Source organism: Simplicispira piscis, from assembly GCF_054783455.1.
In genome coordinates, this window is record NZ_BAAGQN010000033.1 from 1 (window position 1) to 57,671 (window position 57,671).

44 protein-coding genes, 1 pseudogene and 1 riboswitch (1 of these 46 running past the window's edge) are annotated in these 57,671 nt (G+C 65.0%); of the genes and pseudogenes, 27 read left to right on the forward strand and 18 right to left on the reverse strand.

The window, feature by feature from the left end:
* Positions 1 to 111 precede the first annotated feature (111 nt).
* Positions 112 to 1,227, reverse strand: a complete 1,116-nt coding sequence (gene queA / locus ACYVOC_RS18255) for a tRNA preQ1(34) S-adenosylmethionine ribosyltransferase-isomerase QueA (protein WP_116004984.1) — start codon at positions 1,225 to 1,227, stop codon at positions 112 to 114.
* A gap of 147 nt (positions 1,228 to 1,374) precedes the next feature.
* A complete protein-coding gene (locus tag ACYVOC_RS18260; protein ID WP_116004983.1) occupies positions 1,375 to 2,262 on the reverse strand; it encodes a LysR family transcriptional regulator in 888 nt (295 codons plus the stop codon).
* A 128-nt stretch (positions 2,263 to 2,390) separates the two neighbouring features.
* On the opposite strand from ACYVOC_RS18260, the gene ACYVOC_RS18265 reads away from it, so the two are divergent.
* The 7 genes and pseudogenes from ACYVOC_RS18265 (at position 2,391) to ACYVOC_RS18295 (ending at position 7,439) form a co-directional block, all read left to right on the forward strand.
* Positions 2,391 to 2,741 carry an HPF/RaiA family ribosome-associated protein gene (locus tag ACYVOC_RS18265; protein WP_461162704.1) on the forward strand — a complete coding sequence of 117 codons (351 nt, stop codon included), beginning with the start codon at positions 2,391 to 2,393 and terminating at the stop codon, positions 2,739 to 2,741.
* A 29-nt stretch (positions 2,742 to 2,770) separates the two neighbouring features.
* A complete protein-coding gene (locus ACYVOC_RS18270; protein ID WP_461162705.1) occupies positions 2,771 to 3,496 on the forward strand; it encodes a Bax inhibitor-1/YccA family protein in 726 nt (241 codons plus the stop codon).
* An 18-nt stretch (positions 3,497 to 3,514) separates the two neighbouring features.
* Complete coding sequence (locus ACYVOC_RS18275) at positions 3,515 to 3,787, forward strand: TFIIB-type zinc ribbon-containing protein (protein WP_116004980.1); 273 nt, start codon at positions 3,515 to 3,517, stop codon at positions 3,785 to 3,787.
* A 9-nt stretch (positions 3,788 to 3,796) separates the two neighbouring features.
* Positions 3,797 to 4,762, forward strand: a pseudogene (locus tag ACYVOC_RS18280) (TerC family protein); the annotation flags it as partial.
* Between the two features lie 6 nt (positions 4,763 to 4,768).
* Positions 4,769 to 5,335 (forward strand): universal stress protein, encoded by a 567-nt coding sequence (locus ACYVOC_RS18285; RefSeq protein WP_461162781.1) that lies wholly within the window; start codon positions 4,769 to 4,771, stop codon positions 5,333 to 5,335.
* A 67-nt stretch (positions 5,336 to 5,402) separates the two neighbouring features.
* Complete coding sequence (locus ACYVOC_RS18290; RefSeq protein WP_461162706.1) at positions 5,403 to 5,921, forward strand: DUF2062 domain-containing protein; 519 nt, start codon at positions 5,403 to 5,405, stop codon at positions 5,919 to 5,921.
* 372 nt (positions 5,922 to 6,293) lie between these two features.
* Positions 6,294 to 7,439, forward strand: coding sequence for a GGDEF domain-containing protein (locus tag ACYVOC_RS18295; protein WP_116004977.1), 1,146 nt, complete (start codon positions 6,294 to 6,296; stop codon positions 7,437 to 7,439).
* Positions 7,440 to 7,455: 16 nt separating this feature from the next.
* On the opposite strand, the gene ACYVOC_RS18300 is transcribed toward ACYVOC_RS18295, so the two are convergent.
* A complete protein-coding gene (locus ACYVOC_RS18300) occupies positions 7,456 to 8,403 on the reverse strand; it encodes a 1-phosphofructokinase family hexose kinase (RefSeq protein ID WP_461162707.1) in 948 nt (315 codons plus the stop codon).
* Between the two features lie 61 nt (positions 8,404 to 8,464).
* Here ACYVOC_RS18300 and recC point away from each other — a divergent pair, with 61 nt between their 5' ends.
* From recC to ACYVOC_RS18335, 7 genes are all read left to right on the forward strand, one after another.
* Entirely contained in the window at positions 8,465 to 12,028 is a 3,564-nt protein-coding gene (recC, locus tag ACYVOC_RS18305; RefSeq protein ID WP_461162708.1) for an exodeoxyribonuclease V subunit gamma, read from the forward strand.
* Complete coding sequence (recB, locus tag ACYVOC_RS18310) at positions 12,025 to 15,786, forward strand: exodeoxyribonuclease V subunit beta (protein WP_461162709.1); 3,762 nt, start codon at positions 12,025 to 12,027, stop codon at positions 15,784 to 15,786. Before recC ends, recB begins: the two co-directional genes overlap by 4 nt.
* Positions 15,783 to 17,786 carry an exodeoxyribonuclease V subunit alpha gene (recD, locus tag ACYVOC_RS18315; protein WP_461162710.1) on the forward strand — a complete coding sequence of 668 codons (2,004 nt, stop codon included), beginning with the start codon at positions 15,783 to 15,785 and terminating at the stop codon, positions 17,784 to 17,786. Before recB ends, recD begins: the two co-directional genes overlap by 4 nt.
* A 53-nt stretch (positions 17,787 to 17,839) precedes the next feature.
* The gene (locus ACYVOC_RS18320; protein WP_461162711.1) at positions 17,840 to 18,193 is read left to right on the forward strand and encodes a DUF2946 family protein; all 354 of its coding nucleotides are present in this window, start codon (positions 17,840 to 17,842) and stop codon (positions 18,191 to 18,193) included.
* Positions 18,194 to 18,315: 122 nt separating this feature from the next.
* Positions 18,316 to 18,804, forward strand: coding sequence for a copper chaperone PCu(A)C (locus tag ACYVOC_RS18325; protein WP_116004971.1), 489 nt, complete (start codon positions 18,316 to 18,318; stop codon positions 18,802 to 18,804).
* 121 nt (positions 18,805 to 18,925) lie between these two features.
* Entirely contained in the window at positions 18,926 to 19,744 is an 819-nt protein-coding gene (locus tag ACYVOC_RS18330; RefSeq protein ID WP_461162712.1) for a PhaM family polyhydroxyalkanoate granule multifunctional regulatory protein, read from the forward strand.
* Positions 19,745 to 19,796: 52 nt separating this feature from the next.
* Positions 19,797 to 21,104 carry an FIST signal transduction protein gene (locus ACYVOC_RS18335; RefSeq protein WP_461162713.1) on the forward strand — a complete coding sequence of 436 codons (1,308 nt, stop codon included), beginning with the start codon at positions 19,797 to 19,799 and terminating at the stop codon, positions 21,102 to 21,104.
* Between the two features lie 112 nt (positions 21,105 to 21,216).
* On the opposite strand, the gene ACYVOC_RS18340 is transcribed toward ACYVOC_RS18335, so the two are convergent.
* Entirely contained in the window at positions 21,217 to 22,380 is a 1,164-nt protein-coding gene (locus tag ACYVOC_RS18340) for a rhodanese-like domain-containing protein (protein WP_116004968.1), read from the reverse strand.
* 248 nt (positions 22,381 to 22,628) lie between these two features.
* Between ACYVOC_RS18340 and sorT the strand changes: the two genes are divergently transcribed.
* The 4 genes from sorT to ACYVOC_RS18360 all read left to right on the forward strand — a co-directional run bounded on the left by sorT (position 22,629) and on the right by ACYVOC_RS18360 (position 31,079).
* A complete protein-coding gene (sorT, locus tag ACYVOC_RS18345; protein ID WP_116004967.1) occupies positions 22,629 to 23,834 on the forward strand; it encodes a SorT family sulfite dehydrogenase catalytic subunit in 1,206 nt (401 codons plus the stop codon).
* 67 nt (positions 23,835 to 23,901) lie between these two features.
* Positions 23,902 to 24,201, forward strand: coding sequence for a SorU family sulfite dehydrogenase c-type cytochrome subunit (gene sorU / locus ACYVOC_RS18350; RefSeq protein ID WP_233521253.1), 300 nt, complete (start codon positions 23,902 to 23,904; stop codon positions 24,199 to 24,201).
* A gap of 397 nt (positions 24,202 to 24,598) precedes the next feature.
* Positions 24,599 to 26,611, forward strand: coding sequence for a methyl-accepting chemotaxis protein (locus ACYVOC_RS18355; RefSeq protein WP_461162714.1), 2,013 nt, complete (start codon positions 24,599 to 24,601; stop codon positions 26,609 to 26,611).
* 73 nt (positions 26,612 to 26,684) lie between these two features.
* The gene (locus ACYVOC_RS18360) at positions 26,685 to 31,079 is read left to right on the forward strand and encodes an EAL domain-containing protein (protein WP_461162715.1); all 4,395 of its coding nucleotides are present in this window, start codon (positions 26,685 to 26,687) and stop codon (positions 31,077 to 31,079) included.
* Between the two features lie 212 nt (positions 31,080 to 31,291).
* Here the strand turns inward: ACYVOC_RS18360 and ACYVOC_RS18365 are convergent, their stop codons facing one another.
* From ACYVOC_RS18365 to ACYVOC_RS18375, 3 genes are all read right to left on the reverse strand, one after another.
* Positions 31,292 to 32,596: a D-amino acid dehydrogenase gene (locus ACYVOC_RS18365; RefSeq protein WP_116004963.1), complete on the reverse strand. Its 1,305-nt coding sequence runs from the start codon at positions 32,594 to 32,596 to the stop codon at positions 31,292 to 31,294.
* An 89-nt stretch (positions 32,597 to 32,685) separates the two neighbouring features.
* Positions 32,686 to 32,793: riboswitch (glycine riboswitch) on the reverse strand.
* A gap of 188 nt (positions 32,794 to 32,981) precedes the next feature.
* A complete protein-coding gene (locus ACYVOC_RS18370) occupies positions 32,982 to 33,470 on the reverse strand; it encodes a YXWGXW repeat-containing protein (RefSeq protein WP_461162716.1) in 489 nt (162 codons plus the stop codon).
* 296 nt (positions 33,471 to 33,766) lie between these two features.
* Positions 33,767 to 34,498, reverse strand: coding sequence for a helix-turn-helix domain-containing protein (locus ACYVOC_RS18375; protein WP_461162717.1), 732 nt, complete (start codon positions 34,496 to 34,498; stop codon positions 33,767 to 33,769).
* 419 nt (positions 34,499 to 34,917) lie between these two features.
* On the opposite strand from ACYVOC_RS18375, the gene ACYVOC_RS18380 reads away from it, so the two are divergent.
* Positions 34,918 to 36,852: an MFS transporter gene (locus ACYVOC_RS18380; RefSeq protein WP_461162718.1), complete on the forward strand. Its 1,935-nt coding sequence runs from the start codon at positions 34,918 to 34,920 to the stop codon at positions 36,850 to 36,852.
* Between the two features lie 12 nt (positions 36,853 to 36,864).
* Here the strand turns inward: ACYVOC_RS18380 and ACYVOC_RS18385 are convergent, their stop codons facing one another.
* Positions 36,865 to 37,329: an Lrp/AsnC family transcriptional regulator gene (locus ACYVOC_RS18385; protein ID WP_461162719.1), complete on the reverse strand. Its 465-nt coding sequence runs from the start codon at positions 37,327 to 37,329 to the stop codon at positions 36,865 to 36,867.
* A 92-nt stretch (positions 37,330 to 37,421) separates the two neighbouring features.
* Between ACYVOC_RS18385 and ACYVOC_RS18390 the strand changes: the two genes are divergently transcribed.
* The gene (locus ACYVOC_RS18390) at positions 37,422 to 38,045 is read left to right on the forward strand and encodes a LysE family translocator (protein ID WP_116006152.1); all 624 of its coding nucleotides are present in this window, start codon (positions 37,422 to 37,424) and stop codon (positions 38,043 to 38,045) included.
* 3 nt (positions 38,046 to 38,048) lie between these two features.
* Here the strand turns inward: ACYVOC_RS18390 and ACYVOC_RS18395 are convergent, their stop codons facing one another.
* Positions 38,049 to 39,227, reverse strand: a complete 1,179-nt coding sequence (locus ACYVOC_RS18395) for a saccharopine dehydrogenase family protein (protein ID WP_461162720.1) — start codon at positions 39,225 to 39,227, stop codon at positions 38,049 to 38,051.
* Between the two features lie 265 nt (positions 39,228 to 39,492).
* Between ACYVOC_RS18395 and ACYVOC_RS18400 the strand changes: the two genes are divergently transcribed.
* The 5 genes from ACYVOC_RS18400 (at position 39,493) to ACYVOC_RS18420 (ending at position 43,832) form a co-directional block, all read left to right on the forward strand.
* Positions 39,493 to 39,966 (forward strand): YiaA/YiaB family inner membrane protein, encoded by a 474-nt coding sequence (locus ACYVOC_RS18400; protein ID WP_116006151.1) that lies wholly within the window; start codon positions 39,493 to 39,495, stop codon positions 39,964 to 39,966.
* 31 nt (positions 39,967 to 39,997) lie between these two features.
* Positions 39,998 to 40,444, forward strand: a complete 447-nt coding sequence (locus ACYVOC_RS18405) for a hypothetical protein (RefSeq protein WP_461162721.1) — start codon at positions 39,998 to 40,000, stop codon at positions 40,442 to 40,444.
* Between the two features lie 11 nt (positions 40,445 to 40,455).
* The gene (locus ACYVOC_RS18410; protein WP_461162722.1) at positions 40,456 to 41,289 is read left to right on the forward strand and encodes a DUF2145 domain-containing protein; all 834 of its coding nucleotides are present in this window, start codon (positions 40,456 to 40,458) and stop codon (positions 41,287 to 41,289) included.
* A 74-nt stretch (positions 41,290 to 41,363) separates the two neighbouring features.
* Entirely contained in the window at positions 41,364 to 42,425 is a 1,062-nt protein-coding gene (locus ACYVOC_RS18415; protein WP_461162723.1) for a serine endopeptidase, read from the forward strand.
* A 309-nt stretch (positions 42,426 to 42,734) separates the two neighbouring features.
* Positions 42,735 to 43,832: an ABC transporter substrate-binding protein gene (locus ACYVOC_RS18420; RefSeq protein WP_461162782.1), complete on the forward strand. Its 1,098-nt coding sequence runs from the start codon at positions 42,735 to 42,737 to the stop codon at positions 43,830 to 43,832.
* A 25-nt stretch (positions 43,833 to 43,857) separates the two neighbouring features.
* Here ACYVOC_RS18420 and ACYVOC_RS18425 read toward each other — a convergent pair whose 3' ends face one another.
* From ACYVOC_RS18425 to tgt, 3 genes are read right to left on the reverse strand one after another with little or no spacing between them, the layout of a single operon-like run.
* Entirely contained in the window at positions 43,858 to 44,424 is a 567-nt protein-coding gene (locus ACYVOC_RS18425; protein WP_116004954.1) for a PAS and helix-turn-helix domain-containing protein, read from the reverse strand.
* Positions 44,425 to 44,460: 36 nt separating this feature from the next.
* Positions 44,461 to 45,657, reverse strand: a complete 1,197-nt coding sequence (locus ACYVOC_RS18430) for an MFS transporter (protein WP_461162724.1) — start codon at positions 45,655 to 45,657, stop codon at positions 44,461 to 44,463.
* Between the two features lie 14 nt (positions 45,658 to 45,671).
* The gene (tgt, locus tag ACYVOC_RS18435) at positions 45,672 to 46,844 is read right to left on the reverse strand and encodes a tRNA guanosine(34) transglycosylase Tgt (protein ID WP_461162725.1); all 1,173 of its coding nucleotides are present in this window, start codon (positions 46,842 to 46,844) and stop codon (positions 45,672 to 45,674) included.
* Positions 46,845 to 46,947: 103 nt separating this feature from the next.
* Here tgt and ACYVOC_RS18440 point away from each other — a divergent pair, with 103 nt between their 5' ends.
* Positions 46,948 to 47,424, forward strand: coding sequence for a universal stress protein (locus ACYVOC_RS18440; protein WP_116006149.1), 477 nt, complete (start codon positions 46,948 to 46,950; stop codon positions 47,422 to 47,424).
* Positions 47,425 to 47,647: 223 nt separating this feature from the next.
* Here the strand turns inward: ACYVOC_RS18440 and ACYVOC_RS18445 are convergent, their stop codons facing one another.
* The 3 genes from ACYVOC_RS18445 to ACYVOC_RS18455 form a co-directional block, all read right to left on the reverse strand.
* Positions 47,648 to 48,034: a hypothetical protein gene (locus ACYVOC_RS18445; RefSeq protein ID WP_116006148.1), complete on the reverse strand. Its 387-nt coding sequence runs from the start codon at positions 48,032 to 48,034 to the stop codon at positions 47,648 to 47,650.
* Between the two features lie 203 nt (positions 48,035 to 48,237).
* The gene (locus ACYVOC_RS18450) at positions 48,238 to 49,386 is read right to left on the reverse strand and encodes a phospholipase A (protein ID WP_116004949.1); all 1,149 of its coding nucleotides are present in this window, start codon (positions 49,384 to 49,386) and stop codon (positions 48,238 to 48,240) included.
* 130 nt (positions 49,387 to 49,516) lie between these two features.
* Positions 49,517 to 51,577 carry an ATP-dependent helicase gene (locus tag ACYVOC_RS18455; protein ID WP_461162726.1) on the reverse strand — a complete coding sequence of 687 codons (2,061 nt, stop codon included), beginning with the start codon at positions 51,575 to 51,577 and terminating at the stop codon, positions 49,517 to 49,519.
* A 162-nt stretch (positions 51,578 to 51,739) separates the two neighbouring features.
* On the opposite strand from ACYVOC_RS18455, the gene ACYVOC_RS18460 reads away from it, so the two are divergent.
* Complete coding sequence (locus ACYVOC_RS18460) at positions 51,740 to 52,693, forward strand: AEC family transporter (RefSeq protein WP_116006147.1); 954 nt, start codon at positions 51,740 to 51,742, stop codon at positions 52,691 to 52,693.
* Between the two features lie 92 nt (positions 52,694 to 52,785).
* On the opposite strand, the gene ACYVOC_RS18465 is transcribed toward ACYVOC_RS18460, so the two are convergent.
* The 3 genes from ACYVOC_RS18465 to hemE form a co-directional block, all read right to left on the reverse strand.
* Positions 52,786 to 54,651: an ATP-binding protein gene (locus tag ACYVOC_RS18465; protein ID WP_461162727.1), complete on the reverse strand. Its 1,866-nt coding sequence runs from the start codon at positions 54,649 to 54,651 to the stop codon at positions 52,786 to 52,788.
* 122 nt (positions 54,652 to 54,773) lie between these two features.
* Positions 54,774 to 56,918: a replication restart helicase PriA gene (gene priA, locus ACYVOC_RS18470; RefSeq protein WP_461162728.1), complete on the reverse strand. Its 2,145-nt coding sequence runs from the start codon at positions 56,916 to 56,918 to the stop codon at positions 54,774 to 54,776.
* 582 nt (positions 56,919 to 57,500) lie between these two features.
* A protein-coding gene (gene hemE, locus ACYVOC_RS18475; RefSeq protein WP_461162729.1) for a uroporphyrinogen decarboxylase crosses the window boundary here: on the reverse strand, positions 57,501 to 57,671 show its 3' portion. 942 nt of this gene lie beyond the right edge of the window; only the last 171 of its 1,113 coding nucleotides appear in the window; the start codon falls outside the window, past its right edge; its stop codon occupies positions 57,501 to 57,503.

The window sequence follows — 57,671 nt, forward strand, 5'->3', positions numbered from 1 at the left end:
ATGAAAAACCAGTATTGCTCGCCTGCCCAGCATCGTCAAGACCCTGCCTGAGACTCATTGCTAATCAAGTTTTTTTGATAGTAGCAATGCAGCCCTGAGCGCGCAATGCCGCTACAGGCGGGCCGTGGGCGCTCCGCGCTCCAGCAGCATCGCATCCCCGTAGCTGAAGAACCGGTACTCCTGCGCAATCGCATGGCGGTACAGCTCCATCACCTGGTCATAGCCCGCAAAGGCGCTCACCAGCATCATCAGCGTGCTTTTGGGTAGATGGAAGTTGGTGACCAGCAGGTCCACCACCTGGAACGCAAACCCCGGCGTGATGAAGATATTGGTGTCACCCGTCGCCAACCCCGAGCGCGCCCACGATTCGAGTGTGCGCACCGTCGTTGTCCCCACGGCCACCACGCGGCCGCCACGCTGGCGGCAGCGCTCCAGCGCGGCCAGTGTGGGCAACGGGATCTCGTACCACTCGCTGTGCATCTGGTGCTCGGCCAGGTTCTCGGTCTTCACCGGCTGGAAGGTGCCGGCGCCCACATGCAGCGTCACGCTGGCGCGCTCGATGCCCTGCGCAGCCAGGTCGGCCAGCACGGCGTCATCAAAGTGCAGCGCCGCTGTGGGCGCTGCCACGGCGCCCGGTGCGCGGGCAAAAATGGTTTGGTAGCGCTGGCTGTCCTCGGCGGCGTCGGGGTCGTTACCGGTGTTTTGCTGGCGCTCGATATACGGGGGCAGGGGCAGGTGGCCGTGGCGCTCCATCAGGTCCCAGGGGCTTTCTTGTGCGGGGCCATGCAGGGCGAAGCGAAACAGGGGCCCCTGCGCGTCGGGCCAGCGGCTCAGCAGCGTGGCATCAAAACCACCGGCGCTGCGGCCGCCGGCCATGTGCACCGTGCTGCCGGGCAGGGGTTTTTTGCTGACCTTCATGTGGGCCACCACCTCGTTGCCGGTGAGCACGCGCTCGATCAGCAGTTCGAGCTTGCCGCCGCTGGCTTTCTCGCCAAAGAGGCGCGCCTTGACGACGCGGGTGTCGTTGAACACCAGCAGGTCGCCTGCGCGCAGCAGGCCGGGCAGTGTGTGGAAGATGCGGTCCACCGGAGGCCGGTTGCGGCCATCGAGCAGGCGCGAGGCGCTGCGTTCGGGGGCAGGGTGCTGGGCGATGCGTTCTGGGGGCAGAACGAAGTCGAAGTCGCTGAGGGTGAAAGTGCGGGGTGCGCTGGCGGGTAGATCGGTCATGGGGTTTGAGGGCGTATTTGCGATTTTTTCATGGTGCTCGCAAGACAACAGAACGGCCGTTTTCAGAAGACGACGGTACGTAAATTCAGAAGGGGTTGCACTTACAGGCTGCTGAAATGCTGGTCCCGTGCGGGAAATTCGATTGAATCAAGAGTATCCACTCGGCAGGATGCGCGATAAAAGCGGGTGCAGCACCTTGCGCGCTGTGTAGATCAGATGAAACTCCTCCTGCACTTCGTTGCAGCTACCGATCAGCTCCAATTTGTGGGTCTTCAGCAGGTCTTCGTGGATGGACACCGGCGCCGGAAAGACGCCCATTCCGGCTGCTCCAAAGGTCATCAGCAGCGCACTGTCCTCAAACTCCCCTGTGATCAGTGGCCTGATGCGCTCACGCTCCAACCAATGGTCGATGCGCAGGCGCACGGCAGAGTGCGGTGTCGGTAACAAAAGGGGAACGGTAGCAAAGCTGTGCGGAAAATCGCTACGCGCCGCCTCCAGCCATTTCTGGGGTGCGTACCAAGCGACCGGGCTGCTGGTGAGCAATTGGCTAGTAAAGCGCAGCTCCGATTTGGTGGGTGCCGCGCGGTCGGACAATACGGCATCAAGCTTGTGCAAAGCCAGCTCCGCCAGCAGTTGCCCAAACTCCCCATCGTGGCACAACAGACGCAGCTTGGGCTCAGCTAAAACCGGTGCCAGCATGCGGTGCACGGCCAGCTTGGCAATGCCGTCCGAGATGCCAACGTTAAAGCGCACGTTGCTTCCACTCACGGCCTCTCGCACACGATGCGGCAGGCCCTCACCCAAAGAAAATATCTGATCGGCCTCGCGCATGGCGGCTACACCGGCCTCGGTCAGCACCAGGTTGCGGCCCTGGGCTTTGAGCAAGCTCACACCCAGTGACTTCTCCAACTCGCGCACCTGGGTGCTAATGGTGGGCAGTGACATGTCCAGCCGCTCTGCAGCGCGGGCCATGCCGCCCTCTTTGGCGACGATCCAAAAATAATAGAGATGGCGGTAGTTGAAGGTTTGGCTCATGGGCTGGCGCTGCAAATAGTAAGGTATTTGTTTTCCAATAGAAAGATATTACATGCTTTTTTCTTTCTATTATGGGATCTACATTCGACATCTGCAGACATTGAACACCCTCACCTTTGGAGCCAACCATGCAAATTGTTTTTGACGCCAAGCCCACCGAGGCCAAGCCCCTGAAAGGCATTGCCACGGAACGTTTGCGCTTTGCCCTGCGCCGCATGGCGCAGCAGGTGAGTACGGCCAGGGTGAGCTTTACCGATGTGAATGGCCCGCGCGGCGGGGTAGACAAGCACGCCCAGATTCAATTGCACTTGGAATCCCACGGTACCGTGATCGTTGGTGCAACCGCCAGCAACTGGCGCACAGCCTTGGAAGACGTTCTGCGCCGCATTGTCTCCAAGATGGTCAAAACACTGACCAAAACCAAGCGGCCCAAACGCCAGTCCATGAAAAAACTGGTGCAGCCCCAGAGCGACGGGTGAACCCAACCTAAACCTTCGGAGAAAACACCATGAATGACTTAACCCGACACAACCAGGACCGCGCCATCGCGTGGCCCGGATCCGATGTGCAGCAGTCCGAACACAGCCATGGCGAAGGCCAGACTTCCCCTGCGCTGCAAAACCGTGTGGTGCGCAACACCTATGCGCTGCTGGCCATGACGCTCTTGTTCAGCGCTGGTGTGGCCACAGCCGCTATGGCGCTGCAGGCGCCAAGCCCCGGCATCATCATTACGCTGGTGGGTTACTTTGGCCTGTTGTATGCGGTGCACAAACTACAAAACAGCGCCTGGGCCTTGGCGGCCGTATTCGGGCTCACCGGATTCATGGGCTACACCCTGGGGCCGCTATTGACCCGCTATAGCGGATTGCCCAATGGCGGAGAGGTGATTGGCATGGCGCTGGTCGCCACAGGTGTGACGTTCTTGGCACTCTCGGCCTATGTGCTGACCACCCGCAAGGACTTCAGCTTCATGGGCGGCTTTCTGTTCGCTGGCATGGTCATCGCCTTGCTGGCGGGTGTGGGTGCCATGGTGTTTGAGGTGCCCGCACTGGGCTTGGCGGTGTCGGCCATGGTGGCTTTGCTGTCGGCAGGATTGATCCTGTTCGAGACCAGCCGCATTGTGAACGGCGGCGAAACGAACTATGTGCTAGCCACCGTCGGCCTGTTCGTATCCCTTTTCAATCTATTCACCAGTTTGCTGAGCTTGTTTGGCTTTGGCAGCAGCGACGACTAATTTTACAAAGGAAAAAATATGAAATGCCCCACCTGTACTGATGTGGCTCTTGTGATGGCCGACCGCCAGGGTGTCGAAATTGACTACTGCCCGCAATGCCGCGGCGTGTGGCTGGACCGTGGCGAACTCGATAAGCTGATCGATCGTGCAGCCACAACCACGGCACCAACCGCTGCTGCTGCCGCGCCCACACACCGCGGACGCCCTGACTTTTCGGACTCCGACTATGGCCGTTCGCAGGGATACCCCCATAAGCGCAAGAAGTCCTGGCTCAGCGAGATCTTTGACTAAAGGATGATGATGGAAACGATAGGAACGTGGTGGATGTGGGTGGGCTTTGCCGTCTTTGTGGTGGTGGCCATTGCCGTTGACCTTCTGGTCATGGAGAAGCAAGGATCCCACAAAGTCACCATGAAGGAAGCCGCTCTGTGGAGCGTCCTGTGGTTTTCGTTATCGTTTGTGTTTGTGGGCTTGCTGTGGTGGTACCTCAATGGCTCGCAGGGGCGCGAAGTCGCCAATACGGTGTCCATGCAATTCATCACCGGCTACCTGGTGGAGAAGAGTCTGTCGATCGACAACATCTTTGTCTTCCTGATGATCTTCAGCTACTTTGCCGTGCCTGAGCAGTACCAAAAGCGTGCGCTCATCATCGGCATCATCGGTGCCATCGTGTTGCGCGCAATCCTGATTCTGGCAGGCGCCTGGCTGCTGGCGACCTTCCATTGGCTGCTGTATGTGTTCGGTGCTTTCCTGGTGATCACCGGCGTGAAGATGTGGATTGCAGCGGGCCAAGAGCCAGACATTGCCGATAACCCCGTGCTGAAATTTTTGAAGAAGCACATCAAAATCAGCGACCGCTTTGACGGCGAAAAACTAACAACGGTGGTCAACGGAGTCAAGCTCTATACCCCCTTGTTTGTGGTGCTCGTGATGCTTGGTGCCACTGATGTCATTTTTGCAGTAGACAGCATCCCTGCCATCTTTGCCATCACCAGCGATCCGTTCATCGTGCTCACGGCCAACATCTTTGCCATCCTGGGCCTGCGCGCGCTGTACTTTTTGTTGGCCGACATGGCCAGCCGCTTCCATTTGCTGGCCTATGGCTTGGCGCTGGTTCTGGTGTTCATCGGCGGCAAGATGCTTCTGGTTGATTTTTACAAAATCCCGATTGGTGTCGCGCTGATGGTGACTGCGGGCTTGATCATCGCGTCTGTGGTCGCCTCGGTGGTGAGCAGTCGATCGGGACACAGTACGCCCTCTAGGCCTCAGACAATGGGCGGGGTACGCGCAATTCCACCGTCACGCAATGAACAGCGCGATAGCGACGGTCGGTTGATCGCTGTGACATTGGAGTCTGAGCGATTCCCTGCCTCCTTGCCTGCGGGTTCCTGTTGGCTTGTCGCACTCGACGGCTCAGGGCACGCACTGCATGCGCTGACCCAGGCCATGCGCCTCGCCAAAGAGTCCGGTGTGCCTGTGCTGGACCTTGTCAATGCGCAACCTTGGCTGAGCAAGGAGGCCTCCGAATCCCATTTGGCCCAGTACGGCTGGGCTGTGGCGACTGATGCGTGCGCCATCCTTGATGCCAACGGAGTAGGGTGGCGACTCCATGTGCGTATGGGAGAAGCGGTCGATAGCATCGTCCAACAAGCCGCTTCTTTGAGTAGCCGAGGTATCGTCATCGGTGCGCGTGGTCTGAGCACCACTGAAAACCTGCTGCTGGGCTCTGTAGCGCAGCAGGTGATTCATGCCGCACAAGGGGTAGTGCTGGTTGTGCGCGCCCCTTCTGGCCTACGCCCTTGCACCGCAGAGGGTTCATTGGTCAATGCAAATTTTTGACGGCATGAGCCAGGCGCGTCGATTCAGGTCATGGCTGAGGCATCTGGAGCCCCGCGTTCTGGATAGTTTGAATAATCGCTGGCTGGGCAGGCTACGCCCTTGGCTAGACCAGCACGATGTCTTCAGCTTCACCCGCGAGCCACTGGCCCGGGGCGTGGCCATTGGAATGCTTTGCGGTCTCATCCCGGGGCCTTTGCAGATTCTGGGCTCTTTGGGAATCTGTGCCTGGCTGCGGGGTAACGTCATCGCCGCTGTCATCGCGACGGCTTACACCAACCCGTTGACCATCGTCCCCTTGTATTGGCTCGCCTTTCAGATCGGGGCATTCCTCTTGCCGGGGCAGCAGATCATGCCGCCGTTTGTTGCACCAGAGGGGGGCATGGGCGACTGGGCTGTGGGGCTGGGTGCGTGGATGAGCGCGTTGGGTTGGCCATTGCTGGTGGGGCTACCGGTTTTGGCCTGTTTGCTGGCAGCCAATGCCTATGCGCTGGTGCAAATCTTCTTCTTGACGCCCGTGATTCGGCGGGCACGGCGCATGGGCTCCAACATAAAGCGCTGCAGCCCCGATGTTCTACCGCCGCATTGAGCACGATGGATTTTCCCTCGGTCATGTGCGCGTCGGACTCGGCTATTTTTATGCAAAGCGGCAGCAGTTGCTTGCGCAGTGCTGGCGACTGTAAGTAGCCCATGAGTTGCGCCAGCGTTGCATTGTCCACTGGGCATGCTTCCGCAGCGTTGCAAATCCTCGCCGGGCCGCCAGCCCGGCTGTAACTTTCGCCTTGCATTCACCACCTTTGCGGGGCAATGATCGCCAAGAGAAATCGTAGACACGTTCTGATGGCCGAACAGGCACGTTCCCAGGAGGTATGAAAGGCGGCATTGTGGCATTGCCACCCCCCGCACGCGCGGATGCGCGTAAGCTAAAGCCTGTTCACACCGACTTGCGAGGACAGCAGCAATGGATGCTTTTGTATGGGATCAGCATTTCATCACCGGCGTGGAGGACATGGATGACCAGCACCATGCGCTGGTCGATCTGTTCAATGAGCTGAGCAAAACCTTCTATAGCACCGAGCGCAACCGCGACGAAGTCCTGGCGGCCACGTTTGTGCGGCTGGTGACATACACCGAATACCACTTCCATGATGAAGAGGCCCTGATGCGGGGCGTGGGTATCGACCCGCGCCACATCGCCTTGCACAAGGCGCAGCACGACCAGTTTGTCGAGCAGATCAAGGCCATCTGGACGGTGCGCGAGACGCTGCCCAACGCGGCCGAATCTATCGTGGGATTTTTGACCTCATGGCTGGGTCTGCACATCCTGGGAACCGACCAGTCGCTGGCGCGCCAGATCGTGGCTATCACCGCCGGGGCCACGCCCGAGCAGGCCTGGGACAGCGAGGCCAGCGCCGGGGCCAGCAACAGCACCCAGGCGCTGCTCAAGGTGATTGCGCGGCTCTACCACGCGCTGGCCAAGCAGAACGCCGTGCTGATCGCTGCGAACCAGGATCTGGAAAAACGGGTGACGGATCGCACAAACGCCCTCGCGCGCACCAACGCTGAGCTGCGCATCGCCAACCAGCAGCTCGAAGCCTTTTCGCGCACCGACGGCCTGCTAGGGATTGCCAACCGTGCCTACTTTGACGAACGCCTGGCGCAGGCTTGCGCAGCAGCCTTCCGGCGCGAGCAGCCGGTGGGCGTGCTGATGATCGATGTGGACCACTTCAAGCAGTTCAATGACCGCCATGGTCACCCGCAGGGCGACGCCTGCCTGCAGGCCGTGGCCCGGGCCGTGGAGCAAAGCATGGTGCGCAGCACCGATATCGTTGCGCGCTATGGCGGCGAGGAACTGGTCGTCATCCTGCCCGACACCGATGCTGCGGGGGCCGCAGTCGCTGCGGCGCGGGTGGTCGAAAAGGTGGCTGCCCTGGAGCTGCCGCATGGCGACTCGCCCACGGCGCCGCAGGTGACCGTGAGTGTGGGCGTGGCGGCGCAGGTACCCATGTCGCGTGATGGTGGCGCCGCACTGGTGCAAGAGGCCGACGCCGCTTTGTACGAAGCCAAGGCCGCAGGACGCAACCGCTGGGTGATGGCGCAGCATTGAGGGCGCCCGCGCCGGTTTATCCCGGCTGCGGCAGGTCTGTGGCCCGGTCAAACTGGCGCCGCACCTCGGCGGCATCGGCCAGTGCCGTGCCCGGTGCCAGCAGGGCCGCCGCGCCACCTGCCAAGCCCCAGCGCAGTGCGGTGGGCGCGGGTTCGTTGCGGTCCAGCGCCGACACCAGCACGGCCAGAAAACAGTCCCCTGCACCCGTTGTGCCCTTGGTGGCCTGCACGGGCAGGGCGGGGGCTTGCCACACACCGTCGGGCGTTGCCAGTACAGCGCCTTGCGCACCCACCGACAGTGCCACGACCTGCGCCTTGTGTTGATGCACCAGGGCTTGCGCTGCGGCGTTCCAGTGCGCGGCATCGGCCAGGGGCTGGCCGGTGAGTTCGCGCATTTCACGCAGGCTGGGCTTGACCAGGTACACGCCTTCCTCCAGCGCGGCGGCCAGGGCCGGGCCGGAGCTGTCGAGCGCCATGCGGCTGCCCTGCAGGCGGGCGATGCGCGCCAGCCGCGCATAAAAATCATCGGGCACGCCGGGCGGCAGGCTGCCACTGGCCACGATCCAGCGCGCTGGTGTGGCCTGCTGCGCCACCGCGTCCAGGCAGGCCTGCCATTCGGTGGTGGCCAGGTGGGGGCCGGGCATCACGAAGCGGTACTCTTCCCCGGTGCCTTGCTCCACCACCGAGAGGTTTTCCCGCGTTTCGCCCGCAACCGGCAGGCAGCGCTCGGGAAGGGCTTCGGCTGCCAGTAGCTGGGCCAGTTGTGCGCCTGCCAGACCACCCGACAGATGCCAGGCCTGCACCGCATGGCCCAGGCGGTGCAGTACCCGCGCTACGTTGATCCCGCCACCGCCCGGGTAGCGCTGCAGGGTGGCGCAGCGCAGCTTGTGCGTGGGCTCCACCCGGGCGGTGGTGGTGGCCAGATCGAGCGCGGGATTGGGGGTGATGGTGAGGAAGTCGGGCATGACCGCACTGTAATGCCGCGCAGATGAACTACAGTTCCCCGCAGAGTTTTCGCCACATGCCATGCCCCCTCCATCGTTTGACCGTTCCCCCCTGCAAACCGGCCTGATTGCGCTGCACAGCAACCGCACCGAACAGCTGGCCGAGGCCACTCTGGCGTGGCTGCGCCAGAACCCGCTGGCGCCGCTGGAGGACGAGGTGGTGCTGGTGCAAAGCAACGGCATGGCCGAGTGGTTCAAGATGGAAGCGGCAGCCCGCAGCGGCGTGTGCGCCGCCATGCGGGTAGAGCTGCCGTCGCGGTTTTTGTGGCGCACCTACCGCCAGGTATTGGGCCGCGCCCAGGTGCCTACACGCTCGCCGGTCGACAAGGATGCCCTGGCCTGGCGGCTGGTGCGCTTGCTGCCGGGCTTGCTGCACGAGCCCGGCTACGAGCCCATCGCCGGGTTTTTGGCGGCGGGCGATGACCCCGACCGGCTGTTCCAGCTGGCCACGCGCCTGGCCGATCTGTTCGACCAGTACCAGGTCTACCGGCCTGATTGGCTGGGCGATTGGGCCGCAGGGCAAGACCGCCTGGCTGCGCCCGATCGCCCCCCGCTGGAGCTGCCCTCTGACCAGCGCTGGCAGCCCCTGCTGTGGCGTGCCGTGCTGGCCACGCTGGACGAACGTGAGCGCCAATGCACCCGCCCGCACATCCACCAGCGTGTGTTGGACGCGCTGCATGGTGGCACGCCGCTGGCCAGCCCCGTGGCCCGCCGTATCGTGCTGTTCGGCATGGCGCATGTCCCTCTGCCGGTGCTGCAATTGCTGGCGGCGCTCGCCCGGCACAGCCAGGTGCTGCTGGCCATACCCAACCCTTGCCGCTTTCATTGGGCCGACACCATCGACGGCCGCGAGCTGCTGCGCATGGCGCAGCGCCGCCAGCCGCTGCGGGCCGGGCGCGACTTGGCCGCACTGCCGCTGGAGGAAATGCATGCCCATGCGCATCCGCTGCTGGCCGCCTGGGGCCGCCAGTCGCGCGATTTTGTGCGCCAGCTCGATGCTTTCGACGATGCCCAGCAGGCCCAGGCCCGCTTCGGCCTGCCGCGGGTTGATCTGTTCGACGAGCATGAGCGCGCCGACGCACCGCTGCTGCTGCAAGTGCAAAACCGCATCCGCGACCTGGTGCCGCTGGCCGAGCACGACCAGCGAGCAGCCCTGGCGTCCGACCGCTCCATTGTTTTTCATGTGGCGCACAGCGCGCTGCGCGAGGTCGAGGTGCTGCACGACCAGTTGTTGCACCTGCTGGCCCAGCCCCCCGGCGGTGCGCCGCTGCAACCGCGCGACATCGTGGTCATGGTGCCCAGCATTGACACCATGGCACCTGCCATCCGGGCCGTGTTTGGCCAGTACCCGCGCAGCGATGCGCGCTATATCCCGTTTGACATTGCCGACCTGAGTGCGCGCGCCAGCCACCCGCTGGTGGGCGCGCTGGAATGGTTGCTGCGCCTGCCGCAGCAGCGCTGCACCTTGAGCGAGCTGCGCGATCTGCTCGATGTCCCCGCCATCGCGGCGCGTTTTGGCGTGGACCCGGGCTCCATGGCGCGCCTGGCACAGTGGATGGCTGGCGCGGGGATCCGCTGGGGGCTGAATGCGGCGCAGCGCGACCACCTGGGCCTGGGGGCCTGCGGTGACCAGAACACCGGCGCCTTCGGCCTGCGCCGCATGCTGCTGGGTTATGCCGGGGGCGATGCGGCGTTTGCCGGCATCGAGCCCTACACCGAAGTGGGCGGGCTCGACGCTGAACTGGCGGGCGCGCTCGCCGGTCTGTTCGAACAGCTCGAGCACTGGTGGCGCATGTCGCTCACCCCGGCCACGCCCGAGGACTGGGCCGTGCGTTGCCGCGCGCTGCTGGCGGGCATTGCCCAGGCCACCAGTGAGGACGATCGCCAGGTGCTGCAGGCCCTCGACGCCGCGCTCACCACCTGGCAGGAGACCTGTGCGCAGGCCGGTTTTTCGGAGGAGCTGTCCCTGGTCGTTGCACGCCAGGCCTGGCTCGATGCCTTGCAGCAGCCTTCGCTGAACCAGCGTTTCCGGGCGGGTGGTGTCACCTTCTGCACGCTCATGCCGCTGCGCGCCATTCCGTTCGAGGTGGTCTGCCTGCTGGGCATGAACGACGGCGACTACCCGCGCCGCGCGCCGCGCAGCGACTTCGACCTGATGGCCCTGGGCGGCCAGGCGCGCCCTGGCGACCGCTCGCGCCAGAGCGACGACCGCCAGCTCATGCTCGAAGCCTTGCTGTCGGCGCGGCGCGTGCTCTACGTGGGCTGGACCGGGCGCAGCGTGCGCGACAACAGCCTGCAGCCCCCTTCGGTGCTGGTGTCGCAGTTGCGCGACTACCTGGCCGCAGGCTGGAGCGGCGAGGTGCTGGCCCAGCGCACCACCGAGCACCCGCTGCAGCCCTTCAGCCGCCGTTATTTCGAGGGCGATGCCGCGCTGTTCACCTATGCGCGCGAATGGCGCGCAGCGCACAGCGCCGAGCCGTCTGCACAGCCCCCCGCGCCACCGTTGCCCGCGTTTGTGCCCGATCCACACGTACCGCTGGGCGTGGCCTCGCTGGCCGCGTTTTTGCGCAACCCGGTGCGGGCTTTTATGCGCGAGCGGCTGGGCGTGGTGTTTGACCCGGCGCAGGACGAGGGCGACGACGATGAGTCTTTTGGCCTGGCCGGTCTGGAGGAGTACAGCACCGTGCGCGATCTGCTGGACGGTGTGCTGGCCGATCTGCAGAGCACGCCGGGCGATGCGCCGGTGGATGCTTTGCTGGAGCGCCGCCTGCAGCGCCTGCGCCGTGCCGGCAGCCTGCCCCTGGGCGGCCTGGGGGATCGCGCCCAGGCCCGGCTGGCAGAGAGTCTCTTGCCTTTGTTGCATGCCTGGCAGCAAGCGCAGGCCGACCATCCCCATGCCACCGACCGATTGCCTCTGCACTGCACGACACAAGAACAGAGTGCTATTGAAGTAGTAGCTGTTAGCGCTTTACCAGTAAGCGCTAGCGGTGCTTTTTATTCAAATTCTGAACAAATACCTGTTGTGCTGGAAGACTGGCTGGAGCACCTGCGCCATGGCCAGGATGGCTTGCCCGTGTGGCTGGACCTGACACCCTCGCGCCTGCTGCAGGACGCCAGCAAGGGCACGGTGCGCGCCGATGCGCTGCTGGTGTCCTGGGTGCGCAGCCTGGCGGCTGCCGCCAGTGGTGCCCGCGTGCACGGCCTGCTGGTGGGGCGCGATGCCGCGCTGCACTGCACGCCCCTCGCGCCCGACAGCGCCCGCGCCACCCTGGTGCACCTGCTGCAGGTGTGGCGTGAGGGCATGCAGGTGCCGCTGCCTTTTGCATTGCGCAGTGCACTGGCCTGGGTGAGCGGGGGCGACGCAGCCAGCACCTACGAAGGCGGATTCAACCGGGAGGGCGAAGGCACCGAGCCCTGCCTGGCGCGGCTCTACCCCGACTACGAGGCGCTGACCGACGACGGTCGTTTCGAGGCCCTGGCCGCGTCCGTGTGCGGGCCGCTGGACGAATGGGCCCGAGAGCAGGTGCAGGTCCGCATCCACCCCGAGGCGGGCAACCCCGCTCACGCCACCGGAGACGCCGCATGAGCCCGCCCCTGGACAATGGTGCCGACAGCACGGCGCTGCACGCCATCGATTTCCCGCTGTGGGGCAGCCGCCTCATCGAGGCCAGCGCGGGCACGGGCAAAACCTGGACCATTGCTGCGCTCTACCTGCGCCTGGTGCTCGGCCACGGGGGCGGGCAGGCCTTTGCCCGCCCGCTGCGCCCGGCCGACATTCTGGTGATGACCTTCACCCGCGCCGCCACGCGCGAACTGTCGGACCGCATCCGCGCCCGCCTGATCGAAGCGGCGCAGTGCTTTCGCGGCGAGGCGGTGGTGCCCGCGCACGATAGCTTTTTGGCCGATCTGCTGGCCGCCTACCCCGACGGCGCGGCGCGCACCCAGGCCGCCTGGCGCTTGGCCCTGGCCGCCCAAGGCATGGACGATGCGGCCGTGCACACCATCGACGCCTGGTGCCAGCGCATGCTGCGCGAACATGCGTTTGACAGCGGCAGCCTGTTTGACGAAGAACTGTGCGCCGATGAAACCGCCGTACAAACCGAAGCCGCGCAAGACTACTGGCGCCAGCAGTGCTACCCCTTGGACGGCCCCACGCTCGACGCCGTGCTGGCCGTGTGGGGCGGCGTGCAGGCACTGGTGGACGACATGCGCGGCCTGGCCGCGCAAGACCTGCCGCCCGGTGCCGGCGCGGGCACGCTGGCCGAATGCGTGCAGCAAGCCCAGCAGGCGCGCTGCGACGCCGTAGCCGCGCTGAAACACGGCTGGGCCGGGCGCGCGCAGGAAATGCGCCAGTGGCTGGACGACCAGACCGCGCCCAAGGACTGCGACTGGAACCGCACCCGGCTCAAACCGGCAAGCTACGGCAAATGGCTGGACCAGATCGTGGCGTGGGCCGACAGCCCCGAGCCGCAGTTGCTGGAGCTGACCGCCGCTGCATGGAGCCGTCTCACTCCCGAGGGCCTGCTGGATGCGCGCAAGGACGGCGCGCCGCCCATGGCGTTGCCCGAACACTTCCAGGCCCTGGCCGATCTGCAGGCGGCCCAGCAGGCGCTGCCCGACCCCACCGTGGCGCTGCGCCTGCATGCCGCCGCCTGCGTGCAGCAGCGCGTGGCGCAGCTCAAGCGCCAGACGGGCAGTTTTGGCTTTGCCGACATGCTGCAGCGGCTCGACCAGGCCCTGGCCGGGCCGAATGGCGAACGCCTGCGCGCGCGCGTCACGGCGCAGTACCCGGTGGCGTTGATCGACGAATTCCAGGACACATCGCCGCTGCAGTACCGGTTGTTCGACCAGCTCTACCGCACGCAGGAGCACTGCCCGGAGACGGCGCTGCTGCTCATCGGCGACCCGAAACAGTCCATTTATGGCTTTCGCGGCGCCGACATTCACAGCTATCTGGCGGCGCGGCGCGCGACCGCTGGGCGGCACTACGTGCTGGGCACCAACCACCGCTCCACGGCCGCGCTGGTGGCGGCCGTCAACCACGCCTTTGTGCGCGCCGAAGAGCGCCTGGGCGAGGGCGCTTTCCGTTTCCGCACGCCCGGCGCGGCGCACAACCCGCTGCCCTTTGTCGCGGTGCAGGCGCGCGGCCGTGCAGAGCAGTTCCAGACCGCAGGCGGCCTGGTGCCGGCCCTCGCCATCCACCACGACCTGGAGCTGCTCAGCGCGGGCGAGCACCAAAAGCGCGCTGCCGCACGCTGCGCCGAGCACATCGTTGGTTGGCTGGGTGATGCGCAGGCGGGTTTCGTGCAGCCGGGCCAGCCCTTGCAGCGCCTGCGCCCGGCAGACATCGCCGTGCTGGTGCGCACTGGACGCGAGGCCGAGGCCATTCGGCGCGAACTGCACCGGCGCGGCGTGGCTTCGGTGTATCTGTCCGACAAGGATTCGGTGTTCGGCAGCGACGAGGCGCACGACCTGTGGTACTGGCTGCAGGCCGTGGCTGAGCCGCTCGATGCCCGCAAGGCCCGCGCCGGCCTGGCCACGCGCACCATGGGCTTGGCGCTCGAAGAGCTGGCCTGGCTGGCGGCCAATGACGAGGCTTTTGATGCCCGTAGCCTGCAGCTGCGCGCGCTGCACAGCGTGTGGCAAAGCCAGGGCGTGCTGACCATGCTGCGCCAGACCCTGCACCAGTTCGGGCTGCCCGCACGCTGGCTGCAAGAGAGCGGGGGCGAGCGCCGCCTGACCAACTATTTACACCTGGCCGAACTGCTGCAGGACGCCAGCGCCTTGCTCGATGGCGAGCACGCACTCATCCGCTGGTTGCACGATCAAATGCAGGAAGGGCGGCCCACGGGCGACGAGCAGATCGTGCGCCTGGAAAGCGATGCCGATCTGGTGAAAGTGGTCACCGTGCACAAAAGCAAGGGCCTGGAATACCCCGTGGTGTGCCTGCCGTTTGCCTGCAGCTTTCGCGCCATGGCGCGCCGCTCCAATAGCTTTGTCCGCCTGGTGGATGCGGACGGCCAGCGCAGCCTGCACCTGCAACTGGACGCCGCCGCACTCGCCCAGGCCGACCACGAACGCCAGCGTGAAGACCTGCGCCTGCTCTATGTGGCGTTGACCCGCGCACGCCATGCGCTGTGGCTGGGTTTTGCGGCGCTGAAGGTGGGCAATGGTGCCCAGTGCCGCACCCACCAGAGCGCGCTGGGCTATCTGCTCAGTGGTGGCGCGGCCCTGGAGGCGGGCGATTGGCTCGCCCCCCTGCAGCAGTTGGCACAGGGGCAGAGCGGCATCGTGCTGCACGCAGCCCCTGCCGAGGTGCCCCGCACACGGCTGGCCGCGCGCGCGGCGCCTGCGCCGCTGCACGTGCAGGCCGCCTATGCCGCCGTGTTCGAGCGCCGCTGGGGCATTGGCAGTTTCTCGCAACTGGTGCGACCGAGTTCCGCCGCGGCCCCTGCGCTGGCGCCCACACAGGCCTTGCGCCCAGCCGACGACGAGCCAGGCCTGGCGGCACAGGCGACGGGGCCGCTCAGCGCTCCCGCATGGGCCGCCACGCCGCCGCCCGAGCATCCCCGGGGCTGGACGGAGGACCTGTTCGCTTCGCCCGTACCTGCGCCCGATGCCGCCTGGCACCGCTTTCCGAGGGGGCCGCTGGCGGGCAATTTTCTGCACGACCAGCTCGAATGGCTGGCGGACGAAGGCTTTGACCTCCAAGGCACGCCCGCACTGGCCGAACGCCTGCGCCGCCGCTGCGAGCGCGCGGGCCATGGCGAGCGTGCCGACGATGTGCTGCAGTGGCTGGGCGCCGTGGTGGGTACACCGCTGCCGGGTGTGGGCGCGCCCCTGCAGGCGCTCGGAGCCTTGCTGCCCGAGATGGAATTCTGGCTGCCCGCCCACGCCTTGCGCGCCGCCGACGTCGATGCGCTGTGCTGCAAACACCTTTTGCCCGGCCTGGAGCGGCCTGCGCTGCCCGAGCGGGAGCTGCGCGGCATGCTCATGGGATTTGCCGATCTGGTGTTCGAGCACAACGGCCGTTACTGGGTGCTGGACTACAAGTCCAACCACCTGGGCGTCAACGGCAGCGCCTACACCGCGCAAGCGCTGGACGCGGCCATGGCCGCGCACCGCTACGACGTGCAGGCCGCGCTCTACCTGCTGGCACTGCACCGCCTGCTGCGCGCGCGTTTGGGCGCGGCCTATGTGCCCGCACAGCACCTGGGCGGTGCCCTGTATTTCTTTTTGCGTGGCATCGACGGCCCCGTGCAGGGCGTGCACCCTGTGCCGCCGCCGCTGGAGTTGCTCATCGCGCTTGACGACTTGCTCGCCCTCGCGGAGGACCGCGCATGAAGACCACCCTGACAATCCTGCGCCAGTGGAGCGACGCAGGCTGGCTGCGCCGGCTCGACAGCGCACTGGCCGCCCTGGTGGCCGAACTGGACCCGCAGGCCGCGCCCGAGGTACTGGTCGCCACGGCCCTGCTGGCCCACATGGAAGGGCGCGGCCACACCTGCCTTGCACTGGCGCCCCAGCTGCGCGACCCCGGCGCGCTGCTGGGCTGGCCGCCCGATGCGCAAGCCGCCTTGCAAGACTTCTGGCACACCCTGCCCGATGGGCTGCAAACCTGGGTCGCTGCACTGCAGGCCAGCCCTGCTGTGCGCCAGGCCGGGCTGCAGGCCGATGCAGGCCAGCCCCTGGTGCTGGGCGGCAGCCCTGATGCACCGCTGCTTTACCTGCGCCGCTACTGGGTCGACGAAACCCGGGTGGCCCAGGCCCTGCGGGCGCGCACCGCCGCACCCTTGCCGGTGGACGAAGCGCTGGCGCGCCAGTGGCTCGATCGTCTCTTTGCCTCTGATGCACTGGTACCCGATCGCGGTGTGGACTGGCAGAAAATCGCCTGTGCGATAGCGCTGCGTTCGCGCTTGTCCGTCATCACCGGGGGGCCGGGTACGGGCAAGACCTATACCGCCGCACGCCTGCTGGCGCTGCTGGCGGCGGTCGACGCACAACCCGAACGCTTGCGCGTGGCCCTGGCTGCGCCCACGGGCAAGGCAGCGGCGCGCCTCAAACAGTCCATTGATGCAGCCCTGGAGGAATTGCAGCAGCGCCTGGGCGATACCCTGGACCTGCATGCTTTTGCCCGGCGCATGGGCGCGGCGCGCACCCTGCATGGCCTGCTGGGTGCGCGGCCGGATACGCGGCGCTTTCGCCACCACGCGGCCCATCCGCTCGATGTGGATGTGCTCATCGTGGATGAGGCCTCCATGGTGCACCTGGAAATGATGGCTGCGCTGCTCGACGCACTGCCCGCCCGTGCGCGTGTGGTGTTTCTGGGCGACAAGGACCAACTGGCCTCGGTGGAGGCCGGTGCGGTGCTGGGCGACCTGTGCCGTGATGCGCAGGCCGGACGCTACAGCCCGGAGACCGCGCGCTATGTGCTGCAGGCCGCAGGTGAGCGCATTCCGGCGCCGTGCCTGCAAGCTCAGGGCACGCCGCCCGCGCTGGCCCAGCACACCGTGATGCTGCGCGAGAGCCGCCGCTTTGGCGGTCCCATCGGCCAACTGGCACTGGCGGTGAACCGGGGCGATGGCGCTGCGGCCCGCCAACTGCTGGCGGGCGACGCCACCCTCGCCGTGCAGGCGCTGGAGGGGGTGGATGCCGTGGCGGTGGTGCGGCTGGCGCTGCAGGGGCGTCCCGGCGCACCCGCCTGTTACCGTGACTACCTGGCCTGCATGGCGCAGCCGCCCACGGATGCCTCAGCAGGCCTTGCGCACGAGGACTGGGTGCGCAGCGTGCTCACTGCGTTTGAGCGCTTTCGCCTGCTGTGCGCCGTGCGCGAGGGCGAGTGGGGCGCCGCTGGACTCAACCGCGCTGTCGAGGCTGCGCTGCGCGCTGCAGGCCTGCTGGGTGGGCGTGGCGAGTGGTATGCCGGGCGGCCCGTCATGGTCACGCGCAATGATGCGGCGCTGGGGGTCTTCAACGGCGACATTGGCATTGTGCTGCCTGGCGCCAGCACGCAGTCGGGTCTGCGCGTGTACTTTGCCGACGGTGCGCAACTGCGCTCGGTCGGGGTGGCGCGCCTGGCGCATGTGGAAACGGCCTTCGCCATGACGGTGCACAAAAGCCAGGGCTCGGAGTTTGAACACACCGTGCTGGTGCTGCCGCCGCGCGCGGGTGCGGTGCTGGGGCGCGAACTGGTCTACACCGGCATTACCCGCGCACGCCAGGCCTTCACCCTGGTGGCCGCGCAACCAGGCCTGCTGGCCCAGGCTGTGCAGGCGCGCACCTATCGTGCCAGCGGGCTGCGCGAGCGGCTGGAGCGACCGCTGGAGCCAGACGGCGGATGCTGACCGCGCAGCGGTGCCGTTGCGGTGGGTGCACAACGGCCTTCTACAATGGATCTATGCAATCCCTGCGCCGCTCCCGTTGGCTGGCCTGTCTTGTGCTGGCATGGTTCGTCCTGTCTGCCGGGGTGGCCACGGCGTCGCCTTGGCTGGCGATGGCGTCACTGGAACGCATCTGCTCGGGCACGGGCGAGGCCCGGTTCGTGCTATCTGGGCCCCCTGCGCTGCCGGCCCTGGGCCATGCGCTCGATTGCCCGCTGTGCAGCCCCGCTGTTGCGCCCCCGCCGTCCGCAGTGGCCGCCTTGCCCCGGCTGGCGCCCCCTGCGTACGCCAATCCGCCCCGGGTGCTTGCGCATGTGGCCGCTCCCACGGCGGTACCCCAGCCTGCGCGCGGCCCGCCCGTCCGCGCATAAGCTCCTGAAACAATAGCTGCTGGCGCTTGATGGTAAAGCGCTGCAGCCTGTTTTATCTCTATTTTTGCCTGCGCCGCGTCTGCGGTGCCCTTCGTTGCTCGTTTGTTTATTGGGAGAAATCCATGTCACTGTCACGTATCACCACCCCCTTGTTCCTCGCTGCGGCCTTGCTGAGCGGCGCTTCCCATGCCCAGACTGCGGCTCCTGTCGCCGTGGATGGCGCCTGGGCCCGTGCCAGCGTGCCGGGCCAAAAAGCCACGGGCGCCTTCATGCGCTTGACCGCTGCCCAGGCCACCAGCCTGGTGCGCGCTGAATCGCCCGCCGCTGGTGTGACCGAGGTGCACGAGATGAAGATGGAAGGCGATGTCATGAAGATGCGTGCTGTTCCTTCCCTGGAACTGCCCGCAGGCAAAGCTGTGGAGCTCAAGCCCGGCGGCTACCACGTCATGCTGATGGATTTGAAGGCCCCGCTGGCCAAGGGCGCGACAGTGCCCCTGACCCTGGTGTTCAAGGATGCCCAGGGCGCTGAGAGTCAAATGCAGCTGCAGCTGCCCGTGGCGGCACAGGCCCCTGGGGCCGCCGCCGGCCATGGCATGGGCATGAAGCACTGAGCCTGGATACCGGTCGCTGCGCGCGCAAGGGCATGGTGTTTGCAACATGCCCTTTCGCACCGGGTCGCCGTTGGAGTAAGCTGCGGGCATCCTTGTTCACATCCAACCCAGCGGAGCGGCCATGAGCGACACATCAACCACCGGTTTCGGTAAATTCGTGCCAGGTTTTGACTTTCTGCAGAACCTTGCCAAGGGCGCATCCAGCAATATTCCGCAGATGCCCAATCTGTCCAGCTGGGTCGCGCCGACCATCAACGTTGAAGAGCTGGAAAAGCGGGTCGATGAACTCAAGGCCGTGCAGTTTTGGCTGGAGCAAAATTCGCGCGCGCTGGCGGCCACTATCCAGGCCCTGGAGGTGCAGAAGATGACCCTGGCCACGCTCAAGGGCATGAACTTCAGCATGGGCGACGTGGCCAACGCTTTTAAACTCAAAACGGCCGATACCGTGATGGATGGCGTGCACAAAGCCAGTGAAACCCTGGCCAGCGCGGCCCAGGCTGTCTCGGGCGTGGCGCATCGTGTGTCCGATATGGCGGCGCCCGAACCGGCTGCCCATGCCGCACCCGCCAAGAAATCCAAAGCTGCCGCAGCACAGGCGGCGAGCATGGTCGACCCCATGCAGTGGTGGGGGGCACTCACACAGCAGTTCCAGCAAATTGCCACCGACGCCATGAAGGACGCCGCGAAGCAGACCGCCCTTGATACCACCCGCAACCTGGCGACAGGCCTGGCCAAGGAGGCTTTCCGTACAGCCACCGGCATGGCCGGTCAGATGGCGGCCAAGGGGGTGCAAAGCGCATCCCGCCGCGTGATGCCCGCCAAGGCGCAGAGCGCCGCACCGGCGCCTGCGCGCAAGGCAGCGCCTCGCAAGGCCGCTGCCAAAAAGACGACGGCGGCGAAGACCACCGCACGCCGACCCGCAGCCAAGAAGGCACGCTGACAGTGCTTGGCCTGCACACCATGCAGGCAGGCCCTGTGCAGTCCGCAACCCCATGAAGCTCTGTCCAACAGGTCACGCCACGCACCCGCAGTGGCGCATGGCAGCTGCATTGGCGCTGGCGCAGGTGCGCGCGCAGATGGCGCTGCCCGCCTACGCCAAGGCGCCTGCCTTGGGGCTGCTTTACATCACCGACCACTTCGCCGCACAGGCGCAGGAGTTGCTGAACTACCTGTCCGCCGAACTGCCGGAAATTACCGACTGGAGCGGCACCGTGGGCGTGGGTGTGTGCGCCAGCAATGCCGAATATTTTGACGAACCCGCCCTGGCGCTGATGCTGCTGGAATTGCCTTGCAACGAGTACCGGGTTTTCTCGGGCGTGGCCCCTTTGCCGCGCGCAGGCACCAGTGACTTCGTGGCGCACACGGCGCTGGTGCATGCCGATGGCCGCACGCCCGACGTGGCTGGCCTGATCGCCGAAATGGCGGAGCGCACCACCAGTGGCTATGTGTTCGGCGGTCTTTCGGCCAGCCGGGGCGCCAGCGTGCAGTTCGCCGTCGGCGGCAGTGGCAACCTGGCAGGGCACGGTGCTGTCGGCGGGGTGTTTGCCGGTGGGCTGTCGGGGGTCGCCTTCAGTGCTGATGTGCCCCTGCTCTCCCGTGTCACCCAGGGCTGCCAGCCCGTGGGGGCCACGCACCGTATCACGGCGGCCCAGGACAACGTGGTGCTGCGGCTCGATGGACAGCCTGCACTGGATGTGTTGCTGGACACATTGGAAGTGTCGCTCGATGGCGACCCGCAGCATGCGGTAGAGCGCGTGCGCCACACGCTGGCCGGGCTCATGGATGCCGATGGTGCGTCCCAGGCGGGGCGCACGGGCCACTTCGGCACCGACACCCGGGTACGGCACATCATTGGCCTGGATGGTGCGCGCCATGGCGTGGCACTGGCCGACCAGGTTGAGACGGGGATGCGCCTGGCCTTCTGCCAGCGCAATGTGGCGGCCGCCCGTGCCGACCTCATGCGCATTTGCGCCGAAATTCGCGAAGAACTGGCACCGCAGGAGTTAGAGCCCGTGTCCCTGAACGCCCCTGCGGATGCAGGCCTGGCACCGCTGCATGGGGCCTTGGGTGCCACTTCGCTGCCCCAGCCGGGCCGCCATATCACAGGGGCCATTTACGTGAGTTGTTCAGGGCGGGGCGGAGCGCATTTTGGGGCCCCGGGGGCTGAATTGCAGATTGTGCGCCACGCCCTGGGCGACGTGCCGCTGGTGGGTTTCTTTGCCGGGGGTGAGATTGCGCACCAGCATCTGTATGGCTACACCGGGGTGCTGACGGTGTTCTGCACGGGCTCCTCACCTTGAGAGCGACTCACAAAACTCCTCTGGCGTCGTTGTCGCGTCTTGTCGTACGACTCGTACTGCCTGCGACACAGTGCCTGGCCAGAACCGCTTCGCTGCGTTTTGTGATCCGCTCTTAGCTCCCCTCGGTGGGCAAGCCGTCTGCAGCCCATTCAGGCACGCCGCCGCGCAGCCAATACACCTTCTTGAAGCCCTTGCTGGCGGCGACCTTGGCGGCCTTGTACGACTTCCAGCATTCGGCTCCATTGCAGGCAAAAACCACGGGCTTGTCCTGGCTGCCCGCGGGCAGCTTGTCGAGCGCGCTGAAGTCGTCCTGCGCGGCATTGAAGGCAACGTCCTTCAGGCTTTTCTCGATATAGGCCGCCCACAGGGCGCCCTTGATACGGCGGGCCTTGAATTCCTTTTCCGTCCGGGTATCCACGAAGAGCGCGCCCTGCAGTTGCTGCGCCTCTTTGGCAGTGATCCGCTGCACCCCGGGCAGGCTGGAAGGCGTGAACAGACCCAGCTCGGCCACGCGCTGGTATTCGGCTGCGTCGGGTCGCAAGATCACCGGCGCCAGTCCCGCCTGGGTGCTGGCGCTGCCAAACCATTGGGCGAGCTTGGCGCGCACATCGGCTGGCAGGTCTTTTTTGACCACCACCGTAAAGCCGCCGGGCACAGGTTGGCTGGTGGCCAGCACTTTCGCGCTGCCGGGGTGGGCGGTGTTCCACTCAGCCCATTCATCGGCGCGCACCACGGTGGCATCGGTGGCGCCCAGCGTGATGGAGCTCAGTCCCGCCTGTGGGTGCTTCTCATGCTGCACGGTTTTGAGATCTTTGAAAGACAGCCCGGCTTCGTTGAGCATGCCCCGTGCCATGTAGGTGTAAATCGAATCCTGCTGCGGCAGGTACAACCTGCGTCCCTTCATGGCGCCAGTGTTGTCCACCTGTGGTGTGCTGACCAGCAGATATTGTTCAGACTTGTGCGTGGCGCCGATCAGCTCATACCCGCGCGGCAGTGTGGAGGCCGCCACCTGCGCAGGTCCGATGAACACGTCGTAACCCGCGCTGCGGGTGGCGCGCATCACATCGGCAAGATCTTCGCTGGTGGAAACGGTCGCCGTCAGCGAGGTGGCCTTGGACAGGCCTGACTCCATGGCGCTGCGAAGAATGGTGTGCGCCGCCTTGCGGGCCGTGGGTTCCACGGCCACGATGACCGTCAGTTGCGCGTGCACAAGCTGCGCGGCCAGCAGCAAGGCCAGGCTCGACAGAGAGTTGCGAGCAATGGATCGGAGGTTCATGGCTTTTCTCTAGCAGGGTAAAAAAACAGGCGTTACCGTGGCCGAAGCCGACAACTCTAAATGTGCTCCAGCCTAGCTTGCGAATAACGGATGTTTCCATTTTTCATTTAATTATTACAATTATTGACATTTGTCAATGTTTTGTTTTTTGCTTGAACAGTCCAGAATGGGCGCCAGCGCGCGGGCAGAAAAGCATTGCGCGTCTCTTTTTGTATTTCTCATATTCACCTCTTGCGAAGGAGCGCGCCATGAAATCCCCCCAGTCAATGCCTCGCCGCCACATGTTGGCCGGCAGTGCCGCCGCCCTTGGAACTTTGGGCCTGGCCAGCTGGACAACTGGCGCGCATGCTCAGGCCGCTGCGCCCAAACCTTTGCCCGCCTATGTCAGCTGGAAAGACCCCAAGGCGCTGATCGTGCACAGCAACAACACCATGGAAACGCGGCGTTCTTCGTTTGGCACCAGCGTGTTGACCCCGACAGACCAGTTGTATGTGCGTAATAACCTGCCGCCGCCGGATGCGTCCATTCTGGACAACCGGGATGCCTGGACCATCAGCATCGAAGGGGTGAAAACTCCACGCGAATTTACGCTGGCAGAACTCAAGACAATGGGTCTGGAAACGGTGGCTACGGTGCTGCAGTGCTCGGGCAACGGACGGGGGTTCTTCCCCAGCAAGCCCAGCGGTACGCAATGGACTGTGGGTGCTGCCGGCTGTGTGTTCTGGAGCGGCGTGCCCGTGCGTGCGGTAGTGGCCGCGCTGGGCGGGGTGGTGGATGGCGCGGTGTATCTCACCGGCACGGGCGGTGAAAAACTGCCTGAAGGCGTGGATCCGCTGACGGTACTCGTGGAGCGATCAGTGCCCGTCGCCGCTTTGGGCGACGCCATTTTGGCTTGGGAGCTCAATGGCGAGCCCATCCCTCTCGCCCATGGTGGTCCGCTGCGTCTGATCGTGCCGGGCTACCAGGGGGTGAACAACATCAAGTACATCAAGCGGCTGGCGCTGACCCCGCAGCAATCCCCGGCGCGCATCATGGCCAGCAGCTACCGGCTCTCGCCCCCCGGCACCAAGTCCAGTCCTGACCAGCGTTCGGTCTGGGAAATTGTGGTCAAGTCCTGGATCAATGGCCCCCTTTCCGAGCAAGGGCCTCTGAAGGCCGGTATGACCCAGATCCACGGTGTGGCGTTTGCCGGTACCCAGCCGCTACAAGGCGTGGAAGTCTCCGTCGACGGGGGCGCCACCTGGAGCCGGGCGCAGCTGATCGGCCCCGACCTGGGGCGTTTTGCCTGGCGCCAGTTCGTGCTGCCCGTGCGGTTGGCAGCAGGAACCCATGTGCTGGCCAGCCGGGCCACCGATGCGGCGGGCCACGCGCAGCCTGCCGAGCGCGAGGAAAACATCCGTGGCTACAACAACAACAGCTGGCGTGACCACGCTGTCACTGTGACGGTGGCCTGAAGTCATGCTGAACAAGTTTCCCTCGCGCCATGCAGGCCCTGCAGCCTGGCTGTTGTGTTCGTTTGCCATGGCTTTGCCGGTACCTGCCCTGGCGGATGACGCCGAGCTTGTGGCACGGGGGAAAGCCCTGTTCACCACCGTGAAACCCGCCTGCGCGGTCTGCCACACACTGGCTGCCGCAGGCTCTGAGGGGCAGGTGGGCCCCGTACTGGATGAGCTCAAACCAGATGCGGCCCGTGTGCTGCAGGCTTTGCAGTCTGGCCTGGGTGTCATGCCGTCTTATGCGGAGCAGCTCAGTGAAACGGACATGCGGGCCCTTGCCGCCTTTGTCTCCCACTCCACGGGTGGGGCCCCCCTGGCGCGCTGATTTTTCCGTTCGGGCAGAGTCGTTTTTTGGATGTGGGCTGTAGCACTGCGAAGGCAGTGTCACCTGTCCCATCATCACTGAGTTCGTTCGCCTGTTTGCGGTATTTACCCGCCAGGTGCTGTGCGGGCTGCTGTCCGGTTGCTGTGAATCAATAAAGCGATGCACATCGTGCAGCGCATTGCCGGATGCCGTCGGATGAAAGGGCAGGCAGACGCCTGGGCGCATATGCAACTGGTTTATAGTAACAAGTTGTGTGGCGCCAAGGATGGGCTCTGGACTGCTGCGCTTTTCGCGCGGTGGACAGTAATCCAGCCGCCATCTGGGTTACGCGCCCTGATGGGCTGTGGTGCAGCGCCTACCGGCACTGCCCGCTACCGCCTTTCCACCGGTACTTACCATGTCCTTATTGCATCGATTGAGCCTGGCCCAGAAATTCATGATCCTGGGCCTGTTGGCCTTGGTGATGGTGATCTTCCCTGCCGCGCTGTACTTGCGGCTGGCTTTTCAGGGTGCCGCCCTGGCCGAGCGTCAGGTGCAGGGCGCGCAGGTGCTGGTGGAGATCAATGGTGTGATCCAGTCCAGCCAGAAGCACCGCGGAATGTCCGCTGGCATGCTGGGAGGCAACGCGCAGCTGGAGCAGCAGCGTCCGGCAGTAGCCAGCGTGCTGGCTCAGGGCTACGACAAGGTGGATAAGGCTCTGGCATCGAACCGTGCAGCGCAGCCAACCGTTGCGCAATGGGCAGAGCGCCGCAAGGAGTGGACTGCCTTGGAGCAAAAGGTCGCCGCCAAGCAAATGCCGGCCCCTGAAAGCACCCGATTGCACACCGCATTGATCGACCAGTTGTTTTTGGTGGGCGAAGGTGTTCTCGATGGATCAGGCCTGTCGTTGGATTCCCACTTCGATACCCACATGCTGACACAGGTGGCGTTGGTCAAGGCCATGGTGCTGACAGAGCATATGGGGTTGATGCGTGCGCGGGGTGCCATGTATCTGGCGCAAGGCACGCTGCCGCCCGAAGGCCAGGCCACGCTGCAAGCCGGTTTGCGGCAGATTGACCAGGTGCAGGCGGACCTGCAGCGCCACTTGGCCAAGGCTGGCGGCGACAACGCCGTATTCCGTAAGGCTCTGGAGGGTCCTGCCCGTGCGCTGAACGAGCAGATCGGAGCGACGCTCAAAATGACCCGAGAGGGCCTGGTTGACGCGCAAACCATCACGCTGACACCCACAGCCTATTTCGACGACTTCACCCGCACCATCGACGCCATCTACAGCTTTAACGATGGCGCGGTTCGTCTGCTCAATCTGACCCTGCAGGATCGCAAAAACCAGGCACAGCAGCTGGCTTACGGCATGGTGGCGCTGCTGGGGCTGGGTGTGTTGGGGGCTGCGGCGCTGGCGCTGGCGTTTGTGCGCAGCATTACGCGCCCGGTCCAGGATGCGGTACGGCTGGCGCAGGCGGTTGCGGCGGGCGACTTGACGACCGCGGTCGAGGTGCAGGGCACGAACGAGATTGCGAGCCTGATGAATGCCCTGGTCGAAATGCAGGTGCAGCTCTCCGGCGTGGTGGGGCAGGTGCGAGAGGGTGCCCAGGCAGTGGCGAGCGCCAGCGTACAGATTGCACAAGGAAACCACGACCTGGCGTCGCGCACCGAGAGCCAGGCCAGTTCGCTGGAAGAGACAGCGGCTTCCATGGAGCAACTCAACTCCACTGTGCAGCAAAACGCGGACAACTCCCGCCAGGCCAACCAATTGGCTGCCAGCGCCAGCCAGGTCGCGGTCAAGGGCGGCGAAGTGGTGTCGCAGGTGGTCGCCACCATGCAGGGCATCAATGAGAGCTCGCGCAGGATTGCGGACATCATCGGTGTGATCGACAGCATTGCCTTTCAAACCAATATTCTTGCGCTGAATGCAGCGGTTGAAGCGGCCCGTGCGGGTGAGCAGGGTCGGGGTTTTGCCGTGGTCGCCACTGAGGTGCGCAGCCTGGCCAGCCGCTCAGCCGAGGCCGCCAAGGAAATCAAGCACCTCATCAGCGCCAGCGTGGACCGCGTCGAACAGGGTACGGCCCAGGCGGACCAGGCCGGTGCCACCATGTCCGAGGTGGTCAGCGCGATTCGGCGCGTAACCGACCTCATGGGCGAAATCAGTGCGGCCAGTACGGAGCAGAGCCTGGGCGTGTCCCAGGTGGGCGAGGCCGTTACGCACATGGACCAGGTCACGCAGCAGAATGCGGCCCTGGTCGAGGAGATGGCCGCCGCAGCGGACAGCCTGAAGTCGCAGGCGCAGCAACTGGTGGCTGGGGTCGATGTCTTCAAGCTGGGGCATGCACCGGTCGCTGCGCAGCGACCGCATTCCTCGTTTGCGCCGCGCCTGGCCGGTCCGAATCATTCTAAGGAACGGAGAAGGTTTTGAGATCCAAAGTATGTCCACCCTGACCGGGCGAGCCACAGCCAGACAGTTTTTAGCGCTGATCTGTGCGCTGGCCATGCTGTTGCCGTTGACCGGGTGGATGGTCGTGCGCATACAGGCGCCCAAGGCAGAGGCGGAGGCGTTGGCCAATATGGCCGCCATTGCGCGCCTCAAGTCCGACCAGATCGAAAACTGGCTGGGCGAGCGGCAGAAGAATGCCCAGATGCTTTCGGATGACGCGGTCTTTGCCCAGCAAGTCGTCGCGCTCCAGGTGGATCCGGCGCGCAGCACCGCACAACAGGCGGCCGTCATGCAGCGTTTTGCATTGCTGCGAACCGCCTTTGACTATGACGCCATTGATCTGCTCGATCTCGACGGCCATGTACTGGCCAGCATGGCGGCGCAAGACGGCACGCCAGAATCCCAGGGCCGCTTTGTTCCCCAACTGGTGCAGGCCGAGCAGGCCGTGCGTCTGGACCTGAACGTCGATGCCCAAGGACATGCGCAGTTGCGCTGGTTGCTGCCGGTTTATGACATCAGCAGTGCACAGCGGCGCATGGTGGCGGTGGTGCAAATGGGTATTTCGCCGGAGCGGTTCCTGTTTCCGGTCATCCAGGCCTGGCCGACCTTGAGTCCCAGCGGCGAAACTTTGCTGGTGCGCAGGGAGGGTGACGCAGCGGTGTTCATGAACGAACTGCGCCACCGCAGCGGCACCGCCATGCGCTTGCGCTTGCCTATGGCCAACGATACCTTGCCCGCAGCGGCGGCGTTGCGTGCCAGCGAGCCTGGACAGATGGCCGGCCGGGACCACCGCAATGTCGAAGTGCTCTCTGCCTTCCGGCCTGTGGCCAACACGGACTGGCACGTGGTGGCCAAAATCGACCGGGCCGAGGTGCTGCAGCCCGTGCATGTGCTGGCTTGGTGGGTCAGCGCGGTGACCACGCTCGCAGTCATCGCACTGGCATTGGTGCTGGCGCTATTTTGGCGGCAGCTGCGGCGTGCACAGCGGTTGGAGATGCTGGTTCAGAAGACCCGTTCAGACCAGTTGATGGGGCAGTTTTTTTCTCTGCCATTTATCGGCATTGCGACAGGCGATCTGTCCCATGCCCGCTGGGGGCGTTTTAACCGGCATTTTTGTAGCATCGTGGGCTTTGCGCCCGAGCAGGTTGAGCGACTGGCCTGGGCCGATCTGGTCAGCCCGGACGACCTGGTACAAGACCTGGAGGGGGTGGACCGTTTGGTGCGCGGCGACATCGAGGCCTATGCCGTGGACCGGCGCATTCGCCGGGGTGATGGTGCGCAGGCGTTTGTCAGCGTGCAGTTGCGCGTGCTGGAGCAGGATGATGGGCACAAGCAATGCATCGTGGCGCTCCAGGACATCACCCGCAGGCATGAAGACGAACTTCGGATCAAACAGCAATCACGGCTCTATGCGGCCTTGAGCGCTTGCAACCAGGCGATCGTGCAATGCTCTACGGCGCAAGCGCTTTTCGTGCGTATTTGCGAGGCCGCTGTTCCGCTGGGAGGGATGCATCTGGCCTGGATTGGCATGCGCGAACCAGGCTCGCCGGCGCTGCAATTGGTGGCTGCGCATGGAGCGGGCGCGCCGGATATGGGTGCTGATCTGGTTGTCGGCGCCGACATGCCGGGTCTGGGGTGTGCGTGGACGGCACTGCGCGAGGGCCGTGAGGTCTGGATTAACGACAGGCCAAACACCCGACCTGCCGTGGCTTTTCCCTTGCACCGGTCGGGCGAAGTGGTCGGAGTGTTTGTGCTGATCGCCGGGTCGGCCGACAGCTTTTCACCGGATGCACGCACCTTGCTTTCGCAAATGGCGTCCGATGTGGATTTCGCGCTGGACTATTTCGCCAATGAAGCGCAGCGCCAGCGGGCCGAGGAACTGCTGCGCCATTCCCAGGCGCAACTGGAGTTGGTGCTCAAAGGATCGACCGACGCCCCGTGGGAATGCCAGTTGCCAAGCCTGCAGACCGAGTTTTCTCCCCAAGGTTGGCACATGCTCGGCTATGGGGTGGACGACATGCCCCAGGGCCCCCTGCGCATCAAGGCGCTCGTCCATCCGCAGGACCTGGCGCGGATGGCTTCCTTGCAGGGGCGTTTGCTGGCATCGGAGGATAACGTGGTGGTCGAAGAGGTGCGGTTGCGCCACCGGTCCGGCCGCTATGTGCCGGTGCTGGCGCGCGGGTTTGTCTCACGCGACCCTGCCGGACGGCCCGTCCGGGTGACCGGAACCGCCATGAACCTCACCGCGCAGCACCAGACCCGGCAACTGGAAGCGCTGCGTGCTTTTGCACTGGAGCTGATTGCCAGCGAGCCCGATATCGACCAGATCCTGAGCCGTCTGGTGGGCCACTTGGAGGAGCTTTTGCCCTCTGTGCGTGGCTTGGTGTGGCTCCTGGATGAGCGTTCAGGCCAGCTGGAGCCGCAGGCGGCGCATGGCCTTGAGGGGGTGTTGGCGAAGGCGCGAGCCGTTTTTCCGGGGCATGCGCAGAACGATGTTGCTGGTGTCGTGGAGTTCAGTGGGGCGCAAGGCATTGCCCCGCTGCTGGACAATACCCCCCTGCGTTCACTGGTCCTGTCCATGGCCCACCAGGAGCGCTGGATGGATTGCACCTCGGTGCCCATCCTGACGGATTCGCGCACGGTCGTTGGCGTGCTGGACACTTTCAGCCGCCGCAAAAACGCGCTGGACCACCACGACACCACGCTGGTGGAACGGGTGAGCCACTTCATGGGGAGCGCCATCCAGCGCAAGTCGTTCGAATCACAAGGGCGCCTGGCGTCCGAGGTGTTCCAGAACAGCCACGACGGCATCATGGTGACCGATGCACACCAGAAGATCCTGCTGGTTAATCCGGCCTTCACGACCATCACCGGATTCACCTTTGACGATGTGCGGGGCCGCAACCCCCGGCTTCTGGCGTCGGGGCGCCACGACGCCGCGTTCTACGCAGCCCTTTGGCGCGCCGTACAGACCGAGGGACTGTGGCAGGGGGAGATCTGGAACAAGCGCAAGAACGGTGAGGTGTATCCGCAGTGGCTGACCATGAGCCGCATCGGCAACGCCGAGGGCGATGCCAGCCATTTCATCGCCATTTTTTCGGATGTGAGCCAGCGCAAGGCAGACGAGCAGCGTATCCGCTGGATGGCGCACTTTGACTTGCTGACGGGTCTGCCCAACCGTGCCATGCTGCGGGATCGTTTTGCCCATGACCTGTGTCTGGCCCAGCGCAGCGATGAGCCGATGGCGCTGATGTTCCTGGATCTCGATCATTTCAAGAACATCAACGATTCGCTAGGGCATGGCATTGGCGACGAATTGCTGATCGCGGTATCGCGGCGGATGCGCCAGCAGGTGCGCGAGCAGGACACCGTGTCTCGCATGGGGGGCGACGAGTTCGTGTTGGTGCTGCCGGGTACGGACGCCGATGGCGCCGCACACCTGGCGCGCAAGCTGATTGAATCGATTGCGGAGCCCCTGCAGGTGCGTGAGCACGAATTGATGGTGACCCCATCGATTGGCATTGCCATGTTTCCGGAGGATGGCCATGACCTGGACACGCTGGCGCAATACGCCGATGCGGCGATGTACCGCGCCAAGCTCGACGGGCGCAACGCCTACCGTTTCTATTCCTCCGACATGCATACGCAGGCTGCGCGCACCTTGCTGCTGGAAGGCGCACTGCGCCGCGCGCTGGAGCGTGAGCAACTGGCGCTGCATTATCAGCCGCAATGTTGCCTTCAGGATGGGCGCGTCGTGGGCGTAGAAGCCTTGCTGCGCTGGCAGCACCCGGAATTGGGCATGGTCTCGCCGGCAGAGTTCATTCCCATTGCCGAAAAAAGCGGGCTCATCTTGCCGATTGGTGAGTGGGTGCTGCGCACCGCCGTGCAGCAACTGGCCCGTTGGCAGGCCAGCGGGCTGCAGCAGATCACGATGGCAGTGAACGTGTCGGCGGTGCAGTTCCGCCACCCCAACCTGCCGGGCCTGGTGAGCCGCATCCTGGCCGAGGAGGGCGTGCTGCCCGATTGCCTGGAGCTGGAGTTGACCGAGGGCGTGGCCAGCAACGACCCCGAACGGGCCATTGCCATCATGGCGGACCTGCGGGCTCGGGGTGTGCGCATGTCGATCGACGACTTTGGCACCGGTTATTCGTCACTCAGCTACCTCAAGCGCTTCCAGGTTTGTAAGCTCAAGATCGACAAGTCCTTTGTGCAGGACATTACGGTGAATGCGGAGGACCGTGCCATCGTCTACGCCATCATCGGCATGGCCAGCAGCCTGGGGCTGCGCACGATTGCCGAAGGGGTGGAAACGCAGGAGCAGCTCGATGCCCTGCGTGCGCGGGGCTGCGATGAAATCCAGGGCTATTTTTACAGCAGGCCCTTGCCTGCACAGGAGTGCGAGCAGTTCCTGCGCGCGCACCGCCCTGCGGCGGTGCTTACGGTCGCCTGATTCCATTTCTAAACCATCCGTGTCGATGTTGCTTCGCCTTGCCGTGCTACAGCACTGTCTGCGGCTTCGCGCCCAGGAGACTGTCGGACTTGGAAATCGTCGGCTGCAAATCCAGTAAAAACTGTCCTCGCTGGGACCGATTCTCGCTTTCGACGCTCCAAGTCCGACAGCCTTCTAGACACGAATGATTTGGAAGCAGAATGAGAACGCGCTCAGGTGGCTGGCTGCAGGCGGGGCTGGCGCTGGTCTTTCATGCCAGCAAAGGCAAAGTCGACTTCTGGCACCTGGCCGCTGACGATGTCGGCCAGTGCCTTGCCCGAGCCGCAGGAATGCGTCCAGCCCAGCGTGCCGTGCCCGGTGTTGAGGAACAGGTTGCCCAGCTTGGTGCGGCCGATCAACGGCACATTGCTCGGCGTGGCCGGGCGCAAGCCCGTCCAGAACTGCGCCTGGGTGGCATCGCCTGCCCCGGGAAAAAGCTGCTCCACACGCCGCACGATGGCCTCGCAGCGGGCTGCGTTCAGGTCGCGGCCGTAGCCATTGAGTTCGGCCGTGCCTGCAATGCGCAGGCGGTCGCCCTGCTCGCTGGTGTAGCGCGAGAAGACGAGTTTGAATTCATCGTCCGTTAGGCTGACCTGGTGGGCCATGGCAGCGTCTTTCACCGGCATGGTCACCGAATAGCCCTTGGCCGGGTAAATCGGCAACGACACGCCCAGCGGTTGCGCCAGCAATGGGCTGTACGAGCCCATGGCCAGCACAAAGGCGTCGCCGCGCACCCGCTCAAAACGGCCCTCGGCGTTGGTGACTTCCACGTGGTCGATTGCATCTCCCGCCGCACGCAGCGCGGTAATGTGCTCACCCAGGCGGAACTGCACTCCGGCTTGTGCACACAGTGCGGCCAGTTCGCGCACGAACAGGTTGGCGTCGCCCGATTCATCTTCGGCGGTAAAGGTGGCGCCCGCCAGCTGCGGGCGAATGTGGGCCAGGGCGGGTTCGATGCGCACGGCCTCGTCGGCGCTGATCACCTGGCGCTCGCAGCCTAGTTGGCGCATTTGCTCGGCCGGGCCGAGGGCGCCGTCAAATTCTTTCTGGTTGGTATAAAAATGCAGGATTCCCTGGGTGCGCTGGTCGTACTGGATGCCGGTGTCGCGGCGCAGCTGCTGCAGGGCTGCGCGGCTGTAAGTGCCCAGGCGCACGATCTGCTGGATGTTGTGGCGCGTGCGTGCTGGCGTGCATTCGCGCAAAAATTGCAGGCCCCACAGCCATTGGCGCATATCGGCGCGTACGCGAAACAGCAGGGGAGCGTCTTCCTGGCCCAGCCACTGCAGCACCTTGAGCGGCGCGCTCGGGTTGGCCCAGGGCTCGGCATGGCTGACCGAAATTTGCCCGCCGTTGGCGAAGCTGGTTTCGGCGCCGGGCGTGGCCTGGCGGTCGATGACGGTCACATCGTGGCCGCGTTGTTGGAGGTAATAAGCCGAAGTGACACCGAGCAAGCCGGCGCCGAGAACGATCACGCGCATTTTTGGAGCCTTTCAGGGTTCCAGCGCTTGATGGATAAGCGGTAGCAGCTATTAAATGAATAGCATGCAGCCGGCGTGTCCGCCAAGCTGCCGCTCCCCCTGTCCTTGTGACCTGAGAGATTCACCCCCTGCCAGCATGGCGTGGGGTTTGCTCCTTCGGTGCGCCACGGTGGTGGCGGCTCTCCAGACGGCTGTGATGAAAGGTGCAGTACGGAACCTGAGCGTGTATGGGAGTTTGCGCCTTCGGTGCAGCGGACGGTGCCGCCAAGCTCTCCTGCAGTGCGCGATTCTAGGCGCGCCCGGGGCCCTGCGTGGGGTGCGCAGGGCCTTATGCCATACAACAGTTGCTTATGGAGAGGCCCAAGCGCCTCGCACGCGCAGGGTTTTATTGGCGGTACGGATTGTTGGGTTGGCGGTCGTGCCGGTTGGAAACGCCATCGCCGTCGCTGTCACGGCGGTGGGGTGGGGCGCCGCGGCTGTGTGGGGGCCGGTGCGGGGGGGCGTTGTAATGGGGCTGGCGACCGTCAGGTGTCCGGTCGTAGCGGTTGGGAATGCCGTCACCGTCACGGTCCCAGCGGCCGGGCTCCATATACCAACGCCCACCGCGCTCGCGCCACTGGGGGGCGTTGTAACGGTAACCAGGGCGGGCTTTGAGCCAGTAGCCGTCGATCCAGCGGTAGCGGTCGTGGCGCCATTCCCAGTGGCCCGGTACCCAGACCATGCCGCGCCGGGCCCGGGGCGCGGCCTCGTAGTGCACGGGGGGCGGGGCTGTCTGGATGACGATGGTGGCCGAGGTGGCCGCCTGCGCGGTGGGCGCCAGGGCGCACAGTGACAGCAGGGCGATGCTTGCGGCGGCGAGGGCGAGGCGTGCCATGGGAATACTCCTTTGAAATGGTCCCGAAAGGAACCAATGAAGGGCATTGTGTGGTGCTCTTCGTCAAGCCCGTGTAGTCGTTTGGCGAAGGCGTGTGAGCAAATGTTTCGGCGGCCTGCACCAATGCGCCAGACCGTGATGGATGTCACGCAAGGCTCTTGGTAGAGGACGGATGGGTGTCTTTGCCCTGGAGTGGCTGTATTCTGGGTAATTTTGGTGGCTAGCCCTTGCTGGTAAAGCGTAATCAGCTATCAAAAATAGAGCGTTTTGGGCTGCTCATCGGCGTTGACGCTGTCTCAACGCCGCATCTGGGCAAAGGCCTCGAACTCCCAACTGCGCAGCGCCAGCAAAAGCGTGTAGCCCTCACGTTCGTGCTCAGGCAATTTCTGGTCGGCCAGGTGTTGTTGGGCAAAGTCCTGGGCCACGCGCTGCATGCGCTCCATGAAGGCAGGAGCCAGGGAGCGGCTGATGTTGCCATGCACCAGCAGCACACCTTCGCCTGTGCCGTCAAACCCCCCTGCAAAGTAGTCCAGCAAAGCGTGCTCGCGGAAATAGTTCATCACTGGCCCGTGGGGGCGCCAGCGGAAGGTCTTGGCCAGCTTCAGGCGGTAGCGGTTCAGGGGGCGCAACTCGATGATGCCGATCCGGTCGAGCTGCACCAGGTAGCGGATGACCTCGGCCTCGGTCAGCCGGTAGGCGCTGGTCACCTGCTCCAGCGTCCACTGGCTCAGTACGCAGATGGCCATGAGCAGCAGTTTCTTGTCGGCCACCACGGCCTTCTCCTGGTCGTGCGTCAGCTCCTTGAGCAAGGGTTGCGCGTCGGCCACGCGCCGGGCGAGGTCGGCAAAGTCCAGCGCCAGGGCGCGGCAGATGGCGTCGATGCGCGAGAGCGGCATGTCGCCCTTGGCCAGCATGCGCTTGACGCTCGATTCGGCCATGCCCAACTGCCGCGCGAGGTCGGCGTAGGTCATCTGGGCGGATTTGAGTTCCTTCTTCAGGGCGGTCACGAGGTCGGCGGTGGTGCTCATGGGTATCGATTATCAATACTCCAGGTGCCATCAGTAGCTGTTTAAGCAGCTTTTTGGCGGTGTAATGGGTTGCGCTGAACACACTGCGGGGCATCGACCACTGACGGATGCGACGACCATGACCTTTTCTGTATCCCCCTCAGGTCAGTGCGCGCAGCGCCCTCTGTGCCGCCCGGTCCTGTCACGCGCTGAAATGGGCTTGCTGCTCGGCATGGCTGCGCTGCTGGCGCTGGCATGCCTCGGGCCGGTGTTGTCTGCACTTGTGACATTGCGCAACAGGAGGGTTCCAGTCATGCTGCGCGCCCCTGTGTCCGGGCAGAATCGCGCCCACATCGTCGGCGGCCTACGCTGGCTGTGCGCTTGAGGTGCGGGCAATACCAAAAAAACACAACAAACCTGTCGAGAACGAGGAGAAACGCATGAAGATCGAAAACCCCTCCGCCAGTGCTGCGCAGGCGCACGAGGACCCCAACCAGTTCGCCCTGCTGCGCCAGCGCCGTTTTGCGCCGTTCTTCTGGACGCAGTTCTCTGGTGCGGCCAATGACAACCTGTTCAAGTTTGCCTTCACGGTGATGGTGACCTACCAGATCAGCGTGTCGTGGATGCAGCCGGCCATGGCCGGACTGGTGATTGGCGCACTGTTCATCCTGCCGTTTCTGCTGTTCTCAGCCACCAGCGGTCAGCTGGCCGACAAATACGACAAGAAGCGGCTGATCCGCTTCGTCAAGCGGCTGGAGATCGGCATCATGGCGCTGGCCGCGTGGGGGTTTTTCTCGGCCAACGTACCCATCCTGCTGGGCTGCACCTTTCTGATGGGGCTGCACTCCACGCTGTTTGGCCCTGTCAAGTTCGCCTACATGCCCCAGGTGCTGACCGAGCGCGAGTTGACAGGCGGCAACGGCATGGTGGAGATGGGCACGTTCGTGGCCATTTTGTTGGGCAATGTGGCAGGCGGCCTCATCATCGCCGTACCTGACATTGGGGCCCACCATGTGGGCCTGGCCTGTGTCGGCATGGCCCTCGTGGGGCGTGTGGTGGCCGAGTTCATTCCCTCGCTGCCAGCGACAGACCCGCACCTGAAGATCAACTGGAACCCGGTCACGGAGACCTGGCGCAACCTCCAGCTGGCACGCGAAAACACCGTGGTGTTTCGCTCGCTGCTGGGCATCAGCTGGATGTGGTTTTTTGGCGCGGTGTTTCTATCGCAATTTCCCAGCCTGGCCAAAGAGGTGCTGCACGGCAATGAGCAGGTCGCTTCACTCCTGCTGGTGGTGTTTTCGATCGGCATCGGCATCGGCTCGCTGTTGTGCGAGGTGCTCTCGCGCCGCCATGTGGAGATTGGCCTGGTGCCGCTGGGGGCGATGGGCATGAGCGCTTTTTCCATCGATCTGTATTTCGCTGCCCGGGGCCTGCCCCCGGCCGAGATCATGGGCCTGGCGGCCTTTATGGACCAGGGTGCGCACTGGCGCATCATGCTCGACCTGGCGCTACTGAGCCTGTTTGCCGGCCTGTACAGCGTGCCCATGTACGCGCTCATCCAGATGCGCGCCCAGCCCACGCACCGCGCGCGCATCATTGCGGCCAACAACATCCTGAACGCGCTGTTCATGATCGCCAGTTCGCTCATCGTCGGGGCCTTGCTGGGCGCGGGCTTTACGGTGCCGCAAATTTTCCTGTTCACCGGCTTGGCCAATGCCGTGGTGGCGGCCTACATCTTCTTGCTGGTGCCCGAATACCTGCTGCGTTTCGTGGCCTGGGTGCTCTCGCGCCTGGTGTACCGGTTCAGGGTGCAGGGTGACGAAAACCTGCCGGTGCAAGGCGCGGCCATTCTGGCCTGCAACCATGTGAGTTTTGTCGATGCCGTGCTGCTCATGGCGGCCAGCCCCCGGCCCATCTACTTCGTGATGGACCACCGCATCTTCCGCGTGCCGGTGCTGGGCGCGCTTTTCCGGCTGGCCAAGGCCATTCCGATCGCGTCCTACAAGGAAGACCCGGCCACTTACGAAGCTGCGTTTGAGCGGGCCGCGCAGGTGTTGCGCGAAGGGGATTTGCTGGCGATCTTCCCCGAGGGTGGCATCACGCGCGACGGGCAGTTGCAGCCGTTCAAGGGCGGCATCGTCAAGATCCTGGACCGCGCGCGTGCCGACGGGCTGGATGTGCCCGTGATCCCCATGGCGCTGACCAATCTGTGGGGTTCGTACTTCAGCCGCGTCGAGCGCGGGAGCGCCATGGTGCGGCCCTTCCGCCGCGGCATGTTCAGCCGCGTGGGTCTGAACGTGGGCGCGCCCATGGCTCCGGCCGAGGCGCAGCCCGAACTGCTACAGACCCGCGTGGCGCGGCTGCTGGAGGCGTGACAGGCCCTGGCGTCAGCGCGCGGGCCGCGCCAGCCCGCGCCGTTCGATGGGGGTGGAAAACACGATCGAGGTGCGCGTCTCGCCGTAGCCGTTGATACCGGCGAGGAAGCGTTCCAGGTCCTGCAGCGTGGTGGCCACTACCTGCATCACATAAGAATCTTCGCCCGCCACATGGTGGCACTCCAGCACCTCGGGCAGGCTCGCCAGCTTGTCCAGCAGCGCCCGCTTGCCCGGCTGGGGGACATGGATGCCGACGATGGCCCGCACCCCATAGCCCACGGCGGCAGGATCCACCTGGGCCTGGTAGCCACGGAGCACGCCGGCTTCCTGCAGCCGCTTGATGCGTTCGGCCGTGGCGGGCAGGGACAGGCCCGCGGCATCGGCCAGGGCCTTCAGCGGAGCGCGGGCATCGGCCTGCAGCGCCTGCAGCAGCAGCCAGGCCTTGTCGTCGAGTGGGAGGGCTGAATCTTTTGCCATGGCGGTGCTTTTCCTGAAAAATTTAGGCAGCAAGGTTTTTGGGCGGAATTTTTTGCCTGTTGTCTTGGCTGCATTCTTTCTACCATGGCGGTATGACCTCTTCTGCCATCCCGCTCTTCGCCGAAGCCCTGTGGGTAGGCTTCTCCATTGCCGCGCCGGTGGGGCCGATCGGCCTGCTGACCATCCAGCGCACGCTGGAACGTGGCGTGCGCGCCGGGCTGGCCACGGGCCTGGGCGCAGCCACGGCCGATGCGCTGTACGGGGCGCTGGGCGCGCTGGGGACGCGCTTGCTGATCGATGCGCTCGTGGGCGCACGCGTGCCGCTGGCGCTGCTGGGTGGTCTGGTGCTGCTGTGGATGGCCTGGCGCGTGGCGCGCCAGCCGCTGGCACGGCAGGTGGCGGTCACGCCCGCGTCCGGGGATTTGCTCGGCTATTTCGGGGGCACGCTGGTGCTGACGCTGTCGAACCCGGTCACCATCCTCTCGTTCATCGCCATCTTCGGTGCGATGGCGGGCGGCGCGAGGACGGTGGCCGTCCTGCCCATGGTGACAGGCGTGTGGCTGGGTTCGGCGCTGTGGTGGCTGTTGCTGGCAGCCCTGGTGGCGCGCTGGCGCTCACGCATCGATGATGCCTGGCGCCTGCGCATCCAGCGCGGCTCCGCCCTGCTGCTGGCCGGCTTCGCGCTGTGGCAGTGGTGGGGCCTGGTGCGGGCCTGAGCTTCAGAGCGTTTCGACGGCGAAGCGCAGCCCGGCATGGACCTGCAGCCGGTCGATCAGCGCCTGGCCCAATGCCGGGGCCGTGGTCCAGATGCCGCCGGGCGTGCTGCGGTTCTCCAGCAGGCACACGGCGGCCTCGGCGATCATTTTCGAGGTGGAGCCGTAGCCGGGGTCGCGGTCACCGGTCACGGACACGCTCAGGCGGTGGCCCTGGGCATCCTCTCCGAGGAACAGCACGTCGTAGTGCCCGGCCTCGCGCTCTTCGCGCGAAGGGCCTTCGCCCGGCTTGGGTCCGGCGTCCGAGCCGAGCGATTTGTCGGAGGCCACGGCGTTGGCAATGGCCTCGCCCTTGGCGCCGGGGCCGGTGACCAGCATCTCGTCATAGATGAAATCGGACCCGTAGGCATGGCCCAGCAGGAAGTTGGAGCGGTGCACGTTGCGCGTATTGATGGCCGCCATGACGAACGGCGCCACCCACACGCCCTCGCCCAGCGCTTCGTCCACCATGGGCTTGCTGCCCGAGGGTTGGCGCGGGCCGGTGAAGCCGGGCGTGAGCGCGAAAGGGTCGCGCAGCAGATCGAGTACGCCGGGCTCGCTGGCGGCGGCGGCCAGCGTGGCCTTGAGGCTCGCCGCGGTACCGCCTGAGAAAGTGCCTTTCATTTTGCGCACCCGGCCGCGCACGCGGCTGGCGGGGTGGCCAAAGCGCGCCTTCATCTCGTTTTGCAGCAGGAAAACACCCAGGTCGAACGGGATCGAGTCGAAGCCGCACGAGAACACGATGCGCGCGCCGCTGGCTTTGGCCGTGGCCTCGTGCGCGTCGATCATGTGGCGCATCCAGGCGGGCTCGCCGCACAGGTCCACGTAGTCCACGCCGGAAGCCGCGCAGGCGGCCACGAGTTCGTTGCCGTAGAGCTGGTAAGGGCCCACGGTGGTCAGCACCAGGCGGGTCTGGTCCATCAGGGTTTGCAGGCTGGCGGGGTTGCTGGTGTCGGTGACGACGAGTGGTGTGTCGGCGGGGGCACCGATTTCATCGCGCACGGCGGCCAGCTTCTCGGCGTTGCGCCCGCCCATGGCCCAGCGCAGGCCGCTGCCTGCGGGGTAGCGCTGCAGCAGGTATTCGACCACCAATCGGCCTGTGAAGCCGGTGGCGCCGTGGACGACGAGGTCAAAGGGTTTTGTCATGGTGTGTCTCTTTCTTGGGCGGTGATTCCAGGGTGTCTGGCGCGGCATGAGAGGGCATTGTCGAAGACCGGCCCAAGGCATGGGTGTCGCGCAGGTGCCGACCGGCGGAGGCCTGGGGTTTTTCGGCAATGGCGGACAAAAAGTATCAAAAAACGATACCCCAATGCTTTGTATGCGCTGCTTTGGCATGCCAAAGCAGACAGCAGGGCCGACGGGCAGCACCATGCGTTCCATGTTCAACCATGGCCTCCGGGCCTCTACCGCAATGTCTTCATCTTCCCGCATCGTCCCGCGTGACAGCCGTGCCTGGCAGCTCCAGGTGTGGGTCTCCTTCGGTATCGCCGTGTTTCTGTGCGTCGTCGGTTTGGCCTGGCTGCCCGGCGAGCCGCTGGAGCAGGTGTTCATGGTGATGGGCTATGTGTTCTGCCTGTCTACCGCGTTGGTGCTGGCCAAGTTTGTGCGTGACAACGAGGGCAGCCGCCAGGGTGCGAAAGATGTGCCGATGTGGAAGCTGGTCGTCTGGGGTGGCTTTGCCGTCGCCATGGGCCTGACGGGCTGGGGCCTGCTGGGCATGGACATCAACGTGACCTACAAGGCCTTCCTCGGCGTGGGTTGGCTCTACCTCATCACCACCGCCTTCACGCTGGCCAAGATGCTGCGTGACCGCCACGAGGCCGACCTGCTGGAAGCCCGCTGGCAAGGCCGCCGCGAAGCCAGCACGGCCCACGCCACTGAATGACCCCTACAACCCTTCATCCAACGAAACTTCCATGACGACAAACATTTACAAAAAGCGGGCCTGCCTGCTGGCCGCGGCGGGCCTGGCCTGTGTCCTGGTGGCAATGCCCGCACAGGCCCAGAGCGAGGCCTCGGCTGCGCTCTCCCTGTTGCCCGTGGCGTCGGTGGTGGGCTCGGCCTCGGTTGGCGCGGTGCTGGCGCTGCCGATCGCCCTGTCGGTAGCGGGTGCAGTGCTTACCGTGAAAACGGTCGAAGCCTCCGCGACAGGCACGGTGTACCTGCTCGAACGGGCTTCGGATGGTGCACAGGTCAGTGTCGAAGTCGTGGGGCGTGGTGTGGCCGCATCGGCCCATGGCGTTGGCACGGTGGTGGCTTGCAGCGTGATCGGCACGGGTGTCGTGCTGTCGGTCGCGGGCGAGGTGCTGGCCTTTATTCCCAATGCCCTGGGCCAGGCCCTGCTGCACAACGAACATCTTTAAGGAGCCGCACCATGCTTTATCCAAACACGTGGCGGCGCACCGCCCTGGCGGTTTTCTTTATCGCAGCCGCCGTGGTGCTGGCCGCTGCACCGGCCCATGCCGGCCGCTCGTGTGAGGCGCACAAACCCACGCTGCAGCTCATCGAGCGCGGCATGCAACTGGCGCAGCAGACCGCCACCGCTCTGGATGCCGAACATGCCCGCAGCGGCGCCCAGGTGGCGGTGCTGGGCCGCGCCGGACAAGACCTGGGCAAATACGGTCTGCGCTACTCGCACCTGGGCTGGGCCTACCGCACCGCTGAAGGCCCTTGGCGCGTGGTACACAAGCTCAACGAGTGCGGCACCGCCGTGGGGCATTTGTACCGCCAGGGGCTGGGCGAGTTCTTCCTGGACGACCTTTGGCGTTACGAGGCCGTATGGGCTGTACCCACCCCCGAGGTGCAGCAGCGCCTGCTGCCTGTGCTGCAAGACCGGCTGCGCGCTCGCGCCCTGCAGCATCCGCCCTATAGCATGGTGAGCTATGTGTGGGGGCGCACATACCAGCAATCAAACCAGTGGGCGCTGGAAACCCTGGCCCTGGCCATGGAGCCTTCCAGCGTGCGCACGCGCGATCAGGCGCAGGCCTGGCTGCAGTTCAAAGGCTATGAACCCAGCGTGCTCAAGATTGGTGCCCTCACGCGGCTGGGCGGCCGCGTGGGCTCGGCCAACATCGCCTTTGACGACCATCCGAGTGACAAGCGCTTTGCCGACCGCATCGAAACGGTCACTGTGGATTCGGTGCTGGCCTGGCTGCAGCGTGCGCAGCTGGCATCGGCACCTGTCGTGCTGCGTCTGGAATCTCGATAAAAATAGCCTCTAGCGCTTAACAACAAAGCGCCTTAAGCTATCAATTCAATAGTTGATAATTTCCAGAGAACAACATGAGCAAATCCTTGCGACTGTCCGAAAAATGGTTTCGCCGCGGCCTGTGGCTGGTAGCGCTGGTGTTTGCCAGCTTCCTCATTGGCCTGGGCGGCACCGTCGTGGGTGATCTGCCCAAGGTCGAAACACCGCTGGCGCTGGACGACTTTCTGGATCGGCCTGCGGCACAGGCATTGCGCACGCAGGTGAAAGAGGCGCGCCAGGCCGAGCAGGACGCCCAGACCGCGCTGGAGCAGGCGCAATTGCAGCGCAACAAGGCGCGCAGCGAAAGCTCTGCCGAGCGGGAAACGTTCAACAACTGGCTGGCGGCCCGCAGCGTAACGCAACGGGCCGAGCACGACCCCGAGGTGCTGGCGCGCACCCGGGTCCTCGATGCACTCAAACAGGCCGAGCGCAGCACCCAGAAGATGGTGGAGCAGCAGCAGCAGGCGGCACTGGATGCGCGCCAGACCGCAGCAGCGGCGCAGCAGCGCCTGGGCCAGATGGAGTCCGGGGCCTACGACAAACTGCACGCCGAGCGCCGCAAGGTTGAGCTGCGCGTGTTCCTGTACCGCCTGGCGCTTACGCTGCCGCTGCTGGCCATTGCCGCCTGGCTGTTCGTCAAAAAGCGCAAGGGCACCTATTGGCCTTTTGTGTGGGGCTTCATCTTCTTCGCGCTGTTTGCGTTCTTCGTCGAACTGGTGCCCTACCTGCCCAGCTATGGCGGCTATGTGCGCTACGTGGTGGGTATTGGTATCACGGCGCTGGTCGGGCGCTACGCCATCCTTGCGCTCAACCGCTACCTGGAGCGGCAGAAACTGGCCGAAGCCCTGCCCGACCAGGAACGCCGCAAGGAACTGAGCTACGACGTGGCGCTGGCGCGCCTGGCCAAAAATGTGTGCCCCGGCTGCGAGCGGCCGGTAGACCTGAAAGACGGCAAGACCGATTTTTGCCCGCATTGCGGCATTGGCCTGTTTGACCACTGCGGCCAGTGCAGCACGCGCAAGAGCGCCTTTGCCAAGTTCTGCCATGCGTGTGGAACGGTGGCCAGCGGCAGACCCGGCGCGAGCGAGGTGCATTGACGTCGGGTGGGCTCTGCATGCGCCCGTTGCCAGCTCCTACGTAGAACTACGTCAACACAAGCCCCTGTAAGTAAACGTACGACTGGCGTAACGCCGGTGCGGGCTCTAGGCTCACGCTCCTTACGACAAGGAGACCCCATGAGCCGACAGACTACGCCCGGTGCACTGCATCCGACGAATCCGCCCGCTGTGCGACCCCCGAATCCAGTCCACGCATCAGCCGAGTGGCAAGGTGCGGCACAAAGTGCGGCTGATCCCGGGCTTGTGGGACGGGCGGCCCAGCGCATCGGCCTGTGGGGCGCTGCCAGCATGCTGGCCTTCGTTCTGCCGTGGTCGGCCGCCCGGGCCGATGTCGTCATTGGTCAGGTGGCCCCCCTGTCAGGCGTGCTGGCCAGTACGGGTAAACAGATGGTGCTGGGCGGCAGCATCTATTTCCGGCATATCAACGCCCAGGGTGGCGTGCATGGCCAGAAGATCGCGGTGAAAGTGCTGGACGACGGCTACAAGGTGGACGACACCGTGCGTTTGACAAGCGAGCTGTTGGCCGACCCCGAAGTGGTCGCGCTGTTTGGCTTTGCGGGCACTTCAAACATTGGCAAGCTGCTGAGCGATGGCGTGCTGGAAAAGGGCGGCGCCGCGCTGGTGGCGCCCTATACCGGCGGTGAGCCGCTGCGCAACCCCTTCAACCCCTGGATATTCCATGTGCGCGCCGGTTATGCCGACGAGACCGAGCACATGGTGCAGCAGGTGACCACGTTGGGCATGAAGCGCATTGCGGTCATGTACCAGGACGATGGTTTTGGCAAAGCGGGCCTGGAAGGTGTGCAGAAGGCGCTGGCCCGGCGCCAGCTGGAGCTGTCGGCCGCCGCGCCCTACGACCGGAATACCGATAACGTCGATGCGGCCGTGCAGCAGATCATGAAGTCCGATGCGCAGGCGATCATCATGATTGCGGTGAACAAGCCCACGTCGGCCTTCGTCAAGCGTTACCGCGAGATGGGCGGCGGCGCCCAGCTGTACAACATCTCCGTGGTAGACGCGGCCGAGATCGTCAAGCTGGCCGAGTTGAAGAACGCGCATGGCCTGGGCATCAGCCAGGTGGTGCCTTTCCCGTACCAGCCCAACTTGCCCGTGGTGCGTGAGTACCAGACCCTGCTGAAAAAATATGCGCCCGATGAACACATCAACTACACCAGTTTCGAAGAATTCCTTGGTGCCAAGGTGCTCGTCGAGGGGCTGCGTCGTGCGGGACCCGCGCCGACGCGGGCCAAGGTCATCAAAGCACTGGAGAGCCTGGGCCACTACGACCTGGGCGGGGTCTCGGTGAATTATTCGCCCGACAACCGCGTGGGTTCGCGTTATGTGGAGGTGACGGTGATCGGACGCAGCGGGCGTTTGATGAAGTAAACGCAGCCCCTGCGGCCGGGCGCCGTCAACCGGGGTGGCCCAGCAGCCGGGCAACCAGCTCGCCCGTGGTGGTGGCGTCCAGCTTGCGCATCAGGCGCGCCCGGTGGGCCTCGACGGTGCGGTGGCTGATCTCGAGCAGGCGGGCGATCTGCTTGCTGGTCGCGCCGGTCACGATATGCTGCGCGATCTCGCGTTCGCGCATCGTCAGCGCCGCGCCGACCGGGCGGCGCAGCGAAATGTCCTCGAACATCCACACGGCATGGGCAAAAGGGTCGGCCCGGTCGAGCGCACGGCCTGCCACATGGCACCAGAAAAGGGTGCCATCGGACCGGCACATGATGCGTTCGTCGCTGTAGTTGCCGGTGGCCTGCATCTCGGGCAGGCCGAGCTTGCCAATGTGGGTGAACTCGTCGAGAGAAGGGTATAGCTGGGCGAGGGAATGGCCCATGAGATCGGTCTGGGCATACCCGAAGATCTGCGCCAGCGCCTCGTTGCAGATTTCGATGGTCCGGTGGCGTGAAACGCACAGGCCCACCGGCGCCAGGTGGAAGGCCAGTTCCAGCGTTTGCTGAAGTTCGGAGGAGGAATCCATGACGCCTGATTCTGCCCCATGGACTGCTGCGCAGGGCTAGGGGGAAATGACCTGCTTGGGCTGGGTCGCTTCATCACGCAGCAATGGGCGCAGCGCCAGCAGGCCCAGTGCCGGGCCCAGCGCCAGCCACGGCAGCAGCGCGCCCAGTGCCACGATCTCCGCCAGTGACACGAACAGCAGAATGCTGGCAATCGAAATGGCAAATCCGATGCTGTTGGTGAGCGTCAGCACACTGCCCACGGCCTGTGCGGGAGCGTTGCGCGCCGTCAGGGTGGAGAGCTGGGGAGAGTCCCCGGCCACCGTGACGCCCCACAGCAGCAGCCAGCCAAAGAACAGGCTCGCGCCGGCATCCAGCATCCACGGTGTGGCCAGGCAGCACAGACCGCTGGTGGCCAGCTGCACGGCGGCCACACGCGCGCTGCCCCAACGCTGCGCCACCCATCCGCCGAAGGCACAGCCGATGGCGCCCGCACCCAGCACGGCAAAAGCCGCCCACGACAGCGCCAGGCCTTGCACCCGCGTGGCCAGCACCAGCGGCACCATCACCCACATGGTGTAGAGCTCCCACATGTGGCCAAAGTACGCCAGCACCGAGCTGCGCACCCGCGCATCGGTCCACACCGTGGCCAGGGCGCGCCACTGCAGCGTGGTCACACGCGCCTGCGCACCGGGTGCATCGGTGGTGCCCAGGAACAGCAGCAGGCCGCCCGCTGCCGCCAGCCCTGCTACGCCCAGCATCAGCGTGGGCCAGGGCAGGGCGTTGCCCAGCGCACGCAGTGCGTGGGCGCTGGCCGAGCCCAGCACCAGCGCGCCTATCAGCAGCCCCAGCGCACCCCCCAGGCCGCGCGTGTACCACTGGGCGGCGATCTTCATGCCCACCGGGTAAATCCCGGCAAGGAAGAAACCGGTGGCAAAACGCCAGACCAGCAGGGCGGAATAGTCGCGCACCATGGCCCAGGCCCCCACGGTGCAGGCTGCACCGGCCAGCGAACACAGCAGGAACACCCGGCGCGCCGAAAACCGGTCGGCAATGGCGAGCAGTGCGAAGACCAGCGTGCCCACGATGAAACCGAACTGCAGCCCCGAGGTGAGCGTGCCCACCGCCGCAGCGGGCCAGCCCAGTTCGCGCTGCAGGTCGGGCATGACGGCGTTCACGGCAAACCACAGCGAAGTCCCCGCAAACTGTGCGGTGACCAATACCGGTAGCACGTGGCGCGGGACGGGGGTTTGCACGGTGGGCTTGTCTGTCAGACGCCGCGTGCCCGGTCGGCCTTGAATTGCGCTCGGAACTCGGTGAAGCGTCCGGCGTCGAGCGCCTCTCGCACTTCGCGCATGAGGTTCAGGTAGTAGTGCAGGTTGTGCACGGTGGTGAGCATGGGGCCCAGCATTTCTCCGCAGCGGTCAAGGTGGTGCAGGTAGGCGCGACTAAAGCCGCCGCGCCCGCCCGCGTCCCACGCCACACCCGATGCGCCTGCGCAGGCGTGGCAGGTGCAACTGGTGTCCAGGGGTTGGTGGTCGGTCTTGTGGCGCGCGTTGCGGATTTTTAGATCGCCAAAGCGCGTGAACAGCGTGCCGTTGCGTGCGTTGCGGGTCGGCATCACGCAGTCGAACATGTCCACACCATCGGCGACGCCCTGCACCAGGTCTTCGGGCGTGCCCACGCCCATCAGGTAGCGGGGTTTGTGGGCGGGCAGGCGGTGGGGGGTATGCGCCATGATCTGCAGCATCTGCTCCTTGGGCTCGCCCACGCTCACGCCACCAATCGCGTAGCCGGGGAAGTCCATTTCCACCAGCGCCTCAAGCGACTCCTGGCGCAGGTGCTCGAACATGCCGCCTTGCACAATGCCGAACAGCGCGTTCGGGTTGCCCAGGCGCTCGAACTCGACCTTGGAGCGCAGTGCCCAGCGGCGGCTCATCTCCATGGACTTGCGCGCCTCGGCCTCGGTGGTCAGATGCCCCTTGGTCTCGTACGGCGTGCACTCGTCAAGCTGCATCACGATGTCGGAGTTGAGCGTGGTCTGGATCTGCATGCTCACCTCGGGCGACATGAACAGCTTGTCGCCGTTGACGGGGCTGGCAAAGGTCACGCCTTCTTCAGTGATTTTTCGCATGTCGCCCAGGCTCCAGACCTGGAATCCCCCCGAGTCGGTCAGGATGGGCTTGTGCCACTGTTCAAAGGCGTGCAGCCCGCCAAAGCTTTGCATCACGTCCTGGCCGGGGCGCATCCACAAATGGAAGGTGTTGCCCAGGATGATTTGCGCGCCCATGTCGTGCAGGCTTTGCGGCATCACGCCCTTGACGGTGCCGTAAGTGCCCACGGGCATGAAGATGGGTGTCTGGACCACGCCATGGTTGAGCGTGAGTGTGGCGCGCCGGGCGTGGCTGGAGGGGTCGGTGGTGAGAATCTGAAACTGCAGCATGGGCGCGATTGTCCCAGATGGCCGCCAGGCCGCCCACATGTGTGGCGCGGGCATGCTGGGCCGCTACACTGGTCTGAACAGAACACACAACAAAGGAATTGCCATGCCCAGAATCCTCATCGCCGTCGACGGATCGGAACTCTCGCTGGACGCCGTGCACCATGTGTTGCAACTGGTGCAGGACGGCCTGCGCGTCGATTGCGTGCTGGCCAACGTGCAGGAGCCCGCCTCGCTGTACGAACTGGTGGTCTCGCGCGACCCCGACCTGATCGTTGCAGCCAGCCTGGAGGCAGGCGAGCACCTCATGGCCTCGGCCCGTGCGCTGCTCGATGCGGCCGGGCTGGCCTACACCACCGAGATCGGGGTGGGCGACCCGGCGCACACGCTGGTGGACATCGTCGAAAGTACAGGTTGCGACCTGGTAGTGATCGGTGCGCGTGGCCAGGGTGCCATCAGCAGCGCGCTGTTGGGTTCGGTGTCGCAGGAGTTGGTGCATGCCAGTCCCGTGCCGGTGACCATCGTCAAGCATGCCGAGGTGATGGAATTGGACGACGAAGCCACCGAAGAGCCGCTGGCCTGAAAAAAAAGCCGACGCGCGTTGCGGCGGCTGGCTGGGGCTTTGGAGGTGGTCTCAGCTTTCCATGGAGCTGCGCTTCATCAGTGGCGTAAGAAACCGGCGCGGCCCAGACCAGCGGCCCCCGCGCAAGGGCCGTCCCGCCGCGCTGGGGGCGTCCCCCTTCCGCATCGCGCAGCGATGCCAGAGAAGGGGGAAGGAGCGAAGCGAGATAGGGGGGTGTTGTCCTTCACGCGGCTTTGCGCCAGGGCTCTGCCGGGCGCTGCAGCTTGCCATGGGGCAAGGTGGCCAGGCGTTTGAACATGCGGCCGCAATAGCCGCGAATCCACAGGCATTTATTCAATTCATCCACGGGCAGCGGGCCCGAGACCACGACGATGTCGTTGGCGACGTCTTGTGCGCCCGCAGCCCGCAGGCGGCGGCGCGTGTTGTTGGCCCACGACTGGATGCGCGTGGGGCTGCCATGCTGGTGCACCTCGCCGGTGTGCGCATCGAAGGCAATGGCCACGGTATCGGTCTTGAGCTTGAAGCGCCGCTCCCCCGTGACGACACTGGGCGCTTCGCGCATGTCATACAGGTAGTAGCTGCCGGCCTTGAGCTGGTATTGCATGTCCATGGTGTTGTTCCTCTTGGCTGCATTGTCGAGCGTGTGCCGCATCGCCAATGGCGGGGAAAACGGTGTGAAACAGGCTCTTTTCAGGAGCGCGCCACAATGCAGGTGATGCCGCAAGTGGTGCGGCTGCCATTGTGGCGGCTGCCTGAGACCGATTCAAGAAACAGCGCAGGTATTGCGTAACGGGATGTTGTCCCGGCAGAGCCTCAGAAATCGACCAGGCTCAATCCCACCGTGAACACGGTGCGCTTGCGGTTGTAGTCGATCATGCTGTCGCCGTAGCCCGAGAACAGCTGGGTGTGCAGCCGCAGATTGCTTTTGCCCCCACCGAGGGCGGTGCCCAGGGTCTGCATCCATTCAATTCGTGCCGAGCCGCGCGAATTGCTTTTCAGCGCGCTGCGTACCGTCAGGCCCAAGGTATTGCCCTGGTCCATGTTCCAGAACGCTGACAGTTCGCCGCGACCGACGAAGTCGCTGATGCCCGGGTTGTCGTCGCTGGTCGTGCTCTCGCCAATGCGCTTCCACAGCCGGGCGTTGACCGTCCACCGGTTGTCCAGTTCCATGCCGGTCATCAGGTAGGCGCGGTTCCAGCTGCGCGACAGGGGCAGGCTTTGCCCGTTGGACTGGTGTGCCACGCCGATGCCGCTGAAGCGCCAGCGCCAGCCCCAGGGCAACTGCGCGTCTGTGGGGTAAACGTACATCACCTCAGGCTCGTGGTCGGTGGTGCGGAACGGGCGCGAAATCTGGGGCGAGAACAGCTGCCAGTACGACTGCTGCGTGTAGCCAAACCACAGCGAATCCTTGCGCGTGGGGTGGCCCTGGGTAAGCAGGCCCTGGGCGATTTTGGTGCGCACGGAGAGCTGCAGGCGCGCCTCGGTGCGGCGGAAAGGTGTGGACTCCTGCGCCGTATGGTCGGCCGAAGGCGAACCGGGCTGGCGGTTCACATTGCTGGCCGCCACCACAGAGGCGGTGATGGGCCGGTAGCCGCGAAAACTGAAGGTGCCGCAGTCGCTGCCCGACTCCAGCTCCCAGAAGCGCGAGAGGGTGCTGTACTGCGGGTCGCGGCAACCGGCAGTCTGCGCCACCTCGATGATGCGCGTCGCCGGCAAGGTGGTGTCTACCAGTGAGGGAGCTGCTGGCGGGTCGTCCTGGGCCGCCGATGCCGCAGGTGCCTGCCAGGCCTGCTGGCCTGCCCACTGGTCAAAGCAGGCCAGGCGGGCAGCACTGTCGCTGGTCGCGGCGCAGCGCTGCCATGCCGCGCTGGGTACCTGTGCCTGTGCGGCCGGGTTGGCCAGCAGGGCGACCAGTGCCAGTGCCACGGGGGAGGCTTTCAAGGGGTAAGCAAGAGAAGGCATGGGCAGAGTCTTTCGCACGGGTAGAAAAAATTTCAATAAAAATGGCTTTTAACGCTTTATAGGTAAGCGTTACAAGCTACAAAATAGAGAGCGAATTGCGCCTGCGATTCAAGCCACATGGGGTGGCCTTCTATGTTTGGAGCGCCTGGGCTTTGCGCGCAAATTCGGCGCGCAAAGCCTTGAGTTTTTCACGCGGGTCCTCGCGCGCAGTGGTCTTGTCGAGCGCCATTTCCGCAATGAAGCGGCTGGGCTGCGCCGCCACCATCTCGCGGCCCTTTTTGCGCTTCTTGGTCCAGCTCACGGCCAGCGTGCGCTGGGCGCGGGTGATGCCCACGTACATCAATCGGCGCTCTTCCTGCAGGCGGGACAGCGTTTCGTCGCTGACCTTGAGTTGCTTGCCCCCATCGTCGTCCAGCTTGAAAGGCAGCATGCCCTCCGTGACCCCGGCCAGGATGACGTGCGGCCACTCCAGGCCCTTGGAGGCGTGCAGGGTCGAGAGCGTGACCACGTCCTGGTCCTTCTCGCGGTCCGACAAGGTAGAGAGCAGTGCGATGGTCTGCGCCACTTCCAGCAGGCTTTTGGACTCGCTGGCGACCACGCTGCCCGCCGTGTCGTCGATCTGGCCCCCGGCGCGCTGCGCCATCCAGTCGCAAAACTCCAGCACGTTGGTCCAGCGCGCGGCAGCGACCTTTTCGCTGTCTTCGCCGTCGTAGAGGTGTTTTTCGTAATCGATCTCTTTCAGCCAGTCGCAGAGAAAGGTTCGGGCGTTTTCCGCGCCCATGGTGTGCCGCGCCCGGTATTCCAGGTCGTTCACGTAGCGGCCAAATTCGTGCAGGCTCTCAAGCGCGCGGCGCGGCAGGGCGGCGGGGAGCATGGGCGAGAACAGGGCAGCGAACAGGCTTTGCTTGTGCTGCGTGGCGAAAGCGCCCAATGCCCCCAGCGTGGTGTGGCCAATGCCGCGCTTCGGCGCGGTAATCGCCCGCAGGAAGGCTGGGTCGTCGTCCTGGTTGATCCACAGCCGAAACCAGGCGCACAGGTCGCGGATTTCTGCGCGGTCAAAAAAGCTGGTGCCGCCCGACACCTTGTACGGAATGTTGGCGCGACGCAGGGCCTTCTCGAACGGTTTGGCCTGGTGGTTGGCGCGGTAGAGGATGGCAAAGCTCTTCCAATCCGGCGGCGGGTTGGCGGCGGCACGCAGGCTCTGGATGCGGGCCACGGCGCGGTCGGCCTCGTGCTCTTCGCTGTCGGCATCGACCACGCGCACCGGCTCGCCCTCGCCCAGTTCACTGAACAGCGTTTTGGGGAAAAGCTTGGGGTTGGGGCCGATGACGTTGTTGGCGGCGCGCAGGATGGCGGAAGTCGAACGGTAGTTCTGCTCCAGCTTCACGATCTGCAGTTGGGGATAGTCGAGCGGCAATTTTTTCAGGTTGTCCAGCGTCGCGCCGCGCCAGCCGTAGATGCTTTGGTCATCGTCGCCCACGGCAGTGAAGTGGCCTTGTTCGCCCACCAGGAGTTTCAGCAACTCGTACTGCGTGGCGTTGGTGTCTTGGTATTCGTCCACCAGCACATGGCCGAGCTGGCGCTGCCATTTCTCGCGCACCGCGGGGAAGTCGCGCAAGAGTTTGAGCGGCAGGCCGATCAGGTCATCAAAATCCACGCTCTGGTAGGCCGTCAAACGCTCTTCGTAGCGTTGCATCAGCACGGCAATGCTGCGCTCATGGTCGTCCTTGGCCTGCGCCAGGGCCTGCGCGCCAGTGAGGCCCATGTTCTTCCACAGGCTGATGGTCCATTGCCATTGGCGTGCGGTGGCGGCATCGGTGGTGCCACCGGCAGCATCTTTCAGGATGCTGGTGACGTCGTCGCTGTCCATGATGCTGAACTGGGGTTTGAGGCCCAGGAGCTTGCCGTCCTCGCGCACCAGGCGCACGCCCAGCGAGTGGAAGGTGCAGATCAGCACGTCTTTGGCCTGCCGCCCGATGAGGCTCTTGGCGCGCTCGCGCATCTCGGCGGCGGCCTTGTTGGTGAAGGTGATCGCGGCGATGGCCTTGGGCTCCATGCCGCGCTCGATCATGTGTGCAATCTTGTGCGTGATCACCCGCGTCTTGCCCGAGCCCGCGCCGGCCAGCACCAGGCAAGGGCCCTCGGTGTAATGCACGGCGCGCAGTTGGGCAAGGTTGAGACCAGAAGACATGGGGGAGGTGGAGCGAACGGAAACCGCGCAGGCGGGCGTCCAGGCAGAGAGGGTCGGGCGGCAATGATACCGGCGCAGCATTTTGCATGGCGCCAAGGGGTCATGGCGGGGCCGCCAGTTTCTTGCAAGCGCGCCGCTGCTGCAGCCCCCACAATAGCGCCCGTGCTGTCTGTCCTGCTGATTACCTTCCCCTTCTTTGCGCTGGTGCTGTGCGGCTATCTGGCCGCGCGCGGCGGCATTTTGCCGCAACCGGCCATTCCGGGGCTCAATGCCTTCGTGCTGTATTTCGCGCTGCCGTGCATGCTGTACCGGTTTGGTGCCACCACGCCCATTGGGCAGCTCCTGGACCCGGCGGTAGCCGGCGTGTATCTGCTGTGCGCGTCGGTGATGGTGGCGGGCACGGTGCTGGCTACGCGCGGGCCGCGCATCGGCTGGAACGACGCCGCCTTCGGCGCCCTGGTGGCGGCATTCCCGAACACGGGGTTCATGGGGGTGCCGCTGCTCGTCGCTCTGCTGGGCGCGCAAAGTGCGGGTCCGGCCATCGTCACCATCGTGGTGGACATGGTGTTCACCAGTTCGCTGTGCATCGCGCTCTCGCGCCTCGATGGTGCGGGCTCCCACGGCGTGGGTGTCGCACTGCGCAATGCCTTCCGGGGCATGGCGACCAACCCCATGCCCTGGTCGATTGCGTTGGGTGCGCTGGCGTCCGCCCTTCAGTTCACCTTGCCCGGGCCGGTCGATAAAACCGTGGCCATGCTGGCCGATGCTGCCTCGCCAGTGGCTCTGTTCACCATTGGTGCCGTGCTGGCGCGCTCGCAGATGAACCAGCACGAGCGCGTGCTGGTGCGCGACTACGTGCCCGTGGCGCTGGCCAAGCTGCTGGTGCACCCGCTGCTGGTGTGGGGGGTGGGCCGCGCGGCCATGGCGCTGGGGGTGCCGCTGGACCCGTTTGCCTTCACCGTGCTGGTGCTGCTGGCCGCGCTGCCCAGTGCCAGCAATGTGTCGTTGCTGGCAGAGCGCTTTGGCGCGCACAACGGACGCATCGCGCGCATCATTCTGGTGTCCACAGCGCTGGCGTTCCTGAGCTTCTCTGCAGCGGTGGCGCTGCTGACCTGAGCGCGTGTTTTTGCGCCGCCCTACACGCGGTTTGGGTTTTGTGGCTGCTAACGCTGTGTGCATAGGCGCCACGCATCAAAAAGATTGAAATATCAGCCGGTGGTACGGGGCCGTATCCATCGATCCACCATGGCTTGCAGCTGCGCAAAGTTCACTGGCTTGGCGAGGAAGTCATCCATTCCGGCGCTCTGGCAGCGCTCGCGGTCTTCGGCGTAGGCGTTTGCGGTCAGCGCGATGATGGGCACGCGCGCATGGTTTTGTGTTTTTTCCTTGGCACGGATGTGCTGCGTGGCGGCCAGGCCGTCAAGCACGGGCATCTGCATATCCATGAAAACCAGTGCTGGCGGCGTGCCGTTGCACTGCAGCCGCTCCAGTTGTTGCGCGGCCTGTTGACCGTCTTCGGCGACCACGGCGGTCAGGCCTATGCGCTCGAGCATGGCGGTGATCACGACGCGGTTGATGGCGTTGTCTTCCGCCACCAGCACCATCGCGCCTTGGGTGGTCGGCGGCGGCAACATGCCCTGTGGGCTTGCGGGCACCAGCACGGCTGTGGGCGCCGCAGCAAAGCCCACCTGTACACGGAACCAGAAACGTGCGCCCTGGGCCGGCTGGCTTTGCACCCCGGCGTCGCCGCCCATCAGGCGCGCCAGGCGGCGCACGATGGACAAGCCCAGGCCGCTGCCGCCGTATTCGCGCGTGATGGAGTTGTCAGCCTGCGAGAACGGCATGAAAAGCCGCGCGCTCTGCTCTTGTGACAGGCCGATGCCGGTGTCGGTGACGGAAAATTCCAGCACGGCACCGACTCCGGTCTGCGCTAACTCACGCGCCTCAATGCGCACCTCGCCTTGGGGCGTGAACTTGATCGCATTGCCGACCAGGTTCGACAACATCTGGCGCAGCCGCATGGCGTCTGCGGTGTAACGGGCGTCTTGTGGGCCGATCCAGCCTGAGAGCAGGCGCAGGCCTTGGTTGCGCGCGCATTCGGCGAACAGGCTCTCGATTTCGCGGATCAACTGATGAGGCTCGAAAGACACGGGTGCCAGCTCAAACTTGCCGGCTTCGACTTTGGAAATGTCCAGGATGTCGTTGAGCAGTGTCAGCAGGGTTTGACCCGACTGCACGATGACCAGCGCCGCTTCTTGTCGCGCCGATGAGTCCATGGTGGGCTGTTGCAGCATTTGCGCCATGCCCAGAATGCCGTTCATGGGCGTGCGAATCTCGTGGCTCATGGTGGCCAGGAAGCGGCTCTTGGCCTCGTTGTCGGCATCGGCACGGTCGCGCGCCTGCGCCAGATCCCGTTGCAGCCGCTCGCTGACGGTGAGCGCGATGGCAATGGGGATCCAGACGTTGTACAGAATGCACCAGAGATAGGGCGCGGCGTACAGAGGGCTTGATGCAAAGATCGACTTCGGTTCGGTCGGGTTGTATGCGGCATAGACCAACCGCCAAATAAAAACGCCCGCGCCGCCCCCAAACACCAGCAGCATCAGCCGGTTGACCCATTGCAGGCGTCCTGGTTTGCGCGTTTGTTCATTGCGCCAAACGGCCCACGCTGATGCGATCAGGGGTATCGCCAATAACAAGGCAATCACCACTACGCGCGCCGAAAAGCTGGGTTGCACATAGGTGGCCCACAGCAGCGACGGCACGCTGATACATGCGACCGCCCATGGCAGCCAGCGCGGCTGCGGCTGGCCCAGCAGCCCGCGCAGGGCCAAGAACAGCACGCCGCCGCCTGCACACAGCAGCGTATTGCCAGCGATGAGGGATGCGATGCCTGACGTCGGCGTGCCCCAGGCGTGTAACGCGCTGCCGAGCAGGCACAGCACGGCACCCAGCGTCCAGTCGCGCAGGTGAGTCTCTTTGGGGTGTACGCGCGCCATGACCATGGTGGTCAGCGCAAACACCATCCAGGCCATGGCTTGGAGCACAGAGAGAGTCCGGATATCGAATTCCATGCGGTCAATAGTATTCGGTCAACGCTGGCGTTGCGGGTGCAGCGGGCGACCAAGCGGGTGAATCGCTTGTAATTCAATAGCTGTCCGCGCTTATTCGGCAAGCGCTTAAGACCCAAAATCTATCAAATCGCCAGCGGATCCACATCCACCAGCCAGCGGATCAGCCCCTTGTGCTCGGGCTGGCCCCGCGTGGCCTGCAGCACCGGCTGCCATGCGGTCAGAAAGCGCTGCAGCGCGGTGCGGCTGCTGCCCTCGACAAGCATCTGGGCGCGCTCTACCTGGGCCACGCGCTGGATGGTGAGCGGCACCGGGGGGTAGAGCGTGACCTGGTCCAACCCTGGCAGGCTGTGGGCGTGCGCGGCGCTGCTCGCTGCGGCGAGGAAGCCCTGGGCCACCTCCTGCGTGCGCGCATCGGCGCGCACCAGGGCCTGGAAGGCAAACGGCGGCATGGCGGCCTCCTCGCGTTCCTTGAGCTGCTGCGCGGCAAAAGCCGGGTAGTCGTGCGTGCGCAGGGCCTCGAACACGGCGTGCTGCGGGTGAAAGCTTTGCACCCACATTTCGCACTGCGTTCCCTGCGCTGCCATATAGGCCGCGTCGCGCCCGGCCCGGCCTGCCGCCTGCATGAGCAAGGCCAGCAGGCGCTCGGGCGCGCGAAAGTCGCTGGAGAACAGGGCGCCGTCGGGCTGCACCGCGGCCACCAGGGTGATGCGGCGAAAGTCGTGGCCCTTGGCGATCATTTGCGTACCCACCAGCACATCGACCTCGCCCGCGTGCACCTGGGCCAGCTGGCTTTGCAGGGCACCCTTGGCGCGGGTGCTGTCGGCGTCGATGCGCGCCACGCGCACGGGGCCGCCGTCCGGGCGCTGCACGTGGGCCATCAGGGCGGCCAGTTGTTCTTCGAGCTGCTCGGTGCCCCGGCCCAGGGCCACGATGTCGGGGCTGCCACAGCCGGGGCAGGCGTGCGGCACGCGCACGGCAAAGCCGCAGTGGTGGCAGCGCAGGCTGCGGTCGATCTTGTGGAACACCTGGTGTGCGCTGCAGTGCGGGCAGTCGCTTTTCCAGCCGCAATCCTGGCAGTGCAGCACCGGGGCATAGCCCCGGCGGTTGAGCAGCACCATGCACTGCTCGCCACGCGCGATGCGCTGCGTCATGGCGGCCAGCAGCGGGGCCGAGAACACGGTGCGCCGGGGCTGGTGGTTCATGTCCACGCGGCGCACGCGGGGCAACTGCGCGGCGCCAATGCGGCTGGGCATGGCCAGCCGCTGGTAGCGACCGCCCTCGGGGTCATCCGCGCTGGGCGGGCGGCTGGCATGCCAGCTCTCCAGCGAGGGCGTGGCCGAGCCGAGGAGGACCTTGGCGCCCTGTTCGCGCCCGCGCCACACCGCCAGGTCGCGCGCCGAGTAGCGGGCGCCTTCCTGCTGCTTGTAGCTGGGGTCGTGCTCCTCGTCCACGACGATCAGGCCCAGGCCTGGCAGCGATGCAAACACCGCCATGCGCGTGCCCAACACAATGCGTGCCTGCCCGCTGTGCGCCGCCAGCCAGCTTTTGAGGCGCTGCGGGTTCGTCATGCCGCTGTGCAGCGAGACGACGCTGCCAGCGCCAAAGCGGGCCACAAAACGCTCTTCCAGTTGCGGCGTGAGGTTGATCTCAGGCACCATCACCAGCGCCTGGGCGGTGGGGCTGCGCGCCAGCAGGTCCTGCACGCAGCGCAGATAGACCTCGGTCTTGCCGCTGCCGGTGCTGCCAAACAGCAGGAACGGGCCTTTTTTAGCATCAATTTCGGCTCTAGCGCTTTCCTGTTCTGCGCTGAGCGCTATCAAAGGCGTAGCGTTGAAGGTGTCGCCCTGTGTGCTGGCGCGGCGCAGGCGGCGTGCCAGCTGTTCGGGCTGCAGGTCGCGCAGTTGCGGGGGCAGTGCGGCCAGGGCCACCTCGCCCAGGCTGCGCTGGTAGTAGCGCGCCGCAAAAGCCACCAGACGGCGCCAGGGGGCGTTCAGCGGGGCCAGGCCTTCCAGCACCCCAGCCACGGCGCGCAACTGGTGGGGGGATGTGCCCGGGGCATTGGCCGGTGTGTCCCACACCACACCCAGCACCTCGCGCCGGCCCAGGGGTATCCGCACCAGCGTGCCGGGAGCAAGCGGTTGTGTGCTGGTGTAGTCGAGCAGGTCGTCCACGCCGCTGTGCGACGGGGTGTTGACGGCCACCTGCACGGTGTAGGTGAGGGCGGTCACGGAGGGGCGATCAGGGCAAATGCCTTGATTTTCAGGCATTTGCACAGGCCGGGCCGCATTCTGTGGATAACTTTGTTGACATCCTGTCCGCCAGGCCGTATGGAGCTTGGCCGCGTTGTACCGGTGCTAGAAGCAGAAAATTGCTGCGGTGCAAAAAATACCTTTTGAATCAATGGCTTGCTACGACAGCATGCGCTTTGCAGGGCATGGGGTGGGTCGCAGCAATGCCGCTCTCCCAGAAATGTGCACAAGTCAAGTGTCCGTGGCGCGTCAGCGGGCGGCGGTGGATCGCAATAGCGTCAATCGGGGTGTCCAGTTCACTCATTTTTTTGCATTTCGGCCGCAAGTGCTTGTGGCGACAAGGGTTTTTGGAGTCATCCCACTTTTCTGTGGATAACTTTGTTGATATCCCGTTGGTGGGTCGCGCAAGCCCTTGTGCCGTCGTGCTTTGGTCGCTTTGCCTGCCAAAAAGGCATTGCCTTTGCCGCCTTATGAATCAACCACTTACGTTGATGCCATGGATTGGCTGCCACTTTGCACGCATGCGGCCAGGAGAACCGGCCGCAGTGCCCGCTGGGCCGTCCGTGTGCATAAGTGGCGCCGCGCGGGCGACGTCCAGGCTCAACGCTGGCGCTGCGCGCGCGAATAGCTGTGCACGGCTTCGACCAGCGCGGTCACATGCTCGGGCGGGGTGAACTGGCTGATGCCGTGGCCCAGGTTGAAGATGTGCGTCGGGCCGGTCGTCGTGCGGTCGGTGTGGGGCTTGCCAAAGCTGTCGAGCACGGCGTGCAC

Coding starts and splice junctions, on each gene's coding strand:
- queA (WP_116004984.1), bottom strand. CDS start 1,227: ATGACCGATCTACCCGCCAGCGCACCCCGCACTTTCACCCTCAGCGAC.
- ACYVOC_RS18260 (WP_116004983.1), bottom strand. CDS start 2,262: ATGAGCCAAACCTTCAACTACCGCCATCTCTATTATTTTTGGATCGTC.
- ACYVOC_RS18265 (WP_461162704.1), top strand. CDS start 2,391: ATGCAAATTGTTTTTGACGCCAAGCCCACCGAGGCCAAGCCCCTGAAA.
- ACYVOC_RS18270 (WP_461162705.1), top strand. CDS start 2,771: ATGAATGACTTAACCCGACACAACCAGGACCGCGCCATCGCGTGGCCC.
- ACYVOC_RS18275 (WP_116004980.1), top strand. CDS start 3,515: ATGAAATGCCCCACCTGTACTGATGTGGCTCTTGTGATGGCCGACCGC.
- ACYVOC_RS18285 (WP_461162781.1), top strand. CDS start 4,769: ATGGGCGGGGTACGCGCAATTCCACCGTCACGCAATGAACAGCGCGAT.
- ACYVOC_RS18295 (WP_116004977.1), top strand. CDS start 6,294: ATGGATGCTTTTGTATGGGATCAGCATTTCATCACCGGCGTGGAGGAC.
- ACYVOC_RS18300 (WP_461162707.1), bottom strand. CDS start 8,403: ATGCCCGACTTCCTCACCATCACCCCCAATCCCGCGCTCGATCTGGCC.
- recC (WP_461162708.1), top strand. CDS start 8,465: ATGCCCCCTCCATCGTTTGACCGTTCCCCCCTGCAAACCGGCCTGATT.
- recB (WP_461162709.1), top strand. CDS start 12,025: ATGAGCCCGCCCCTGGACAATGGTGCCGACAGCACGGCGCTGCACGCC.
- recD (WP_461162710.1), top strand. CDS start 15,783: ATGAAGACCACCCTGACAATCCTGCGCCAGTGGAGCGACGCAGGCTGG.
- ACYVOC_RS18320 (WP_461162711.1), top strand. CDS start 17,840: ATGCAATCCCTGCGCCGCTCCCGTTGGCTGGCCTGTCTTGTGCTGGCA.
- ACYVOC_RS18325 (WP_116004971.1), top strand. CDS start 18,316: ATGTCACTGTCACGTATCACCACCCCCTTGTTCCTCGCTGCGGCCTTG.
- ACYVOC_RS18330 (WP_461162712.1), top strand. CDS start 18,926: ATGAGCGACACATCAACCACCGGTTTCGGTAAATTCGTGCCAGGTTTT.
- ACYVOC_RS18335 (WP_461162713.1), top strand. CDS start 19,797: ATGAAGCTCTGTCCAACAGGTCACGCCACGCACCCGCAGTGGCGCATG.
- ACYVOC_RS18340 (WP_116004968.1), bottom strand. CDS start 22,380: ATGAACCTCCGATCCATTGCTCGCAACTCTCTGTCGAGCCTGGCCTTG.
- sorT (WP_116004967.1), top strand. CDS start 22,629: ATGAAATCCCCCCAGTCAATGCCTCGCCGCCACATGTTGGCCGGCAGT.
- sorU (WP_233521253.1), top strand. CDS start 23,902: ATGGCTTTGCCGGTACCTGCCCTGGCGGATGACGCCGAGCTTGTGGCA.
- ACYVOC_RS18355 (WP_461162714.1), top strand. CDS start 24,599: ATGTCCTTATTGCATCGATTGAGCCTGGCCCAGAAATTCATGATCCTG.
- ACYVOC_RS18360 (WP_461162715.1), top strand. CDS start 26,685: ATGCTGTTGCCGTTGACCGGGTGGATGGTCGTGCGCATACAGGCGCCC.
- ACYVOC_RS18365 (WP_116004963.1), bottom strand. CDS start 32,596: ATGCGCGTGATCGTTCTCGGCGCCGGCTTGCTCGGTGTCACTTCGGCT.
- ACYVOC_RS18370 (WP_461162716.1), bottom strand. CDS start 33,470: ATGGCACGCCTCGCCCTCGCCGCCGCAAGCATCGCCCTGCTGTCACTG.
- ACYVOC_RS18375 (WP_461162717.1), bottom strand. CDS start 34,498: ATGAGCACCACCGCCGACCTCGTGACCGCCCTGAAGAAGGAACTCAAA.
- ACYVOC_RS18380 (WP_461162718.1), top strand. CDS start 34,918: ATGAAGATCGAAAACCCCTCCGCCAGTGCTGCGCAGGCGCACGAGGAC.
- ACYVOC_RS18385 (WP_461162719.1), bottom strand. CDS start 37,329: ATGGCAAAAGATTCAGCCCTCCCACTCGACGACAAGGCCTGGCTGCTG.
- ACYVOC_RS18390 (WP_116006152.1), top strand. CDS start 37,422: ATGACCTCTTCTGCCATCCCGCTCTTCGCCGAAGCCCTGTGGGTAGGC.
- ACYVOC_RS18395 (WP_461162720.1), bottom strand. CDS start 39,227: ATGACAAAACCCTTTGACCTCGTCGTCCACGGCGCCACCGGCTTCACA.
- ACYVOC_RS18400 (WP_116006151.1), top strand. CDS start 39,493: ATGTCTTCATCTTCCCGCATCGTCCCGCGTGACAGCCGTGCCTGGCAG.
- ACYVOC_RS18405 (WP_461162721.1), top strand. CDS start 39,998: ATGACGACAAACATTTACAAAAAGCGGGCCTGCCTGCTGGCCGCGGCG.
- ACYVOC_RS18410 (WP_461162722.1), top strand. CDS start 40,456: ATGCTTTATCCAAACACGTGGCGGCGCACCGCCCTGGCGGTTTTCTTT.
- ACYVOC_RS18415 (WP_461162723.1), top strand. CDS start 41,364: ATGAGCAAATCCTTGCGACTGTCCGAAAAATGGTTTCGCCGCGGCCTG.
- ACYVOC_RS18420 (WP_461162782.1), top strand. CDS start 42,735: ATGCTGGCCTTCGTTCTGCCGTGGTCGGCCGCCCGGGCCGATGTCGTC.
- ACYVOC_RS18425 (WP_116004954.1), bottom strand. CDS start 44,424: ATGGATTCCTCCTCCGAACTTCAGCAAACGCTGGAACTGGCCTTCCAC.
- tgt (WP_461162725.1), bottom strand. CDS start 46,844: ATGCTGCAGTTTCAGATTCTCACCACCGACCCCTCCAGCCACGCCCGG.
- ACYVOC_RS18440 (WP_116006149.1), top strand. CDS start 46,948: ATGCCCAGAATCCTCATCGCCGTCGACGGATCGGAACTCTCGCTGGAC.
- ACYVOC_RS18445 (WP_116006148.1), bottom strand. CDS start 48,034: ATGGACATGCAATACCAGCTCAAGGCCGGCAGCTACTACCTGTATGAC.
- ACYVOC_RS18450 (WP_116004949.1), bottom strand. CDS start 49,386: ATGCCTTCTCTTGCTTACCCCTTGAAAGCCTCCCCCGTGGCACTGGCA.
- ACYVOC_RS18455 (WP_461162726.1), bottom strand. CDS start 51,577: ATGTCTTCTGGTCTCAACCTTGCCCAACTGCGCGCCGTGCATTACACC.
- ACYVOC_RS18465 (WP_461162727.1), bottom strand. CDS start 54,651: ATGGAATTCGATATCCGGACTCTCTCTGTGCTCCAAGCCATGGCCTGG.
- priA (WP_461162728.1), bottom strand. CDS start 56,918: ATGCCTGAAAATCAAGGCATTTGCCCTGATCGCCCCTCCGTGACCGCC.